This is a genomic window from Cytobacillus oceanisediminis, assembly GCF_007830235.1.
In the GTDB taxonomy this organism is placed as follows: Bacteria; Bacillota; Bacilli; order Bacillales; family Cytobacillaceae; genus Cytobacillus; species Cytobacillus oceanisediminis.
Genome location: NZ_VLKI01000002.1, coordinates 442171 through 499841, shown reverse-complemented (window position 1 = coordinate 499841; position 57671 = coordinate 442171). Strand labels below are relative to the sequence as shown.

The 57671-nt window shown below is 41.4% G+C and carries 53 protein-coding genes, 1 pseudogene and 1 riboswitch (1 of these 55 running past the window's edge); of the genes and pseudogenes, 11 read left to right on the top strand and 43 right to left on the bottom strand.

Features of this window, described 5'->3' with window-relative positions; translation table 11 throughout:
- The 5 genes from IQ19_RS06210 to IQ19_RS06195 form a co-directional block, all read right to left on the bottom strand.
- Window positions 1–306: the 5' portion of a 3D domain-containing protein gene (locus IQ19_RS06210; RefSeq protein WP_144541033.1), read on the bottom strand. The gene continues 408 nt to the left of window position 1, outside the view; only the first 306 of its 714 coding nucleotides appear in the window; it begins with the start codon at window positions 304–306; the stop codon falls past the left edge of the window.
- A 189-nt stretch (window positions 307–495) separates the two neighbouring features.
- Window positions 496–819 (bottom strand): YuiB family protein, encoded by a 324-nt coding sequence (locus IQ19_RS06205; RefSeq protein ID WP_144541031.1) that lies wholly within the window; start codon window positions 817–819, stop codon window positions 496–498.
- Window positions 820–1188: 369 nt separating this feature from the next.
- Window positions 1189–1314, bottom strand: a complete 126-nt coding sequence (locus IQ19_RS27690) for a YuiA family protein (protein WP_158638743.1) — start codon at window positions 1312–1314, stop codon at window positions 1189–1191.
- A gap of 161 nt (window positions 1315–1475) precedes the next feature.
- On the bottom strand, window positions 1476–1967 hold the full coding sequence (locus IQ19_RS06200) for an NUDIX domain-containing protein (RefSeq protein WP_144541029.1): 492 nt from the start codon (window positions 1965–1967) through the stop codon (window positions 1476–1478).
- A gap of 121 nt (window positions 1968–2088) precedes the next feature.
- Window positions 2089–3306 (bottom strand): NAD(P)/FAD-dependent oxidoreductase, encoded by a 1218-nt coding sequence (locus IQ19_RS06195; RefSeq protein ID WP_144541027.1) that lies wholly within the window; start codon window positions 3304–3306, stop codon window positions 2089–2091.
- A 392-nt stretch (window positions 3307–3698) separates the two neighbouring features.
- Here IQ19_RS06195 and IQ19_RS06190 point away from each other — a divergent pair, with 392 nt between their 5' ends.
- The gene (locus tag IQ19_RS06190; protein ID WP_144541025.1) at window positions 3699–4697 is read left to right on the top strand and encodes an NAD(P)/FAD-dependent oxidoreductase; all 999 of its coding nucleotides are present in this window, start codon (window positions 3699–3701) and stop codon (window positions 4695–4697) included.
- A gap of 444 nt (window positions 4698–5141) precedes the next feature.
- Here the strand turns inward: IQ19_RS06190 and IQ19_RS06185 are convergent, their stop codons facing one another.
- From IQ19_RS06185 to IQ19_RS06125, 13 genes are all read right to left on the bottom strand, one after another.
- Entirely contained in the window at window positions 5142–5504 is a 363-nt protein-coding gene (locus IQ19_RS06185; protein ID WP_144541023.1) for a HesB/IscA family protein, read from the bottom strand.
- A gap of 275 nt (window positions 5505–5779) precedes the next feature.
- Window positions 5780–7204 (bottom strand): Na+/H+ antiporter NhaC, encoded by a 1425-nt coding sequence (gene nhaC, locus IQ19_RS06180; RefSeq protein WP_277875285.1) that lies wholly within the window; start codon window positions 7202–7204, stop codon window positions 5780–5782.
- A 271-nt stretch (window positions 7205–7475) separates the two neighbouring features.
- Window positions 7476–7754: a YokU family protein gene (locus IQ19_RS06175; RefSeq protein WP_144541019.1), complete on the bottom strand. Its 279-nt coding sequence runs from the start codon at window positions 7752–7754 to the stop codon at window positions 7476–7478.
- A gap of 3 nt (window positions 7755–7757) precedes the next feature.
- A complete protein-coding gene (gene kamA, locus IQ19_RS06170; RefSeq protein ID WP_144541017.1) occupies window positions 7758–9170 on the bottom strand; it encodes a lysine 2,3-aminomutase in 1413 nt (470 codons plus the stop codon).
- A 43-nt stretch (window positions 9171–9213) separates the two neighbouring features.
- Window positions 9214–9705 carry a GNAT family N-acetyltransferase gene (locus tag IQ19_RS06165; RefSeq protein ID WP_144541015.1) on the bottom strand — a complete coding sequence of 164 codons (492 nt, stop codon included), beginning with the start codon at window positions 9703–9705 and terminating at the stop codon, window positions 9214–9216.
- 12 nt (window positions 9706–9717) lie between these two features.
- On the bottom strand, window positions 9718–11214 hold the full coding sequence (locus IQ19_RS06160) for a M81 family metallopeptidase (RefSeq protein ID WP_242020913.1): 1497 nt from the start codon (window positions 11212–11214) through the stop codon (window positions 9718–9720).
- Between the two features lie 19 nt (window positions 11215–11233).
- The gene (locus IQ19_RS06155) at window positions 11234–12694 is read right to left on the bottom strand and encodes an aldehyde dehydrogenase family protein (protein ID WP_144541013.1); all 1461 of its coding nucleotides are present in this window, start codon (window positions 12692–12694) and stop codon (window positions 11234–11236) included.
- Between the two features lie 4 nt (window positions 12695–12698).
- Entirely contained in the window at window positions 12699–13994 is a 1296-nt protein-coding gene (locus IQ19_RS06150) for an aminotransferase class III-fold pyridoxal phosphate-dependent enzyme (RefSeq protein WP_144541011.1), read from the bottom strand.
- Window positions 13991–15367 (bottom strand): aminotransferase family protein, encoded by a 1377-nt coding sequence (locus IQ19_RS06145; RefSeq protein WP_144541009.1) that lies wholly within the window; start codon window positions 15365–15367, stop codon window positions 13991–13993. Before IQ19_RS06145 ends, IQ19_RS06150 begins: the two co-directional genes overlap by 4 nt.
- Window positions 15352–16545, bottom strand: coding sequence for a thiolase family protein (locus IQ19_RS06140; RefSeq protein WP_144541007.1), 1194 nt, complete (start codon window positions 16543–16545; stop codon window positions 15352–15354). The genes IQ19_RS06145 and IQ19_RS06140 overlap by 16 nt, the downstream gene beginning before the upstream one ends.
- Window positions 16545–17219, bottom strand: coding sequence for a 3-oxoacid CoA-transferase subunit B (locus IQ19_RS06135; RefSeq protein ID WP_144541005.1), 675 nt, complete (start codon window positions 17217–17219; stop codon window positions 16545–16547). The genes IQ19_RS06140 and IQ19_RS06135 overlap by 1 nt, the downstream gene beginning before the upstream one ends.
- Window positions 17219–17878 carry a CoA transferase subunit A gene (locus IQ19_RS06130; protein WP_144541004.1) on the bottom strand — a complete coding sequence of 220 codons (660 nt, stop codon included), beginning with the start codon at window positions 17876–17878 and terminating at the stop codon, window positions 17219–17221. The genes IQ19_RS06135 and IQ19_RS06130 overlap by 1 nt, the downstream gene beginning before the upstream one ends.
- A gap of 383 nt (window positions 17879–18261) precedes the next feature.
- Window positions 18262–18627, bottom strand: coding sequence for a DUF3870 domain-containing protein (locus IQ19_RS06125; RefSeq protein WP_242020912.1), 366 nt, complete (start codon window positions 18625–18627; stop codon window positions 18262–18264).
- A 516-nt stretch (window positions 18628–19143) separates the two neighbouring features.
- Between IQ19_RS06125 and IQ19_RS06120 the strand changes: the two genes are divergently transcribed.
- Window positions 19144–19842, top strand: coding sequence for a DUF2225 domain-containing protein (locus tag IQ19_RS06120; RefSeq protein WP_242020911.1), 699 nt, complete (start codon window positions 19144–19146; stop codon window positions 19840–19842).
- Between the two features lie 51 nt (window positions 19843–19893).
- Here the strand turns inward: IQ19_RS06120 and IQ19_RS06115 are convergent, their stop codons facing one another.
- Window positions 19894–20133 carry a YuzB family protein gene (locus IQ19_RS06115; protein WP_110064730.1) on the bottom strand — a complete coding sequence of 80 codons (240 nt, stop codon included), beginning with the start codon at window positions 20131–20133 and terminating at the stop codon, window positions 19894–19896.
- Window positions 20134–20435: 302 nt separating this feature from the next.
- On the opposite strand from IQ19_RS06115, the gene IQ19_RS06110 reads away from it, so the two are divergent.
- Window positions 20436–21503: an NAD(P)/FAD-dependent oxidoreductase gene (locus tag IQ19_RS06110; protein ID WP_144541002.1), complete on the top strand. Its 1068-nt coding sequence runs from the start codon at window positions 20436–20438 to the stop codon at window positions 21501–21503.
- A 340-nt stretch (window positions 21504–21843) separates the two neighbouring features.
- Here the strand turns inward: IQ19_RS06110 and IQ19_RS06105 are convergent, their stop codons facing one another.
- Window positions 21844–22167 carry a YuzD family protein gene (locus IQ19_RS06105; RefSeq protein ID WP_144541000.1) on the bottom strand — a complete coding sequence of 108 codons (324 nt, stop codon included), beginning with the start codon at window positions 22165–22167 and terminating at the stop codon, window positions 21844–21846.
- Window positions 22168–22352: 185 nt separating this feature from the next.
- On the opposite strand from IQ19_RS06105, the pseudogene IQ19_RS06100 reads away from it, so the two are divergent.
- Window positions 22353–22574: pseudogene (locus IQ19_RS06100) on the top strand (NifU family protein); the annotation flags it as partial.
- Window positions 22575–22629: 55 nt separating this feature from the next.
- On the opposite strand, the gene thrB reads toward IQ19_RS06100, so the two are convergent.
- From thrB to yutH, 5 genes are all read right to left on the bottom strand, one after another.
- On the bottom strand, window positions 22630–23571 hold the full coding sequence (gene thrB, locus IQ19_RS06095) for a homoserine kinase (protein ID WP_144540998.1): 942 nt from the start codon (window positions 23569–23571) through the stop codon (window positions 22630–22632).
- Complete coding sequence (gene thrC, locus IQ19_RS06090; RefSeq protein ID WP_144540996.1) at window positions 23568–24629, bottom strand: threonine synthase; 1062 nt, start codon at window positions 24627–24629, stop codon at window positions 23568–23570. Before thrC ends, thrB begins: the two co-directional genes overlap by 4 nt.
- On the bottom strand, window positions 24626–25924 hold the full coding sequence (locus IQ19_RS06085) for a homoserine dehydrogenase (RefSeq protein WP_144540994.1): 1299 nt from the start codon (window positions 25922–25924) through the stop codon (window positions 24626–24628). The genes thrC and IQ19_RS06085 overlap by 4 nt, the downstream gene beginning before the upstream one ends.
- A gap of 454 nt (window positions 25925–26378) precedes the next feature.
- Window positions 26379–27347, bottom strand: a complete 969-nt coding sequence (locus tag IQ19_RS06080) for a 2-hydroxyacid dehydrogenase (RefSeq protein WP_144540992.1) — start codon at window positions 27345–27347, stop codon at window positions 26379–26381.
- Window positions 27348–27423: 76 nt separating this feature from the next.
- Window positions 27424–28431 carry a spore coat putative kinase YutH gene (yutH, locus tag IQ19_RS06075; protein ID WP_144540990.1) on the bottom strand — a complete coding sequence of 336 codons (1008 nt, stop codon included), beginning with the start codon at window positions 28429–28431 and terminating at the stop codon, window positions 27424–27426.
- A 200-nt stretch (window positions 28432–28631) separates the two neighbouring features.
- On the opposite strand from yutH, the gene IQ19_RS06070 reads away from it, so the two are divergent.
- Complete coding sequence (locus IQ19_RS06070; RefSeq protein WP_144540988.1) at window positions 28632–29135, top strand: phosphatidylglycerophosphatase A family protein; 504 nt, start codon at window positions 28632–28634, stop codon at window positions 29133–29135.
- A gap of 227 nt (window positions 29136–29362) precedes the next feature.
- Here IQ19_RS06070 and IQ19_RS06065 read toward each other — a convergent pair whose 3' ends face one another.
- The 4 genes from IQ19_RS06065 to IQ19_RS06050 all read right to left on the bottom strand — a co-directional run bounded on the left by IQ19_RS06065 (window position 29363) and on the right by IQ19_RS06050 (window position 32237).
- Window positions 29363–30130, bottom strand: a complete 768-nt coding sequence (locus tag IQ19_RS06065) for a TIGR01457 family HAD-type hydrolase (RefSeq protein ID WP_144540986.1) — start codon at window positions 30128–30130, stop codon at window positions 29363–29365.
- 514 nt (window positions 30131–30644) lie between these two features.
- On the bottom strand, window positions 30645–31271 hold the full coding sequence (locus tag IQ19_RS06060) for a helix-turn-helix transcriptional regulator (protein ID WP_144541170.1): 627 nt from the start codon (window positions 31269–31271) through the stop codon (window positions 30645–30647).
- Between the two features lie 109 nt (window positions 31272–31380).
- Complete coding sequence (hepT, locus tag IQ19_RS06055) at window positions 31381–31821, bottom strand: type VII toxin-antitoxin system HepT family RNase toxin (protein WP_144540984.1); 441 nt, start codon at window positions 31819–31821, stop codon at window positions 31381–31383.
- Window positions 31809–32237, bottom strand: coding sequence for an EAL domain-containing protein (locus IQ19_RS06050; protein ID WP_277875291.1), 429 nt, complete (start codon window positions 32235–32237; stop codon window positions 31809–31811). Before IQ19_RS06050 ends, hepT begins: the two co-directional genes overlap by 13 nt.
- Window positions 32238–32614: 377 nt before the next feature.
- Here IQ19_RS06050 and glpX point away from each other — a divergent pair, with 377 nt between their 5' ends.
- From glpX to IQ19_RS06035, 3 genes are all read left to right on the top strand, one after another.
- Window positions 32615–33583: a class II fructose-bisphosphatase gene (gene glpX, locus IQ19_RS06045; protein WP_144540981.1), complete on the top strand. Its 969-nt coding sequence runs from the start codon at window positions 32615–32617 to the stop codon at window positions 33581–33583.
- Between the two features lie 53 nt (window positions 33584–33636).
- Complete coding sequence (locus IQ19_RS06040; protein ID WP_144540979.1) at window positions 33637–33903, top strand: DUF3055 domain-containing protein; 267 nt, start codon at window positions 33637–33639, stop codon at window positions 33901–33903.
- 109 nt (window positions 33904–34012) lie between these two features.
- Window positions 34013–34300 carry a cytosolic protein gene (locus tag IQ19_RS06035; protein WP_144540977.1) on the top strand — a complete coding sequence of 96 codons (288 nt, stop codon included), beginning with the start codon at window positions 34013–34015 and terminating at the stop codon, window positions 34298–34300.
- 42 nt (window positions 34301–34342) lie between these two features.
- Here the strand turns inward: IQ19_RS06035 and IQ19_RS06030 are convergent, their stop codons facing one another.
- A complete protein-coding gene (locus tag IQ19_RS06030) occupies window positions 34343–34618 on the bottom strand; it encodes a YutD family protein (protein ID WP_110064715.1) in 276 nt (91 codons plus the stop codon).
- A gap of 166 nt (window positions 34619–34784) precedes the next feature.
- Here IQ19_RS06030 and IQ19_RS06025 point away from each other — a divergent pair, with 166 nt between their 5' ends.
- The gene (locus tag IQ19_RS06025) at window positions 34785–35471 is read left to right on the top strand and encodes a YhcN/YlaJ family sporulation lipoprotein (RefSeq protein WP_144540975.1); all 687 of its coding nucleotides are present in this window, start codon (window positions 34785–34787) and stop codon (window positions 35469–35471) included.
- Window positions 35472–35763: 292 nt separating this feature from the next.
- Here the strand turns inward: IQ19_RS06025 and lipA are convergent, their stop codons facing one another.
- Window positions 35764–36681 (bottom strand): lipoyl synthase, encoded by a 918-nt coding sequence (lipA, locus tag IQ19_RS06020; RefSeq protein WP_110064713.1) that lies wholly within the window; start codon window positions 36679–36681, stop codon window positions 35764–35766.
- 238 nt (window positions 36682–36919) lie between these two features.
- Here lipA and IQ19_RS06015 point away from each other — a divergent pair, with 238 nt between their 5' ends.
- On the top strand, window positions 36920–37912 hold the full coding sequence (locus IQ19_RS06015; RefSeq protein ID WP_144540973.1) for a M23 family metallopeptidase: 993 nt from the start codon (window positions 36920–36922) through the stop codon (window positions 37910–37912).
- A gap of 52 nt (window positions 37913–37964) precedes the next feature.
- Here the strand turns inward: IQ19_RS06015 and IQ19_RS06010 are convergent, their stop codons facing one another.
- Together IQ19_RS06010 and IQ19_RS06005 are read right to left on the bottom strand one after the other, a co-directional pair.
- Window positions 37965–38072, bottom strand: coding sequence for a methionine/alanine import family NSS transporter small subunit (locus tag IQ19_RS06010; protein WP_110064711.1), 108 nt, complete (start codon window positions 38070–38072; stop codon window positions 37965–37967).
- Window positions 38072–39583 (bottom strand): sodium-dependent transporter, encoded by a 1512-nt coding sequence (locus tag IQ19_RS06005; RefSeq protein WP_144540971.1) that lies wholly within the window; start codon window positions 39581–39583, stop codon window positions 38072–38074. Before IQ19_RS06005 ends, IQ19_RS06010 begins: the two co-directional genes overlap by 1 nt.
- Window positions 39584–40113: 530 nt before the next feature.
- On the opposite strand from IQ19_RS06005, the gene IQ19_RS06000 reads away from it, so the two are divergent.
- Complete coding sequence (locus IQ19_RS06000) at window positions 40114–40992, top strand: YsnF/AvaK domain-containing protein (RefSeq protein WP_144540969.1); 879 nt, start codon at window positions 40114–40116, stop codon at window positions 40990–40992.
- A gap of 142 nt (window positions 40993–41134) precedes the next feature.
- Here the strand turns inward: IQ19_RS06000 and IQ19_RS05995 are convergent, their stop codons facing one another.
- The 10 genes from IQ19_RS05995 to sufB all read right to left on the bottom strand — a co-directional run bounded on the left by IQ19_RS05995 (window position 41135) and on the right by sufB (window position 57625).
- Window positions 41135–42715, bottom strand: a complete 1581-nt coding sequence (locus tag IQ19_RS05995; protein WP_144540967.1) for a Na+/H+ antiporter NhaC family protein — start codon at window positions 42713–42715, stop codon at window positions 41135–41137.
- Between the two features lie 311 nt (window positions 42716–43026).
- A riboswitch (Lysine riboswitch) is annotated at window positions 43027–43233 on the bottom strand.
- A gap of 68 nt (window positions 43234–43301) precedes the next feature.
- Window positions 43302–44048 carry a sporulation protein YunB gene (yunB, locus tag IQ19_RS05990; protein WP_110064706.1) on the bottom strand — a complete coding sequence of 249 codons (747 nt, stop codon included), beginning with the start codon at window positions 44046–44048 and terminating at the stop codon, window positions 43302–43304.
- A 71-nt stretch (window positions 44049–44119) separates the two neighbouring features.
- Complete coding sequence (locus tag IQ19_RS05985; RefSeq protein ID WP_144540965.1) at window positions 44120–45214, bottom strand: HD-GYP domain-containing protein; 1095 nt, start codon at window positions 45212–45214, stop codon at window positions 44120–44122.
- A gap of 355 nt (window positions 45215–45569) precedes the next feature.
- Window positions 45570–45872 (bottom strand): YunC family protein, encoded by a 303-nt coding sequence (locus IQ19_RS05980; protein WP_144540963.1) that lies wholly within the window; start codon window positions 45870–45872, stop codon window positions 45570–45572.
- 130 nt (window positions 45873–46002) lie between these two features.
- Window positions 46003–46848 carry a DUF72 domain-containing protein gene (locus IQ19_RS05975; protein ID WP_144540961.1) on the bottom strand — a complete coding sequence of 282 codons (846 nt, stop codon included), beginning with the start codon at window positions 46846–46848 and terminating at the stop codon, window positions 46003–46005.
- Window positions 46849–47236: 388 nt separating this feature from the next.
- Entirely contained in the window at window positions 47237–48409 is a 1173-nt protein-coding gene (locus tag IQ19_RS05970; RefSeq protein ID WP_144540959.1) for a Ger(x)C family spore germination protein, read from the bottom strand.
- Complete coding sequence (locus tag IQ19_RS05965; protein ID WP_144540958.1) at window positions 48396–49493, bottom strand: GerAB/ArcD/ProY family transporter; 1098 nt, start codon at window positions 49491–49493, stop codon at window positions 48396–48398. Before IQ19_RS05965 ends, IQ19_RS05970 begins: the two co-directional genes overlap by 14 nt.
- 12 nt (window positions 49494–49505) lie before the next feature.
- Window positions 49506–51071, bottom strand: a complete 1566-nt coding sequence (locus IQ19_RS05960) for a spore germination protein (RefSeq protein ID WP_144540956.1) — start codon at window positions 51069–51071, stop codon at window positions 49506–49508.
- 562 nt (window positions 51072–51633) lie between these two features.
- Window positions 51634–55716 (bottom strand): S8 family serine peptidase, encoded by a 4083-nt coding sequence (locus tag IQ19_RS05955; protein ID WP_144540954.1) that lies wholly within the window; start codon window positions 55714–55716, stop codon window positions 51634–51636.
- Window positions 55717–56227: 511 nt separating this feature from the next.
- Window positions 56228–57625, bottom strand: a complete 1398-nt coding sequence (gene sufB / locus IQ19_RS05950; RefSeq protein WP_144540952.1) for a Fe-S cluster assembly protein SufB — start codon at window positions 57623–57625, stop codon at window positions 56228–56230.
- Window positions 57626–57671: the final 46 nt, after the last annotated feature.

Sequence of the window (57671 nt, the reverse complement as noted above, 5' to 3'; positions counted from 1 at the left end):
CTGATATTGCGACCAGTCAATCGATTCCTCCAAAGTTGGGGGCTGGCTCGCCACCGCTTCGCTGGCAGAAATCTTTGGATTCAGACTGGCTGCACGCTGTAAAAATTTAAAGGCTACACCAACCGATTTAAATGTATGATCAAAACCTGAAAGCTCATCCTTGCCAGCTTGTTCAGCTTCACTTTGATAAAAGTTAACGATCGATCTCGCTTCTACTCCAGATATCGAGTGAAAAGTCGTTAACAATGCTCCTAAAAATAAAGCTGACATGATGGAACGCTTTGTCCATTTCTTTAATCTGTTCATCTAAAACACTCCTCCCAAAGTTATTCATTTCCCATCTTTCAGAGATATATTCATAACTTTAAGGAGCAAAAGGCTTCCAGCAAGCAGTTACAGACAGCATAAAACCAATTACGCCAAGGGTTTGCGCGATTTGAGCATACTATTCAAATAAAATAAAAAAAACTCTGCAAACAGCAGAGATTTAGCTTTTTAAAACATACGATATCCTTTTTTACGGAGCAGCCTGATTGTGATTCCAGCGACAATAGCCCCTGCCATCCCGCTGCTTAAAATGAGTATATCCGCCAGAGCAAGACTGGAGAACTCAACACCAAGACTTGAAAGGGCTTCACCCGTATTTTGAAAATATTCAATAAACCGGACCTTATCAATAATTAAAATCGCAATAATCGGATAAATAATAGCCATAATCCAGGACATTCTTAATAGCATATTCAATATAAAACCTATCCCAAAAAACAGCACAAAAAACAGAAGCATGGAGATAGGCAAAACGAAGATCGTCATTTGCATGGACTTGTTTCCTCCCTTAGCACATCAATATTTAGTGTACTTAATGTGGATTAAGGAGTCAATAAGAAAAGCGCATGTACATAAAAGTCCTCAGTCTTTGGCGGACAGCTCTAAAAGGAGCCCCCGTCCTTCCGGCAGCATACAATTTTTCCAAGTCTCTGTTTGGAACGGAAAGCACGAGACCCAAGCGGGAGAAGCCAGTCAAAGGGAGATCCCACAGGCTAAATGCTTGAGGAGCGTCGGACCGCCCGCGGTTCGCTGAGCTTCTTGAGTGGAAAATCAACAGGCCAGTACGGGGTGCCCATATCAACAATGAGCTTTACAGAGCCTTTCCAAAAGAAAAAACTTCGCTTTCCGCGAAGTTTCATCTTAATCTTTTTTCTTGCCTGTACCGCCGCAGCATGAACAGGTTTCTGAACCTCCCAATAGTAATTGGAAATATCCTTTACCTGAACAATACATACACTCTTTGTTTTCATAATTCTTAGCTGCCATTTCATTCATCTCCTTCGGTTTTTTCGTAACTGAATTTTCTGATAATATACCAAGGATATGAATAAATGAAAAGCTTCAAATTTCACGAAAAAATATCAATGGAAACGCATACAAGCATGTTTTGCTTCTAAAATCTCGCTGTATCTTTAAATTTCAGAAAATTATAAAAATATCTTGTAAGCTGTATATCCAAATGTTTCCCCCGGGTTAATTCCATCTATTAAGGGTTTTACAGAGGAGTCCGAAGAATTTAATATGTATTTTAGAAGGACTGAAGCATCCGGATCGCTTGCAAGCTCCCTCGGTTCACGGTATTGTACGTCAAAAAGCTCGCTCTCTTGAACTTTTAAGGATTGTCCAGGCTCTGCTTCCAGCATAAAAAGGATCATATTATCACTGACTTCCCCTTTTATGACTCCTGTCCGTAAGCCAATCATGCCTTTCACCGTACATTTTACCCCTGTTTCTTCCTTAATTTCCCGAACTGCAGCTTCATCCGCTGTTTCTCCCGGTTCCACAAATCCAGCAGGCAGCGACCATTTTCCTTTCAATCCGCCGTATTTCTTTTTCACGACAAGCCACTTGCCATCAGGTGAAATAACAAGGCCCGAAACAGCCAGCCAGACTTTACCCCTTTTATGTTCCACTCCCATCTGATATCCCCCTTTTTAAAATATTGTATCATGAGCTTGATGGGATAGCTCTTTTATTAGGCACTAAAAAAGGGATAGACCCAATAGTCTATCCCCTCATTATTGTATAAGAGCAGTTATATTAAAGAACGTTGAACTTACCTTTTTTCAATACAAGGGAAGGTCCGCCAATCATATATAGGGCACGGTTATCAACCATTTTCTTCATAAATGATGCTTTGGAGCCAACCATCTTTTTGCCGAATGCAACACCAATTGCATCATCTTCACCAAGTGAACAAACTGTTCCTTTGATATCAGGAGTGAATGTTTCCAGCTCAGTCTTGTTGCGGATCAAAGCAGTTAAGTTTCTTGCACATACTTCACCCTGCTGCATGGCGATCTGTGCAGTAGGAGGGTATGGACGGTTAATTTCTTCATTGATAATTAATGAGCAGTCCCCGATGATAAACAGGTTATCATGGCCAGGTGCACGTAAATCAGGCTGAACTTTTACACGGCCGCGCATTGCTTCAATTCCGGAATTTTCAATAATGGAGTTTCCGCGGACACCTGCTGCCCAGACAACTGTTTCAGCTTTAATTTCTTCTACTTCATCTTCGCCTTTTCCAACGATGATGCCTTCTGGAGTAGCTTCCTTAATAGCTGTGCCGATCATGAATTGTACGCCTTTTTTCTCCAAGTGGGAAACAGCATAATTAACAAGCTCAGGATCGAAGCCAGGAAGTACCATTGGCGCTGCTTCCACACAGATTAATTTTACCTTATGGTAGTCCACATCATACTCTTTGCAAAGCTCTGGAATACGGTTTGCCAATTCTCCAAGGAATTCAATTCCTGTGAAACCAGCTCCGCCGACCACGATTGTCAGGCGCTCGTCCTTCTTCTCAATCTCTGTATTATAAGTAGCAAATTGATACTCAATATGCTCACGGATTTGGCGTGCAGCATTTACATTGACGATTGAAAATGCGTGCTCTTTAAGCCCTTTGATTCCGAACGTTTCAGGCTCTGCACCAAGGGAAACAACTAGATAATCATAGTCAATTTCGCCGTTCTCCATGATGACTTTCTTTTCTTCTGTTTTAATTTCCAGAGCAATTCCCTGAACAAACTCTACCTTGTTGCGGTCGATAACATCTTTAATATCGTACCGTACACGATCATGATGAAGTGTTCCGGCTGATGCCTCATGCAGCCATGTTGTTTCGTAATGGTAGTCATTTTTATTCACTAATACGATTTCTGCTTCATTTGTTCCTACAGATTTTTGCAAACGGGTTGCAACCATCAATCCGCCGTAGCCCGCCCCCAGGATAACAATCTTTGGCTTTCTCAAGTGTATCACTTCCACCTTTTTTAGTATTTTCTAATGTTTTTCTTAGCTTCCGCTGCTTTATATTTTTTATTTCAAAAAATATAAAAAACTTTGTGATGTTATTCACGAACAAGTTCAAAAAAATGACTTGAAATTGTCACAAAATATTAACATTATGCCTACAATACATATTATTCTACTTCCATTTGTTTTTCAAGTCTTAAAAAATAGTTGAAAAACTTAAAAATTTTGAGACTTTTTAAGAGAATATACGTGTTTTTAATTATAAATCCTCTTGGTATCCTATTAGAGAGTTTTTATTATTCATAATATTTACCACGATTAGTGAGGTTTTTTTTGATTTATGTTAAAATATAGATTGGAATTGCAATACATACTTGGGGGGATATAGCATGAAAGAAGATCAAAAAGTGTATGACATAACCATTATTGGCGGGGGGCCAACTGGTTTATTCACTGCTTTCTACGGGGGTATGAGACAAGCTTCAGTAAAAATAATTGAAAGCTTGCCGCAGCTTGGGGGACAATTATCTGCTCTTTATCCTGAAAAATACATATATGATGTTGCTGGCTTCCCGAAAGTCCGCGCTCAGGAATTAATCGATAATCTGAAAGAACAAATGGCTAAATTCGAGCCGACTGTATCTCTTGAACAGTCTGTTGAAAAATTGGAAAAGCAGGCGGACGGCACTTTTAAGCTGACAACCAACAAAGAAGTCCACTATTCCAAAACAATCATTATCACTGCCGGAAATGGCGCATTCCAGCCACGCCGCCTTGAACTGGAAAGTGCTGCACAATATGAAGGTAAGAACCTTCACTATTTCATTGATGACTTGAATAAATTTGCTGGCCAGAAAGTGGTTGTATTCGGCGGCGGAGATTCTGCTGTTGACTGGGCATTAATGCTTGAGCCAATTGCCGAAAAGGTAACCATTATTCACCGCCGGGATAAATTCCGCGCGCATGAGCACAGCGTAGAAAACCTGCAAAACTCCAAGGTGGAAATCAAAACACCTTACGTACCTGCAGAGCTGATCGGTGACGATGAAGGAATCAAGCAAGTCATTCTTGAAGGCGTAACAGACAAAGAAAAAGAAGTGTACGATGTTGATGCCGTAATCGTTAACTACGGCTTCGTTTCCTCACTCGGACCAATCAAGGAATGGGGACTTGAAATCGAAAAGAACTCAATCGTTGTTAACTCCAGAATGGAAACAAACGTTGAAGGCATCTATGCTGCCGGCGACATTTGCACATACGATGGCAAAGTAAAGCTAATCGCCTGCGGCTTTGGCGAAGCACCAACTGCAGTCAACCATGCCAAATCCTTTATCGATCCAAAAGCAAAAGTACAGCCAATGCACAGCTCTTCCATGTTTGGCAAATAAGAATAGGAAAAGGGTGGCCTTTGATGGGGCCACCCTTTTTTGTTGGAATAAGATGATTATCCTGGTCCGTATACAGTGTGCGTTGAAAATCCGATTTGGCCTCGATTTTAATAGCTTTGTATCGTGGCCGGTTTTATGCGTCGTTTTAACTGAGTGTTGCGTCGTTCCAGCCTGCTTTTGCGTCTTTTCAGCTGGTTCTTGCGTGTCCATTCAAGCCCATTTTGCGTCGTGGCCGTTTTTTTGCGTTGTTCCGGCTAATTTTTGGGTCGTCACTGATAGTTTATACGCCGTTCCGGAGGTATTATGCTTCACTTCAGTTCTTTATGCGCCACTTCCGCCAACTTATGCGTCAGCTCTTACAGCTTATGCGTCACTTTTCAAATATATGCGTCACTCGTTGAAATGACGCGGTCTAAGGCCGGTGGAGGTCCCTCTGGCTCCCGATTAGCATTCTTCAGGTGTTCCAGTGTTTGTAGCTGTACGGAAGGATGACCCGCAGCCGCATGATGCGATGGCGTTTGGATTGTCGATGGTAAATCCGCCGCCCATCATGGATTCTTTGTAATCGATTTTTGTTCCTTTTAAGATTGGCGCATCTTCCTTGCTGACAAGAACCTGAATGCCATGGTGTTCTGCCTGGATATCATTTTCCTCTACTTCATGAGCAAAGCCCATTCCGTATGAAAGGCCGCTGCAGCCGCCCCCCTTTACCGCCACACGCAAGAAAGCATCTTCTTCTTCGTTTTGTTTCATCATTTCTTTTATATGCAAAGCCGCTGCTTCTGTAATTACCACTACTTGTTCCATTTCTTTTCCCTCCTGTCAATGTAAGGATACTTCTATACTCATAGTATATACAGTAAATGTTATGTGCTCAACTTAAGAAGCTTAACTATGTTATCTAAACTTTCCATCACTCACCAAAATCAATTCTCTTAGTTTTAAATTCAGCCTGCTTTACATACCCATACAAGTATGGACGAACAAGAAAAAAAACTGACTTAAAAAGACATGTTTAAATGACCTTTTAAGTCAGCCTCCTTTACGCTGTCCTTTCCAAGGAAAGCAAGGGTTATTTTTTCTTATACAGCATCTTCCACTTCATTTGTGATTCTTTTTGCATTTATATCTGACAGCTTGACTACAGAAAAGCCAATCATTGAAAAAATAATAGAAATAATAGGAACCGAAAAATTTAAAATTGCATATGGGGCATAAGCAAATGCAGAGACGCCTAATGTACCGAATATGAAAACTCCACAGGTATTCCATGGAACAAAAACGGACGTAATGGTTCCGCCATCTTCTAAAGCACGTGAGAGATTCTTTGGATGCAAGTTTCGATCCTGATAGGCCTTTGAGTACATACGAGATGGTACAACAATGGATAGGTATTGGTCAGCCGATGCAATATTGGAAAAAAACGCTGTCAAAACGGTGGAAGATAGTAATCCTTTGTCTGACTTTACCAACTTTAAAATCTGCTTTACAATCGCTTCTAGCATTCCGACACTCTCCAGTACACCTCCAAAGGCAGCAGCAACCAGAATTAAAGAGAGGGTATACATCATCCCATCAATGCCTCCGCGGTTCAGCAGGGTGTCCACCATCTCATTTCCCGATTCCAGGGTAAAGCCTGCCTGCAGAGCAGTGACCGCTTCCCCTACTGAACTGCCCTGTATGAAAACCGAAGCCAATGAACCAAGGATAACACCTAAAATAAGAGCTGGAAGAGCCGGGACCTTGCGTGCAACTAGAACAATAACAATGACAGGGATCAGAAGAAGAAATGGAGAAATTAAAAAGTGCTCCTGCAGGGTTTTCAATACACTGTCTATTTCCCCGGTCCCAGTTGTTGCAGATGAAAATTGTCTCCCGAGATACCAATAGACGCCAAGTGCAATAATGAGTCCAGGGATCGTGGTATAAAGCATATGCCTAATATGTTCAAACAAGTTTGAACCAGATAGGCCTGATGCTAAAACCGTAGTATCGGATAAAGGTGACATCTTGTCCCCAAAATATGACCCGGAAATGACAGCCCCCGCAATCATGGGAGCAGGAATCCCCATACTCATACCAATTCCCATTCCTGCTACCCCGATTGTGGCCATAGTAGACCAGGAGCTGCCGATAGCCAAGGATACAACACTGCAAATTATTGTAATAGCTACTAGGAAATAGGCGGGAGATAGCAGCTTTAACCCGAAGTAAGTCATTGATGCGATAACTCCGCCGCCGATCCATGATCCAATAATCATTCCAACCACAATAAGTATCAGTACAGCAGGTAAAACTAAACGAATCCCTTTGTATAATCCTTCTTCGATATCCTTCCAGCCATATCCAACTCTCCATGCGATGAAGGCAGCAATTAATGTACCAAAGATTAGCGGAACATGGGGACTGCCCTCAAAAACGATTATCGTAATAGCCATGGCAGCCATCATCGCAGCCAAAGGTAAAATAGCCAAACTAAAGGAAACTTCTTTCTTTTTAGTATCCAAGTGTTTTCCTCCTTCATTGAATATTGTGCCATTCCAGGTATTTGTGAAAGTTGCCAGCCATTTAATCATAAAATACAAGAAAATGGAATTTTTTTCTAAATATTCAGATTATTTTATCCGAATTAATCCTAATTGAAGATTACAAACTATCTTTCAATTATAGAAAAAATTTATACGTTCCAAAAGACGGCAGTTCTCCACTGGAACAGCTCGTCTTTTAGAACGAATCCTCTGGCCCTTCATTAATTCTGCCGTGAAAAAGATTTACTAGTTATTGACTGAAATCAAAATAGTTTCTTTTTAATAATCGAGGCTTTGACATTAATTCTCCATAGCTTAATTTTTTCTCCATGTTACGTGTATCAATTAAATAAAGTTGATCTTCAATGGCTTTTACTATTTCTTCTGATTGGTAATTCATTCCGCAACTTTGGCAATAGATTGATGGAGTCTCATTTATTTCAATAGACAGTTTTCCATCAGGTAATTCCCAAAACACAGTATCTCTTGACTCTGCTACGATTCCTTCCTCACACCATTCACAAATCAAAGCTTACTCCCCCTTGCTTCCTGCACCAGCAAAGTACTTTTTCAATTGTGTTTGATATTTTTTCTCCTTTAACTCATCACGTTTATCCCGTTTGTTCTTAAGAGAATCATGGTTAGGGTTTTCTTTATAGGATTCACGTTTATCCAATCTTTTTAGTCCTTCCGGCACGATATTGAAACTCTTATCATCCAGAATCGATAAAACGCCAGTGCTTTCATAATTTTGGTAGACTTCAGGGTATAACTTATTATAATAAGAATCCGCCTTACCAGGTTCGTAGGTGTTTGGTTCCGGATAAGAGGTAATGACCCCTTCAAAGTTTCGAAGAACGACTTTACCTGCACTTTGTGAAATGATGTAATTTGGCTGAAGCGGTATTTTGCCTCCGCCCCCTGGTGCATCTACAACAAACGTTGGCACAGCATAGCCTGATGTATGCCCTCTCAGGCCTTCCATAATCTCTAAGCCTTTACTAATTGGTGCTCTGAAATGTCCAATCCCTTCGGATAAATCACATTGATAAATGTAATAAGGGCGGACTCTAATTTTGACTAAATCATGCATCAGCTTTTTCATAATCGGGACGCTGTCGTTAATACCAGCTAAAATCACGGCCTGATTACCTACTGGCACTCCGGAATTTACCAGCATTTCACATGCGCGTTTTGATTCTTCAGTGATTTCAATCGATGTATTAAAGTGTGTATTCAGCCAAACTGGATGATATTTTTTTAGGATATTACATAAATTTTCTGTAATTCTTTGAGGGAATACAACTGGTGCCCTTGTCCCGATACGAATAATCTCAACATGCGGAATATCCCGTAAATTTTTAAGAATGTACTCTAAAATATTGTCATTAATTAATAAGCCGTCCCCACCGGAAATTAACACGTCCCTTACTTCAGGAGTTTCGCGAATATACCCGATTGCTGCATCTAATTGCTTTTTAGGAACACCCATTCCTATTTGGCCGGAAAACCTTCTTCTTGTACAATAGCGGCAATACATGGAGCATTGGTTAGTTACTAGAAATAATACTCGATCCGGGTATCGATGGGTTAATCCTGGTACAGGTGAATCTTCATCTTCATGAAGTGGGTCCTCTAAATCATATCTTGTTTTATTAATTTCGCTTGAAATTGGTACAGATTGCATGCGGATTGGACATCTAGGATCATCCGGATCCATTAAAGAAGCATAGTAAGGTGTAATATTCAATGGAATTGTTTTTGTAGAAATTTTAACTCCTTCTTCTTCCTCAGGCGTTAAATTAATGATTTTTCTCAAGTCCTCTACATTTTTGATTGTGTTGGTAAGCTGCCAAACCCAATCATTCCACTGCTCATCTGTTACATCCTTCCACAGTTCAAATTCCTTCCAATGCTTTTTAGGTTTATAAAGTTGCTGTAACATATTGTCTCCTCCTAAAATAGATTTTTTATTTAAATCCTAAAATCTAGGAATGATCACTATCGATTTCCTTTTCCATATAATAGCGGTCTTCACCTGCACCAAACTCAGAAAACCTGGTTCCTTTGATCTCAAACCCTGTTCGTTCGTATAGCTTTACAGCACTAGTATTACAGGTGCTGACAGTTAAGCAGACTTTCTTAAAGCGATCTTCTTTTAATATAGGGAAAATATCCCCTAAGAATTTTTTGCCAATTCCTCTGCCTTGCTGATCAGAACGAACATAGAATCCAAAAATATAAGCCTTGTTAACATCCTGGTAGTCCCTCATTAATTCACAGACTGCAATGGGCTTTGAATCTCCTTCCTCCCGATAAAGAATGATTTTTCCATATCTGGCCAAAGGAACAAGAGTCTGTTCATCGATGGCACCAATTCCAGGAAAGGCATCCTTCTCCATTGCCATCATAATTTGTAGCTGATCCGGGTTTAAGGAAGAAGGAACTTCAATGTAAAAAGATTTCTCGGCTATCGTCATGTATAATTCCTCCTAATGTAACGAGTAGGTTGGGCTCTTTAAGGGCCACATATTTTCTGGTATATTCTGATAATTGAAATTTAATAGGTTATTAGACGATACACCTGGTGCATCTACGTAAATCACTTTGCTAACCAGGGGATCAAAAGCTGCTCGAAAATGATTTTTTGCCTTTAAACCAAGAATTTTTTTGTTTTTTGGTTCAATCCCTATGTGGCGAAACAATTGAGGATCGTTAGCTGACATCGGCCTTCCAATAAGTAAGATATCGACTTCACCGACCTGGATATGTGCAGCTCCCTTAACATCCACTCTTAAATGTTTGTTCATGGGTCCGGTGTTACAAAATACTCCATCTGATAAAGCGATAACCTTAGCTATAACAGGGACAGGGAGTCCGAACTCAGGAGAGGTTTTCCCCCCGAGATTCAATTGGACCATTTGATTTACACCGGCGTTCGTACATGCTTTTATAGATTGAGGGTCGGTTAGTGCGCCAAATAATGAATCTGGAACATTTGCTTCAATCATCTCTCTTAATAAAAGTGTTGTATCTCCGCTTCCACAGCTTAAGGGATTATCAGATATATCAGCCAGGACGACCGGTTTATCCGCATTCAGAGATAATGCAAGCTGCAATCCTTCTTTTGCGCTTGGAAGCTTTACGATGAATTCCTCTCTAATATCCCAGTATTGCTTTGCAAGAAAATCAGCTGTATCTTCAGCCGCTTTTTTATTCCTCCCGATAACATGGACGCTTGCACCAGCCATCGGGATATCTGAATAAGGAAAACCGCCAAAAACGGACACATTTGCGATTTCTTCCTTGCTTTCCATTTTAAAAGCCAAATCGATCATTTCCTTCATGGGACCTTCTTCCGTCCTCATATTGATAGAAGGAGGCATCATTGGGAGCTTTCGGAAGGCTGAATAATAGCTCGCGTCTCCCCTGACATGTTCGGCTAAAATTCTGGCAGCATTTATTCCTTGTAAATACATATCGGTATGAGGATACGTTTTAAACCCGAAATGATACGGTGTGTAACCCATCATTTTCTCACTTAGATTAGCGTGCATATCAAGCGTAGTGGCGATTGGTGTTCCAGGACTCAATTGGGATTTGATTTTTCCCATTAATACCTCTTCAGGGTCAAACATATCTTCAACGATCATCGCACCATGTAAAGCAAGTAAAATTCCATCCAGGTTTGAAGCTTGTTGAATTGAAGTGAGCATATCCTCTTCTATCATCATGTAAGCTTCTTTCGAAACAATACCTGATGGAGTGGCAGCTGCGCATAATAATGGAACGATTTCAATATCCTTTTCCTTGCTAAGCTGATCCAGGAACCCGCCAACTTCCGTCTTTGTGCCTTTATAGGCTTTCACAATTTGTTTGCCTTTAAAATACCCTTCATTTTTAAAGTCGCTAATTTCAGTTTTCAAAGGACTAAAACTATGTGATTCATGATAGAAAAATGCGATTCCAATACGATAAGTCTTCATCATTTGTCACATCCAATGCCGATTAATAAGACGTATAAATTGATTTCCATTCTGTCATCACATCAAAAGCGTGATAAGAAACCTCACGATGGCCGTTTCCTGATTGTTTCATTCCGCCGAAAGCAACGCCCAGCTCAGCATTTGAAGTTCCGTTATTAATGTAAACAAGCCCGCTTTCTACATCTCTTGCTCCCATGTTTGCAAGCTTGAGATTATTTGTGAAAATAGAGGTTGATAGTCCATACACTGTATCATTATTTACTTCAATGGCTTCTTCAAATGAATCTACCTCAATAAAGGCTAATACTGGTCCAAAAATCTCTTCTTGAGCAATGCGATGATGCGGCCTGACATTCGTAACAATCGTTGGTTCATAGAAATAGCCTTTTAAGTCATGCACCCTATTTCCGCCGTAAACAATTGTTCCGCCTTCTTCTGCTGCAATTTGCACATATTCTTCAACAATTTTCAGCTGATTTTTATTAACAAGAGGCCCGATATCGCTGTCTTCATTGAGCCCATTACCAATCTTTAATGACTTTGTTAGATTTACTACCTTCTTTAAAAGTTCAGAGGCAATATTCTTTTGGACAATCACCCTGCTCGCAGCAGTGCATCTTTGGCCAGTAGTGGTAAAAGCAGACTTTACAATGGCTTCAGCCGCCTTATCCAGATCAGCATCCTCCAGGACAATGACTGCATTTTTTCCTCCAAGCTCCAAAGAAATCCTTTTAAGAGTTTTACTGCATAGCTCTGATAGTTTACATCCAACAGAAGTAGATCCTGTAAATGAAACTACATTTACATGTTTATGCATGGATAGCTTCTCCCCAACGGTTCTTCCAGAGCCCATAATGAGGTTCAGCACTCCAGGAGGCAGACCGATTTCATCAAAAACCTCTGTAAATAGTTTAGCGGATAGCGCTGTTTCGGAAGCCGGCTTCCAGACTACTGTATTTCCAGTGATTAAAGCTGCCAATATTTTATATCCGGCAAGAGCAACCGGGAAATTCCAAGGTGTGATGCAAGCTACAACACCAAGCGGCTCCCTGACCATTAAGATATTCCGGTCAGGGGAACCAGATGGAACCGATTCGCCAAAAAGGCGGCGGCCCTCACCAGCCATATATTTACATGTCTCAATTACAACATTAACCTCTCCCAAAGATTCTCCGAGAACTTTTCCCATTTCCTTTGTTATCATTTCAGCAATTTCCATCTTTTTCTTTTCGAAAGCGTTAGCAGCCTTCCATAAATAATCCGCTCTTACCGATACTGGGGTTTTGCGCCAAGTTTTAAAGGCCCGTTTTGAAGCATCGACAGCCAAATCTATTTGAGCTGCCGAAGCACTGGCACAGACTCCTGTTAATTCAAGCGTTGATGGGTCAACACTATCGAAATAGGACTGATCGGGATCACAAACCCAGTTTCCATCAATATACAAGTCTGCTTTTTCAAGTTCAGCCTTTACGTTCTCGTACATAAAACTACCTCCCCCTTAATACTGTGATAATGGACTGCTCTAATATGGTTAAGCCCTGGTCTAACTCGTCTTCATCAATATTCAAAGGCAGCATAAGCCGAATGGTTTGGCCTTGAACGCCGCAATTCATAATAAGCAGTTTATTTTTTAGTGCTTCCTCTTTAATTTTTGGAACAACCTCCATGGCTAGCCGGGTGTCAAATTCAATGCCAATCATCATCCCTATCCCGCGTATATCAATGATTCCAGGAAGGTTCTCCAGCGTTTCTCTTAATCTATTCACGATCCTATTTCCTACCTGATGACTGCGCTCAACTAATTTTTCTTCTTCAATAATGTTAATATTGGCCAACGCAGCAGCACACGAAATAGGATTTCCTCCAAATGTAGAACCATGAGCTCCTGCACTCCATTTCTCGTGGAGCTCTCTGTTTGCTACAATTGCACCTAAAGGCATTCCCCCAGATAATGCTTTTGCCAAAACCAGAATGTCCGGTGTGACATTAGCATGTTCAGCAGCGAACATCTTTCCTGTTCTTCCAAAACCAGTTTGTACTTCATCAAAAACCAGCAATATCCCATGCTTCTCTGTTATCCTTCTTAGTTCTTGCAAGAACTCGGCTGGTGCAGGGTAATATCCTCCCTCTCCCATGACAGGTTCAATAATAATAGCAGCAACTCTGGATGGGTCTACCCTCAGATCAAACAATTTTTGAAGCTGGCTGAGACAATAGGAAACAACCTTCTCTTCATCAACTTCTTTTAATTGATTTGGGTTTGGATATGGCACATGATATACCTCTCCCAAGATTGGCTCATAATGGCGTCTATATTTTGAACTTGAAGCAGTAATGGCTGTAGCACCCAGAGTACGCCCGTGAAATGAACCTTCAAAGGCGATTATGGCCGGTCTATTTGTTGCCGCCTTTGCTAGTTTAATAGCTCCATCAATGGCTTCTCCCCCTGAATTAGAAAAGAAGACAGTGTCCAAATTACCAGGTGTGATTTGGGCAATTTTCTCAGCCAGATTGGCTGCCGTTTCATAGTATCCATAATTTAAGCCAAAATGGATAAGCGACTCCGCTTGTTCTTTAATCGCTTTAACCATTTGCTCGTGGGAATGGCCAACCGCATTTACCGCAACCCCTGATACAAAATCTAAATATTCCTCGCCATCTGCAGTCCAAAACTTGGCTCCTTTGGCCCTGTCAATAACCATTTCCGTTACTCTTGTCATAACAGGTGAAAGATGTTTTTTGGATTTTTCAGCAATTTCAATTGATTTATTCTTCAATTTCATAGTGCTAACGCCTCCTTTAATTCCTGTATAAGCAGTTTTAGTGAATGATCTAATATGATTATTAATTCATCAATTTCATCCTTCGAAATATTTAGTGGCGGACTAATAATAAAATGGTCTCCGGCCACGCCATCTATGGAGCCGCTTCCTGGATATATAACCGCACCCAACTCCATGGCTAATTCATTTAATCGTTCTGAAATCTTATAATTTACAGGAAAAGCAGCGGAAGGCTGTATACTTTTCAATAGTTCGATTCCAATTAGCAGCCCTTCGCCCCGAACATCTGCAATAAAAGGATACTTTTCTTTTAGCTCAAGTAATTTGTGAAGAAGATACGATCCCATTACCTTTGCGTTTTCCACAATATTTTCCCGCTCGTATATCCTTAATGCCGACAGTCCTGCTGCAACTGAAACTGGATGACCACTATATGTGTACCCATGAATAAACTTTCCTTGGCTGTGCTGGATAAGACTGTCAATAATCTTGTCACTTGCGATCATTCCTGCTAAAGGAGCATATCCTGCTGATACCCCTTTCCCAAAAGTAATAATGTCCGGAGTAATCCCAAAATGTTCTAAAGCAAAATGTTTCCCAGTTCGTCCAAAACCCGTCATTACTTCATCTAAAATGAGCAGGATATCATAGCGGTCACAAATCTCTCTAATTTCTTTAAAATAATCTTGCGGCGGTGCCACAGCCCCTAATTGGCTCCCAGTAATCGGCTCAGCAATAAAGGCTGAAATGTTTTCTGGGCCTATTTGCAGAATGAGACGCTCAAAGTCTTGGACGCATGACCAATCCCGATGCTGTTCGCAGTCTCCTTTTTCCCTGTTATATGGACAATGACGGCAATTTGGGGAATAGATATGTTGAAATGGCAAGAGATTAGGTGTATACGGCTGCCTTCTTTTAATATCCCCTCCAGCGGAGAGAGAGCCAAATGTATTGCCGTGGTAGGATTGCCAGCGGCCAATTACTACGTGTTTTCCCTCCTTGCCGGAGTCTTTATGATATTGCCTTGCCAGCTTGATTGCACTCTCATTCGCTTCAGACCCACCAGTAGTAAAATAAACCCTATTCAGCCCTTCAGGTGCTAATTTGCCAATTTTCTCTGATAATAAATGGAGTATGTCTGTTTCAAATCTCATCGTATGAACAAATGCGGCCTTTTTCGCTTGATCAGCAATAGCCTGGGCAATTTCCTCGATACCATGGCCAAGATTAGCTGCAACTGCACCTGAACAAGCATCTATATAGCTTTTTCCATTTTTGTCGTATAAATAAATTCCCTTTCCATATGAAATGATTGGATATTCTTTGGTAAAATCGCGATGAAACACATAGTCAGTTGTCAGTATTCTTTCCATCTTTCCACCACCATGGCTATTCCTTGCCCTCCGGCAACACAAAGAGTCGCAAGGCCATAAGATAATTTTGTTTTGTCCAGTTCATGAAGCAAGGTTACTAAAATTCGAGCCCCTGAGCAGCCTAATGGATGCCCAAGTGCAATTGCTCCTCCATTTACATTGACCTTGTCCAAATTAACATCCCAGTGCTTTAAAACGGCTAAACTTTGAGCAGCAAATGCCTCATTAAGTTCAATTAAATCGATATCTGATAAAGTAAGACCTGCTTTGTCTAACGCTTTTTTAGTTGAAGATACTGGGCCTATTCCCATTTCACGCGGTGAAACGCCAGATAAAGCAAATGAACGGATGATTGCCATTGGCCTGACGCCTAACTCTCTTGCTCTTTCTTCTGCCATAAGCAGCACAACAGCCGCTCCGTCATTTCTGCCAGATGAATTCCCGGCTGTCACCGTTCCGTTTTCTATAAAGACAGGAGACAGTTTAGATAATTTATCTAATGTGGTATTTCTAGGATGCTCATCAACTGCAAACAGGCCAACATCCCCTACTCTTTTCTGAATACCGATCGGAACTATTTCATCAAAAAATTGCTGTCTTTCAATGGCTCGCCATGCTTTTTCCTGGCTTTTATAAGCAAAACGATCTTGTTCGTCTCTGCTTATCTGGTATTTTTCAGCTAGCCATTCAGCTGTTTCCCCCATGGAAAATTTTCCATAAATGTTTTCAGGCTGAGAACATGGCTGGCTTCTCACATTCGAGTCGAACAAGGTCAGGTCCCCAGGCTTTTTTCCAAATCGATTGCCTGTAAAGTAATAGGGGGCCTGTGACATATTTTCCACCCCGCCTGCCAAAACCGCTTGGGCATTACCTGTTAAGATAGACATTGCCCCATTTATAATTGCCTGCATCCCTGAACCGCATTGAAGATGGACTGTATGCCCAACCACTTTTTCAGAAAAACCTGCTTTTAATGAAGCAACTCGAGCGATATTGGGTGTTTCAGCGCTTTGCTTTGTTTGGCCTATAATGATTTCATCGATAATTTCTGAACCGTATCCCACAGAAGCAAGGTTGTTATTCATTACGGTTGTGAGCAAATCTTCGGGCGGTATTCCGGCTAAGGAACCCCCATATCTGCCGATCGGCGTCCTGAAAGCATTTACAATCGCAATCATTATTTTGCCACCACTCCATCCAAGTCACTAATTTCAATTAGATTTTGATCCACTTCAAAATGTGCTCCTGTCTTTTCAATGATTTCTTGCAATGTGACATTCGGCTGTTTATCTATTAATAATAGGCCCTCTTCCTGGACACTAAAGACTGCCAACTCTGTAATAATGAGGTCTACCTTTCGCCAGGAAGTAATCGGATAGCTTAATTCCTCAACGATTTTTGGCTCTCCTTCATTTGTTGTGTGCATCGTTGTAACAATCACTTTTTTTGAACCTTCCAATAAATCCATTGCCCCTCCGACACCTAACACGCTTTTACCGGGAACTGCCCAATTAGCAACACGCCCACTCCTATCAACTTGAAGCACTCCAAGAATAGATACATCGATATGGCCGCCGCGAATCATTCCAAATGACGCTGCACTATCAAAAAAGGATGCTCCTTCCTCTATAGAGACCGGCAGTTTTCCCGCATTCACAATATCCGGATCCACAGCGTCCGCTTTTGGTGCCGGACCAACTCCCAGAATTCCATTTTCAGAGTGTAAGAATACTTGAATATTTTCTGGAATATATTCCGCCACAAGTGTAGGAATGCCAATTCCCAAATTAACAATGTCCCTATTCTTCAGCTCCCTGCTTGCCCTTTTGGCAATTCTCTCTTTTGGTTTCATCACCTTCCTCCTCCCTTTAAAACCAAATAATCTACAAATAAGTGGGGTGTGACAATTTCTTCTGGTGATAGCTCGCCAGCCTTAACGATTTCTTCAACCTCTGCAATTACAATGTCTGCAGATGCAGCCATCAGGGGATTAAAATTCCTTGCTGATTTCGAGTAAGTTAAATTCCCAAGTTCATCTGCTTTACAAGCTTTTATTAAGGCAAAATCCGCTTTAAGTGGGGTTTGTAAAAGATAATGCTTATTATCAATTACTCTTTCTTCTTTCGCTGCTGCAAGCTCTGTTCCAGCTCCTACGGGAGTATAAAATCCTCCAATACCTGTTCCGCCGGCCCTTATCGCTTCAGAAAAGGTGCCTTGCGGAAGCAGTTCTACTTCCAGTTCCCCTGATTGGTAAGCTTTCACTACATCAGGGTTAGATGTAAAATAGGAGCCAATTGCTTTTTTGACTTTTTTCATTTGGACTAGCACCCCTAGGCCTTTTCCTGGTTCACCTAAGTTATTGCTGATGATCTCTAACTGGTTTACATTGGTTTTCGTTATTTCTTCTATAATCGTTAAAGGACTGCCAACCAATCCAAATCCTCCAACCATGATTCTTGAGCCATTTTTTATTAAATTAGCAGCTTCCTTACTGGAAATGATCTTGTTCAAAGAGCCTTTCCCTCCCTTTTCCTCAATTTATTAAGAAAAGCGCTAGCGCCTTCGGAACAAGCAAAAACCGCTTGTTCCTGCGAAGTTCATCCAAGGAAGCTTTCCTTGGTGCTCACCCCCGTCAAGCACAAGACGAGCCTCACGGAAAGGCGTTCTTTGCCTTTCAGGGAGGATTGGCTTGTGACCTCGAGGGGGTAGGCGCTGGAGCTAGACAGTTATCGAAGCTAAAATTATAAATTCTGATATTATTAAAAAAAGCCGAGCAAAACATGGCTCAGTCATAAAGACACCAAGGATGGAGTCCCAATGATTCTGCATGTCTGCCCGGCTTTAATAAGACCATGGAAGAGGGTAATCTCCCACTTTATTAGAACCAAACTCTATTATTCGATTATATCTTTCGTGTTTGATATATTATCCCAGTACCTTTGAATTGCAGCTTGAAGTGCCACAATAATTGCTTGCTGTGATGGAGCAAAATAATGGCGTTTTATCATTTCTAAAAGAGGCTCTACTCCATCTTTTAATGAGTAGCCGATCAAAATCCTTTCAAAGAATTCCTTTGTCAAATCTGTTATGAATGTAAAATCAGCTCGAATAATTTCATGACTCGTAAAGTTTATTTCCAATACTATACCAGCATGTTTATATACCTCATGCATAGCGGTCCCTTGTGGAGCTTTTGCATACCCAGTCACAACTACTGATTCTAGCGCCAGGATAATAATTCCTCCCCTACAAGAAGCCAATAATTGACATTCGAAAATTCAGAATATTAATATAAATTTATCTTAAAGACTTTATTCTGCGATGTCAATAGTGGATTCTATTTTTTTTTGAAAAATTTTTTATTCCTTCGTTCGAAAAGATTTTGGTTCAATTTTCCATTTATATATAAACCTTTATACCTCCTCTGAAGTCATAATTTGTTAAATCAACTTAATGTTTCTCTATTGCAATAACTGTGCCAAGTAAAAACATAGATTAAACCGGCATCGGCTTTATGATAAAACCGCAAAAATAAATTGCACTGCAAAAATCTTTTTGAAAATGCTGCAAATTTTTTTACCTCTCCTTATTCAACTTCATAAAAAAAATTTATAGGATCACAAACATGGTTGTGCATTTAAAAGAACCTTTCCCCTATAATTAAAAAATATTAAATATAATCATCCTATTTCACTAAAAAATTTCTTATATGGTACAATTATCACATAAATTAATAGTTCAAAACTCTTAGTCATTTTCCCCGGAGGTGAATTCAAATGATGCAGCAATTAGAACCTACCTATGATAAAAACTGTGAATGCAAAGTATGCAAAAAGGGGTTCAACACCAAAAAACTTCGCTCCAAATTTGTGAAAGTCTCCAATTATGACACTGATTTTTGCCCCAACTACTCTGCTGAAGCCATGAACCCTCTTTATTACCATATCCATACCTGCCCTCAATGCGGCTTTTCTGAATCAGAAGATTTTTCGCCTTATTTACCGCCTGGCGTCTTGGAGATTATCAAATCAAAAGTAGCCAATGCCTGGAAACCTCGTGACTATAGTAGGGAAAGAAGCATAAATGATGCCATAAGCACATACAAGCTGGCCATACTTTGCGGGACATTAAAAAAAGAGAAACATCTTACACTTGCCGGGTTATATATAAGGCTTTCCTGGCTGTATCGCTTTTTGGAAAATGAGGAACAGGAACAGCGCTTTATGAAGCTCGCTATTAAGGAATATATGGAGTCATATATGGCGGATGACTTTAAAGGATCTTCCGTATCGGAAACGAGGCTTTTCTATCTTATCGGGGAATTATCGAGGAGAACGCATCAAACCGAGCAGGCTGTTAAGTACTTGTCAAAAGTCATTGAAACGCAAAGCCGCTCCATTGAGCCCAAACTGATTGAAATGGCAAGAGAACAATGGTATGAAATAAGAAAAGAGCAAAAAACTGCAGCTAACTAAATCTGGTTTTTCCAACAAAAAGGAGCGAAATCAATTCGCTCCTTTTTTATATTAAAACATCGGATTTTCTTCCAGATATTGATATATATTTTCAACCAGTTCATCTGGCGTTTCTCCCGTAACGACCTCTCCATTGACAAGCGCAAAAAGAGTACTTGCACATTTTCCGCAGTAGCCCAGGCAGCCGTATTCAATAACATCAAGGTCATAATCCTTTTCCAGTGTTTCCAACGCTTTCTGAGAGCCGCTGGCCAAATTGCTGATGCAAAATTCGATGATTGGCTTGATCATATCTATCACCTCTCTACCCTGTTAATGCTACCTTTTTTAAAAGAAATCCGCAAGATTTGGACACCGATTTCCTTTTAAGTGCACATATTTACCACTTCATGTCGTATATTGTCAAGTTTCCTACTTATATGTGTTGTGATTTTGTCACAATTTCGTTATACTTTTTATGGGTTTAAGGTTATTAATATCATTAATTTATTTTTTTAAAATAATTCACAAACGTTTCATTAAAAGTTCGGAAAGAAAAAAGAGAAAAACTTATTTAACAATTAAACAGGACGGACATAAAGGGGAATTATACTATGAAAAATCTTGTGATACTTGGCGGAGGCTATGGCGGTATGAGGGCGCTTGCCCGTCTTTTGCCTAACCAGCTTCCTGATGATGTCTCCATTACGTTAATAGACCGTGTTCCATACCATTGTCTGAAAACGGAATATTACGCGCTTGCTGCCGGCACTATTTCCGATCAGCACGTACGTGTATCTTACCCTGAACATCCAAGATTAACGATTAAATATGGTGAAGTAACAAAGATCAATATTGAGGAAAATAAGGTACATCTGGAAGACGAAGAGCCTGTTTCTTATGACGATATAATAATTGGCCTCGGCTGCGAGGATAAGTACCATAATGTTCCTGGCGCGGATGTCCACACCTACAGCATTCAAACAATCGAAAAGTCCAGAAGAACATACCAGGCCTTAAACAATTTATCTCCAGGATCTGTTGTTGCGATAGTAGGAGCAGGTTTAAGCGGTGTGGAACTCGCTTCCGAATTAAATGAAAGCCGGCCTGATTTGAAGGTAAAATTATTCGACAGAGGGAAGCATATTTTATCAGCATTCCCTGAAAGATTAAGCACCTATGTGGAGAATTGGTTTGAATCACATAATGTTGAAATTATTAACCACTCGAATATAACTAAAGTTGAAGAGAATACTCTTTTCAACCATGATGAAGCACTCCATTGCGACGCGATCGTGTGGACTGCAGGCATCCAGCCTAATAAGGTGGTCCGTGATATGGATGTAGAAAAGGATCAGCAAGGACGCGTGGTTTTAACCAAGTATCACAATATCCCTGACAACGAACATGTATATGTAGTGGGCGATTGTGCAAGTCTTCCTCATGCACCGAGTGCACAGCTTGCTGAAGGCCAGGCTGAGCAAATTGTTCAAATCCTATTAAAACGTTGGAAAGGTGAAGAACTTCCTGAGTCATTGCCTGTTATCAAGCTTAAAGGAGTTCTAGGTTCTCTAGGCAAGAAGCATGGATTTGGATTAGTTGCAGAGCGCCCGATTACTGGCCGTGTAGCCCGCCTATTGAAATCCGGTATTCTATGGATGTACAAGTACCATAACGGTTGATCCAATAGTAAATGGAAAAGAGCATCCTCACCTGGATGCTCTTTTTTATTAGCTCTTTTCTAAAAGATTGTTGTTTTTGAATAGGTTCTGTGAAATAAACAAGGTTGGTTGATTGGAGCGTAAGGTGCTAATCCCGCGAAAATGCATTCGCATTTCCTTCGTGCGGTGATTATTCAAGGCTGCTTATTCAAAGTCCTGCGGGAGGAGCGGGACAGGTGAGACCCCACAGGTGCTGCGCACCGAGGAGACTCACCGCCCGCCCCGCGGTTCGCTGAGCATCCTGGAGCGGAAATCAACCTCTCCTCACTTAGCAACATAGTTTGCTAAAACAGCCTTTTTATTAAACTGCCTGATAGCCGTACTTTTCCATTTCCGCATATATCGTTTTCAGCTTCGGATTGCCCTCCCCGACGATTTCATTCTCAATTAGAACGACCGGGTAGAACATATCCTCTTCAATTACCCGCTGAGCAAATTCCTTTTTGTCCGTATCTTCAGGCGGGTTATAAATATCCACATAAACGATTTTAAAAGGCTGATCGGCAAACTTCCTGGATAGGGCAGCTTCCAGCCACTCGTAGGTTTCCTTTGATGAAGGAAGGTTCACACAGCTAGGGCAAAGCAGTTCTGCGCCATACACGATGATTTCTATTTCTTTCTTCATTCTTCTCTCCCCCTCATGGTTCAAATACTTCTTAACTTCATTTTACAATATAACTATACAGTTAACCTAAGAAAATATTTTTCCTAATGTGTGGAAATTAGGTTCCGGGAATAGATTTTTACGATTGATTTGATTATAATAAATATAAGGAAAGGAGTCGATTTCATATGGCAGAACAAACAACTATGACTGAACAAGTTCAGGAAGTATTAGATAAATTGCGCCCGTTCCTTCTTCGCGATGGCGGGGACTGCGAATTGGTGGATGTTGAAGACGGTATCGTAAAATTGCGCCTTCTTGGTGCATGCGGAAGCTGCCCGAGCTCAACAATCACGTTAAAAGCCGGCATTGAGCGCGCTCTTTTAGAAGAAGTACCGGGTGTAGTTGAAGTAGAACAAGTTTTTTAATTCAATTTTAAAAAGCGATGTCATGCTGACATCGCTTTTTTTTGCTTTTTTTGTATTAAATATGGCCAAATTCCGGCTCCTGCTCCTCAGCTAGGCTTTTTTTTAAAACACTGCTGCCTTCCTGGTCAATTTGAAGGCAGAGGATATCCATGGCCGGAAGCAACTTTTGGAGGCCCTCAGCCACTGATGAAGCAAATCCGGCTTCTGCAAGGCAGAGTACTGCTGGTCCTGCTCCGCTTAAGGCTACACCAAAAGCGCCAAGCCCAGGGGCCACTTCTTCAACCACTTCCAAATGGGGAACCATTTTTTTGCGGTATGGATGGTGGTATAAGTCGGCTTTCATCATCTTCCCTGCCAGTGAATAGTTGCCGCTCAGCAAAGCTGCTACCATTACATTTCCTACCGCACCGGCTTGTACTGCCTCTTTAAAAGACCATTCTTCCGGCAGAACGCCTCTCGATTCTTTCGTGAGAAGCTCCTCCTTTGGTACTACTGCAATGACATCCAATGCCAGATTTTTAATGGATTGAACATTGACCTCTGCCTCTGACTGGCAGCCAATCACCATCCCGCCCAGCAGCGAAGCTCCTGCGTTATCTGGATGGCCTTCCATACGTGAAGAAAGCTCCAACTTTTCCTGCTGGCTTAAATGAAGGCCACAGAGCGAGTCTGCCAGCTCGATTCCTGCTACAATGGCTGCGGCACTTGAACCAAGGCCTCTTGTCAGCGGAATATCACTGGAAATCCTGGCTTTGCAGCCCGGAAGCTCTTTTCCGTACTTCTTTGCTGTATCCATTGCAACTTGAAAGATGAAATTTGATTCATCTTCAGGGTAAATGCTCAAAGGTGCTGATAAGGGAATCATTTCAAATGTGTCCGCTCTCTCCGCTTCGAGAGTTAAGTATAAGTTCAATGCGAGGCCAATGGAATCAAAGCCTGGTCCCAGGTTTGCCGTGCTGCCGGGAACTTTGATGACGAGCATTTCACCTTCGCTCATACATGGACGACTCCTTTAATATGCTCAGCTACCGCTCTTTCATCATTTGGCAGCAGTACCGGCTTAACAGGACTGCAATCAATGGCTGTACTTGGGTCTTTTAAACCATTTCCTGTCAGAATGGCGACAACTCTTGTCTTATGCGGAATTTCGCCATTGCGGAGCTGCTTGTAAATTCCCGCCAGAGAAGCACATGAAGCAGGCTCAGCAAAAATCCCTTCTGATGATGCAAGCTTACGATACATGCAAAGAATTTCTTCGTCGCTGACTTCATCAATTTTTCCATTAGATTCTGCCAATGCTGCATTCGCTAAATGCCAGCTTGCCGGATTTCCGATTCTGATCGCTGTCGCAACTGTTTCCGGATTTTCAAAAACGCGGTTATGGACAATGGCAGCCGCTCCTTCAGCTTGTACTCCGTGCATTTTTGGAAGTCCTGTCTGGCGTACTTCATGGTATTCTTTAAAGCCTTTCCAATAGGCAGAAATATTGCCTGCGTTACCCACTGGCAGAGCAAGGATATCCGGGGCTCCTCCCAGCTGGTCACAGATTTCGAAGGCAGCTGTCTTCTGCCCTTCAAGGCGATATGGATTAACCGAGTTTACGAGAGTGATAGGTTCTGTTTCGCTAATTTTACGAACCATTGCCAGCGCCTGGTCGAAGTTCCCTTCGATTGAAACGACCTCCGCACCGTACATGACAGCCTGCGCGAGCTTGCCCATGGCGATTTTCCCTTCAGGAATGACGACAACGCATCTCATACCTGCTCTGGCCGCATACGCAGCAGCAGCAGCAGACGTATTGCCTGTAGAAGCACAAATAACCGCATCGCTTCCCTCTTCCTTTGCCTTGGCAACCGCCATGACCATGCCTCTATCTTTAAAAGAACCAGTCGGGTTAGCCCCTTCTGTTTTTACATAAAGGTCAATGCCCCAATCTCTTGAGAGCTTATCAAGCCTGATCAGGGGTGTGTTGCCTTCATTTAAAGTAAGCAAAGGCGTATTTTCATTAATTGGCAGAAATTCTTTATAAGTCTTTATAAGCCCTTCCCATCTCATACTCTCGCGCTCCCTTCTACACGGTAAGAACTTTTGATGTTTTGTACCGCAGGCAAATCTCTTAAATTTACTAAAATATCCTCGTAATCTTGCAGTGATGCCTGATGTGTAACCAATACGATCTCAGCAAGCCCCTTCTCCTTTAAAGGCAGCTGCAGGATTTTTTCGAAGCTGACATGATGGTCTGAAAAAATGGAAGTAATATTGGCAAAAGTCCCTACTTCATCTTTCACATGCAGCCTTAGGAAATACTTTGCATAAATTTCATCTGCATCTTTTAATTTCTTTTCATATTGAGGAGTTACGGCGCTTTTACCGTTAACGCCAAGGCGCATATTTTTCATAACACCAACCAGATCGGATACAACGGCTGTTGCAGTTGGCAGGCTGCCTGCCCCAGGTCCGTAGAACATGGTTTCTCCTACAGCTTCCCCGTAAACATATACGGCGTTATATTCATCCTGAACGGACGCAAGCGGATGGGATTCGGCTAGCAAGGTTGGCTGTACGCTTACTTCCACCTTTTCTCCTTCCCGATGGGCGATGCCGATGAGCTTCATTGTGTAGCCAAGCTGTTTGCCGTATTGAAGATCCTCTTCAGTGATTTCAGTAATTCCCTTCACCTTCACGTCATCCAAGTCAATATTCATGGAAAAGCCGAGCGTTGATAGAATAGCCATTTTTCTAGCTGCATCAAGGCCTTCTACATCAGCAGTCGGATCACTTTCAGCATAGCCCAGATCCTGCGCTTCCTTCAGAACCTCTTCGTAGGCGCTGCCCTGCTTGCTCATTTTTGTCAAAATAAAGTTTGTTGTTCCATTGACGATTCCCATCATTTTTGTAATTCTGTCCGAGGCCAAGCCGTCTACAAGCCCTCTCAGAATCGGAATACCACCTGCGACACTTGCTTCATAAAAAAGGTCGCAGCCATTTTGCGAAGCAGCCGACAGCAGCTCCGGACCGTAAACGGCCATAAGATCCTTATTGGCTGTCACCACATGCTTGCCGTTGTTTAAAGCTTTCTTTAGATGATCCCTTGTATCTTCTATTCCGCCCATAACTTCAATTACTACATCTATATCATTGTCATTTAAAATATCATCCGGATTCGCAGTCAGCATATTCCTGTCCACCTTGACCGCTCTTTCCTTATCCAAATTTTTAACAAGCACCTTTTTAACAACAACAGGACAACCGACTTGGTGCATGAGCTTATCCTGATGTTTCTCAATGATTTGCACAACACCCGATCCAACTGTTCCTAATCCTAATAAACCAATTGAGATTGATTCCACGCTAGCTCCCCCTTTGAATGTTCACTATGTAAGTACATTTGTATTTGTATAGTAGACATTATATGGCTGACCGCTGATTTTTACAATAGGGAATTTTCCGATAAATTATATTGAAAACGCTTAACACCTTATCATAATACGGTTTTAATCATAAAAATATTTTTCTTTTACCCTAGCCACTTTAAAATTCGGGTATTGATTTTCCGCTGCAGGAACTCAGCGAACAGCGAAATTCCGGGAGCCTCCTCGGCGTATCACTCCTGCGGGGTCTCCCTTGGGTAATTTTCCCGCAGGAATTTGAATAAGCATCCTTGAATAAACACCGCACGAAGAAAATGCGTATACATTTTCGAGGATCACGCCTTCCACTCCAATCAACACAGTGCTAAATCATCAACTAGCTTTAACACATCTTATAGAAAAAGCACCCAGCTAGTTGGGTGCTTAGTGTAATTCATTTCTTTTTGACTGGTGTTTTAGGCGGATTCCCTGAAAGGACAAGGTCGATATTATCCATGCAAAGCTTCATCATGGCAAAACGAGTTTCCCTGCTTGCACTTCCGATATGGGGCATAGCCACTACATTCTTTAGCTCTAGCAGCGGGTGGCCTGAGCCAATTGGTTCTTCTGCAAACACATCCAATCCTGCAGCAGCAATCTCTCCTTCCTGCAATGCGTTATATAAATCCTGTTCATTCACAACAGGCCCCCTGGAGGAATTAACGAAAACTGCTTGTTTCTTCATCTTTTTAAAAGCATTGCGATTAAACAAATTTCTTGTATCGTCCGTTAAAGGAGTCAGGCAGACAACAAAGTCCGAGCGTTCCAAAAGCTCATCAAAGCTGACATATTGGGCTCCAAGCTCCTGCTCAGCGTCCTGTTTCCTTGAGCGGTTATGATATAAAATCTCCATTTCAAACCCGGTTGCGCGTTTTGCTACGGTTTTCCCAATGTTCCCCATTCCAACAATGCCAATGGTCTTATGATGCACATCCTGGCCAGCCAGCAGCAGCGGACTCCAGCTCTTCCAATTGCCCTCCTTCACAAACTCGGCCGCCTCTACCATCCTGCGGGCAGCAGCCAGCACAAGTGCAAAAGTTAAATCGGCGGTTGAATCATTTAATACATCAGGCGTATTGGTTACTGTGACTCCCAGCCTCGATGCTGCCTCAACATCCACATTGTCATAGCCGACAGCCATATTGGCAACAATTTTCAGCCTCTCGCCTGCATTAAGAACTTCTTCATTGACTGGTTCGGACAGCATTGTCAATAGGGCATCCGCCTTTTTTGCTTCCTCCAAGAATATTTCGTAAGGGACAGGCACATCTTCCTGGTCCCACATATGGACATCGTACTTTTCCTTTAAAATGGCGACTGCATCATCAGGCAGCTTTCTGCTTATAAATATATATGGCTTCATACAGCATCCCCTCTTTATTTTCTCTGCTGTATGTTTCTTTCGCCAATACAGGCCTTTATCCCTTCCTCTTTTTTCTTTAACTCTTGATCCAATCCAGAACCGGAATCCTGAATTTTCTCACCGGAACCTCGGCAAATTCGAAAAAGCCGCCAAGAAAGCGTTCATGGTCATCAGACTGCCAAAGATACTTTTGAAGGCGCTCCTGCAGCATTAGCTTCTGCTGTTCAGAATCTGTCACATAATAGTCCTCAATCGTTTCAAAATAATGAAGCGGGAACAGGAGACGGGCGTAGTAGAGCCTCCAAGAAAAAGAAGATAGCGGTGCTACACTTTGATAATCCGATAAAAATTGGCGAACCTCAGGCTGGTAAGTTTTAATATTATAGAAGTACCTTTCCCGCGTCCACTCGGCCAAGTCTCTGGAGGAGTGGTCAAACACCCAGTCAAATGGATTCTTCATATAATAGGAGTCTCCCCAGGTAGAAGATAATAACCTGACATGGCAAACAGTCCCGCTGTCAATCATGCCTGGCTCATCATCCAGCTCTGCATCAACCAGATACTGAATTGAATTTTCGGCAAGCCCCAAATAGTAAGGAAAGGATTCCAGAAACATCCGCTCAAAATCATTATCGGGTTTCTGGAACAGCATATCATTCCAAACCTTCTCCATTTGGTCCAGCCTCTTTTCCCAAAGCTGTTTCCATTGCCCGATTCTGCTCATTTTTTTCACCGGAAAAGAAATAGTCCTTCCTCTATAATGAAATTTGGCCAGTTTTCGGCCAAACTTAGTTAGTTTTCGGTTTTGGGCATGCTGATTGACGAGAACACAATAACGGCTGTCCTGCCAATCAATGCATTGCTTTCCATCCTTCGTTTTTAAAAAGGCGCTAATGTTTCTGTCGCCGTTTTTCACAAGATGCTCAGCCACTTTTTCCAATTCTTCCAGTTCCTCTTCAGCTACATGCCCTGCAGGCACAAGCAAGTACAGCTGCCCCTGCTTTCGGCATGCATCATACCTTCCGATCCGCATCGCGCCTTCTGCCTCTATGCCAAATTGCTCCTTCAGCAACTTCTTAAACATTTTTACCACCTCGTTTGGGAATGGGTCCTTATGGAATATATATGAAAGAGGGCGTCAAAACTTGTTGTTTTCTTGAATAAGACTGAGTGCCATGGAGATATTGATAAAAGGAATGAAATTAATCTCATTTGCCGGCAGCGGGCATATTTTTGCAAAAAAGGGTATATACATAGGGAAAATAAATAGAAAAGGTGACGCCAATGAATAAAGAAGAAAAAGTAGTAAGTATTACAGAACAGACAGCGCGGAAATGGCTCCATGAAAGAGGAGTGGAAATTCAGGATATAGCTGATTTAGTCTTCTTTCTTCAGGAAAAATATCACCCTGATTTAAAGATGGAAGACTGCATTAATAATGTCCAGCGGGTTTTATCAAAAAGAGAAGTACAAAACGCTATTCTGACAGGTATTCAGCTTGATATGCTTGCAGAGGAGAAAAAGCTTTTGGAGCCGCTGCAGTCGATAATCGAATCTGACGAAGGGCTATATGGAGCGGATGAAGTATTGGCATTATCCATTGTTAATGTATATGGATCAATCGGATTTACAAACTTTGGTTATATCGATAAATTAAAGCCTGGCATTCTGAAGGACCTAAACGATAAGAGCTCAGGCAGATGCCATACGTTCCTTGATGATATTGTTGGGGCTATTGCTGCGGCTGCCTCAAGCCGCTTGGCACATAGCGCTGCCCATGTGGAATAGAAAAAGGATGGAGAGCTCTCCATCCTTTTTTATTTTATTTAGGCTACGTTAAAGCATATTGTTGATTTTGGCAGCCTTTTGATTGGATTGGAAGGTGCGAGACTCAAGCGGGAAAAGCGAGTCAAAGGGAGACCCCCGCTGGAGCGTCTTGCGCCGAGGAGCGTCGGACCGCCCGAGGATCGCTGAGTTTCTTGAGCGGAAATCAACAGGCAAGTTTAACAGAGCCTTTATTTGAAATCCCATTCTGCTAAAGAATCAAGCACAAATGTCGGCTTTTTTTCGTAGCCCTTAAGTAATTCTTTCGTTGTTACACCTGTATGGACAAGCAGTGTATCCATGCCCGCGTTCATGCCTGCCAATATATCCGTATCATAGTTATCGCCCACCATAAGCGTTTCTTCCTTCGCTGTGCCCAGCACCTTTAAAGCCTGCTCCATAATAATCGACTCAGGTTTGCCGATAAACACAGGCTGGGTCTGAGTTGATACAGTGATGACAGAAGTTAAAGAACCATTCCCTGGCAGCAGCCCTCTTTCAGTTGGAATGGCAATATCACCGTTTGTAGAAATGAATGTGGCTCCATTTCTAACGGCCAGACAGGCGACTGACAGCTTTTCATAGTTGATGGAGCGGTCAATCCCTACCACTACATAATCGGCCTGCTCCTCAGCAAAGCTTAATCCTTTTTCAGCCAAAGCTTCACGGATTCCTTCCTCTCCAATCACATAAACAGATGCATCATTTTTCTTTTCATATATGTAGTTGGCAGTTGCCATGCTTGTTGTAAAAACCTGTCCCTCTTCTGCCGGAATGCCAAACTTAACAAGCTTATCCGCTACCTGTGCAGGTGTTCTTGAAGAATTGTTTGTCACAAACAAATACGGCAAGCCATACTCACGCAGCTTGTTCACAAAGTCAGCAGCCTCGCTGATCAGCTCTGTCCCGCGGTACATCGTGCCATCCAGATCTATTAAGTAGCCTTTATATTTTTTCAAAACGATCACTCCCAAATTTATCATGGCCAAATTTATTATTTGTATGAGATTGGTTTTTTACCTACGTAAAACGCCCATAAAAGTTATCTTAAAGGATAGTAGGGATTTGTGCAATTTTTCACGATTAGATCGAATCTCAAATTAGGGTAAGACTGTGTCTACATCTATAAAAACATTTGGGTCCCCTACTTCTTCTAAAATCCCTTTCTCGGGCTCGTTCATTCCAGTTGGTTCCACTCATCACTCAAAACTGGATTTCAAGAGATCTATTCGCTTCGATTAGTTCCGATCATCCAGAAAATAGAGCTTTCATCGGCTCTATTCCCTTGATTAGTTCCGATTATCCAGTAGAAAGAGCTTCCAGCGGCTCTATTCCCCTCGATTAGTTCCGATTATCCAGTAAATAGAGTATCCAGCGGTTCTATCCCCTTCGATTAGTTCTGATTATCCAGTAAAAGAACTTTGATCTCATCAACCTGCTCAAAAAGAAAAAACTCCTTCAGCAGGAGCCACACTAGTCTTGGGTGATTATATAATGGCAGCAGCCGTCACCAGCTGCCATGCAGGATTTGATTTCAACTTCATTGGTATCAAGAAAGTCTTTGATAAATTCTTTTTCAGATTTGCATATTTGTTTAAATTCTGCCGCTGTTTCGATATAGGGGCAGTTGTATTCTTTCAGGTGGATTTGCCCTTCTTCTTTTCGAATTTCGGGCATAAAGCCTTCTATCGATTGGATTTCTGTTAGGATTTCCAGTTTTTCCGCAAAGGTTTTCTCGGATGTTTGAATTTCATACTGCTGTACCAGGCGGTTTTTTCGTCTTGTGAACAATTCTGTGATTAAGCTTTCCTGCCCCATGCTTTTTAGTTCTTTTAACAGCTCGACACTCAACTGTTTGTATTTTTTTGGAAACAAGTCTTCGCCTTTTTTTGTAAGCTGATAAAGTTTTGAAGGGCGTCCCTTTGTTTGCCTTAAAATAACTGACTCTATATAAGCGTCCTTTTCAAGAATTTGGATATGCCTTCTTACTGCCATTTCGGTTATCCCTAATTCGCTGGCCATTTCGATAATTGACAATCTTCCGGATGTCTTGATTAATCGCAGGATAAGATCTTTAGTAGATTTTGCTCCAACAAGCATGAAATTCACCGTCCTTCCTTTTATATTAGCTTAAAACTGCAATCCATCACAATTATTTATATGTTAGATCCGTCCAGCTAGAAAAAAAAGACCGGATTGCTCCGATCTTTTATTGCGGTTTAAAAGCAGAAACCGGCCCTAATTCACTGATTAAATATTCCCTTACACGGCCCGGGAATTCTTTTATCATCGGCAAATGTTTGCTGAATGCCGCTTTAACTTCCTCATGATTAACATTTGTATAGCTTTGAACGAGCATTTTACGGTATGTAATCACTTCTTTAAAACTTTCGCCCATCTCTTTGCTGATTACTTTTTCATCGTCAAGAATGTCGACAATATCTTCGTAGCTGCCTGGATCCCTCATGATAAAGCCGTCAATCATTGTATTCCCTATATCAAGGATGGCTTCGATCATAATTTGGGCGATGCGCTCCAGCGCTGCCTTTTCAATAGGGGATGTCCACTCTTTCACATCTTCAAAAAGGGAGATTTGCTGTTCCAAGTAGTTAAGCGTATCTTCTATTTTTTCCCTGTCTACGAAATACATAGTGCTTTCTTCCTCCTAGAAGATTTCAGGCTCCTTATTAAAGTATCTGGCCGAGCGTAAAAGTATCCCTGTGCTAAATCGACCTTGTTTCTGGAGAGCACAGACGCTTCCCCTTCATTTTCTATTCCCTCGGCAACAACTAGAGAGCCCGCTTCTTTTGCTACTAAAAGAAGGCCCCTCAGCATGGATTCTTTAATTCCGTTTGAATCAATGCCCTGAATGACGGAACAGTCGATTTTAATAATATCCGGCATAATCTCACTTATGGAATGCAAACTAGCGTAACCTGCGCCAGTGTCATCCACAGCCACCCGAAATCCCAAAGTTCTTAGTACCCTTATATTGTATATAAAGTTTCCCATCCCTTCAATGGAATCCTGCTCTGTAACTTCGAGTGTAATCCGGCTGGGAGAGATATTTTTATTTTAGCGGGCAGCACAAGTTTTCCCCATTTGCCAATCGTGTTTATTTTCTTTATGCACCGACGGACCATTACTTTTATTCCTCTCGGCTGTCAGCATCTGCACATCCTAAAAAAACGTTTTCTGCCTATGTATTATATTATATCACAATATTTTGAATTTAATATTTTTTCCTGCAATAGAATTATTTATGAACTGGAATATTGTCGAATTTACCGGAATGACATTCAGTATTATGAATAATTCTGATAAGATAGTATAGGAAACGGAAGCTGCATGCTATGCAAGAATTATATGTAAGCGCATCAGCCTATATGGCTGTAATTTTACAAACAAAAAAGATAGAGTATATTTAACGGGAGGGAAACCTGGTGGAACGTGAGCTGGCTTTAGAGATTGTCCGTGTCACGGAAGCTGCCGCACTTGCATCCGCTCAATGGATGGGCAGGGGGAAAAAGAATGAAGCAGACGGTGCTGCCACAGCAGCCATGCGCGGAATGTTTGATTCAGTAAATATGGAAGGCGTTGTCGTCATTGGAGAAGGAGAACTGGACGAGGCTCCTATGCTTTATATTGGCGAGAAGCTTGGCACAGGCATGGGACCCAAAGTAGACATAGCCGTTGATCCTCTAGAGGGTACAAGCATTGTGGCAAAAGGGCATAACAACGCAATGGCGGTTATCGCTGTAGCAGATAAAGGTACATTGCTGCACGCGCCTGATATGTACATGGAAAAGATCGCAGTCGGAAAAAAAGCGGCCGGGAAAGTGAGTTTGCTTGATCCAATCGAGAAGACCATTGACATTGTAGCCGAAGCAAATAATAAGCGTGTCCAGGATCTGACGGTTATTATACAGGAACGGGACCGCCACGAAGATTTAATTGAAAGAATCCGGGCTAAAGGCTCCCGCGTTAAATTATTTGGCGATGGTGATGTTGGCGCCGCAATTGCGACTGCACTGCCACATACAGGGATTGATTTATTCGTCGGCATTGGCGGCGCTCCTGAAGGGGTTATCTCGGCTGCAGCCTTAAAAGCGCTCGGCGGAGATATGCAGGCACGTCTAGTCCCTTATACAAAAGAGGAAGAAGAACGCTGCATTGGGATGGGCCTAAAGGATCCGCGCCAGCTACTATTCCTTGACGACCTTGTTTCTGGTGATGACGCGATTTTTGCTGCAACAGGCGTTTCAAGCGGAGAATTGCTTGATGGGGTTCGCTTTCTTGGCGGTGATTTAGTTGAAACACACTCTATTGTTATGCGTTCCAAAACCAAGACTGTTCGCTACATAACGGCGCACCATCATCTTGAGCATAAGCCTCATCTCGTGATGCTGTAAATGCCCTGCTGAGATAGCGCCTAAAATTATTCCACAAAGAGGAGAGTGCAAATATGGCTGAACGTTTTTTCTTATACGATGACCTGGAAAATACAAAAACCCGGTTTGTCAGCTTTATGGGTGAAAATCAGCGATTTGATCTCGCAATTATTCGTTCTGATCGTTATTATGGCAAACAATTGGTCCTTGATATTCAGGGAAGCCGCTTCGCGATCATTGGGGAAGATGACTTGAGGGAAGAAGGCTACCTGGAGCATGTATTTCAGCTCTCAGAAGAAGATGCCGAAGAACTGCGGTCATTTCTGATGGAAATCGTTTAATATTAAATAATAAACAAATACTAAAGGAGAACCCTTGTATAAAGGGTTCTCCTTTTTTCATTTTGTATTGAACAGTCTCTATACAGATAGTTCATAAGGAGTGAAAAGCATGGACGACAAAGAAAGAAGGACCTATACAGACTTTTCAAACGTGGAAACCCAAAGGAACTTCCTTATTCCTGAAGACCTGCCGGAAGGGCCCTATGGCGCCCCCAGGAATGCAGATGAGCCAGTAGAAAATAAAAGCACTCCTTGGCAGGAAGGACAGCGTTATTACAGTGCGTTCAACTATGAATTTAAGTCCCTTCATCAAAACCTGCCGCGGCAGATGGACGGGGCGCATCCTCCCCACGATGATCCGGATAAAAATGAAGAACCGCCATATACAGAAACTTAAAATCAGATAAAGAAAAGGGCCGGGTTTCCCCCGAGCCCTTTTTTAGCTTTTTACCTTCTTAACAACAAAATAGGCACAGCCAAAGTTACAGAATTCGTACAGATATTCTGTTAATGTGCTGATTTTTGTATCAAAGGATGCTTTCTGATTTTGGTCATCAAAAAAACCGCGGAGACGAAGCTGGCCATAACCCCAGTCGCCAACAATGTAATCATATCTGGATAGGATTTCACTATATCTCCCCCGGAAAGCTTCTTCATTAAAGCCGTCCCGCTGTTCCTCGATTACTTCATAACAAATATTATTAATGCAAACCATCTTTTTCACCTCAACTTAACAGCGTATGTACCAGTATTATATTGAAAAATTACGGGATATGAAAACTGAGTCTGAATGTCCTACTTAAATTATAACTGATTCCCCATCAATTACTAAGAGAAAAAAATTTGCGGGTGGCAATTCTATAGATGAGGAGGTGTTTATAGTGAAAAAATCACTAATCATTCTTGGAATTTGCGGTATGGCTGCCCTGACAGCATGCCAAAACAATGCTGCAAGAGAAGATATTTACGAAGAAAGCGGTAATACCATTAACGTGAATGACCAGCGTGCAGATTTATATAACCGGGATATGGGCAACGGCAGAAACGGACGAAACAATGTAGGCGAAGACTTCGGATATGTTCGCCACCAAAAAAGCCCGATCATGGGGGACAATGTCTCCGCCGACCATTATGCAGCGATTGACCGCGAACAAGTTGCTGATATTATCGGCAAATACTGTACTGAAGTTCCAAATGTCGATGATGTTTCTACCCTTGTTACAGATGAAGAAGTCTTGATTGTGTATGATACAGATACTGAAAACCGCAATCAAACAGCCGACCAGATCAAGAAAATGGCTATGTCGGTTGTACCTAGATGGTACCATGTATATGTAAGCGATGACACTTCTTTAAGAAAAAATGTGGAAAACTTTGCAACTGTTGATTCTGATGGGCGCAATGCAGAAAATGGCATTAACCAGCTAATCAAGCAAATGCTGAATTCGCCTCAGGGTGAAAAAATGAGTGAAAGCGAAAATGAAAACGGTGAAATGCAAGGAGAAAGAAATGATGACATGGATAAGGACGACCTCGGCGAGTCTGTCCGCAAAGCAGGCAATCGTTAATAGAAATGCGGAGAGCACCTTATATCTGCAACAAGCCTAAGACGAGCGCTGGCAGAAGGCGCTCTTCGAAGGTGGTGCTTAGGGACTATAAGCATAAGATGATTCCTGTAAGAAGTCGTTTTTTCCTTCTGGAGAGAAGCGACTTCTGAACTCGAGCCCTTGGAAGCCCCAGCAGCCAAGCTTTAGACCTCGAGCTGTGGTCCTTTTAGGTAGACAACATACAAAATTGAAAATAATTCTTACTTTTTAAAAAAGAGTCCAGCGATATGGCGCTGAACTCTTTTCTATTAGATTACGCTTCCTTAACTTCTTGTTCTCCCATTAGCTGCTTCTGTTTGGAAGCGGCATTTACCTGCTCGTCTGCATGGTAAGAAGAACGCACAAGCGGGCCTGCTTCACAGTGGCTAAAGCCTTTGCTCATAGCAATTTCTCTTAGCTCCTGGAATTCTTCTGGAGTATAATACTTCACAACTTTTATATGTTTCTTGGATGGCTGCAGATACTGGCCAATAGTCATGATATCAACGTCATGTGCACGCAGGTCATCCATTACTGCAATAATTTCTTCTTTTGTTTCCCCAAGGCCAATCATTAAGCTGGACTTCGTCGGGATATCAGGCTGCATTTCTTTGGCACGCTTTAAAAACTCAAGAGAACGCTTGTATTTTGCACGGGCTCTAACTCTTGGTGTAAGACGTTCAACGGTTTCAATATTGTGGTTAAGGATATCGGGACGGGCATCCATTAATGTTTTCAGGTTTTCGTAAACCCCGCCCATATCAGATGGCAATACTTCAATCGTTGTAAACGGACTTTTTCTTCTGATTGCACGGACTGTTTCAGCGAAAACAGCTGCACCGCCGTCTTTTAGATCGTCTCGCGCCACTGCAGTTACAACAGCATGCTTTAGGTTCATCAGCGCAACCGAATCTGCTACGCGTTCCGGCTCCTGAAGATCCAATTCTGTTGGCAGGCCCGTTTTAACCGCACAGAAGCGGCAGGCACGTGTACAAACATCCCCGAGGATCATAAATGTTGCAGTTCTTCTTACTGCCCAGCATTCGTGGATATTTGGGCATTTGGCCTCTTCGCATACAGTATGTAGGTTTTTCTCTCTCATCATCTTTTTTAGGCCATTATAATTTTCGTTCGTATTCAATTTTATTTTCAGCCATTCGGGCTTGCGCAAGTACTCTTCTTTTTTGCTCATTTTCCCACTCCTTAGAAAATCATAAGCGCAGTTATCATGCGCCGAAGCTTATACGTATAAAAAAGCCAGTCCTAAAAAATTTCCGACTAAGCTGATTAGGCTTCACCTGATGCCACTTTATCATAATGAATTAAAGAGGACAAGCCGAAGATATTGGGATTACCATTAATTGATATTTATTAAATTTTCCATTACTCACAAACTATATAGGCAGACCATATAAGAAGGGAGGATTTCCGTGCGGATATTACTAACCGCTGCTGCGGCCTTATCGTTTTTTCTGACTTCTTTTTGTACAGTAAGCGCTCAGGAAAATCAGGCTGATCCATATAAGCAAAGGATGGAGCTATATAAAAAAGTTGAAGCCATCACAAATATTCCCTGGTACTACCTTGCCGGAATTGACCAGTATGAACGGAATGTCAGGCAGGCCAGAAGGGATATACCAAAAGCAGAGGGCATTACCGGGATTTATTTTAAGCCTGAAGAATGGACTGGGATATTAAATCCAAATCCAAGTGATGAGAATCCTACATCCATCCAATTTTTCGATGGAATTGGAATCGACGGGGATGGGGACGGAAAAGCCAGCCTGAAAAGCGATGAAGATGTTCTTCATTCCTTTGCAAATTTCCTTCTCTCCTATGGTACCGACCATGACAATTTAAAAATCGGATTGTGGAATTATTATAAGCGCGATAAAACGGTTGGGATTATAATTGGAAAAGCACAAGTGTATAAGCACTTTGGACGCCTTAACCTCGACGACCACGCCTTTCCCGTTCCTTTAAGGAGCAATTACAGTTACAGAAATACATGGGGGGACGCAAGGGGCTGGGGCGGAAGAAGAATTCACGAGGGAACCGATATATTTGCCAATTATGGAGTGCCTGTCCGTGCCACATCCTATGGTATTGTGGAAATGAAGGGCTGGAACAAATATGGGGGATGGAGAATCGGCATTCGCGATATAAATAATAACTATCATTACTTTGCTCACTTAAGCGGTTTTGCCAAGGACCTAAAACTCGGGCAAATCGTTGAGCCGGGAATGCTGATCGGCGGAGTTGGAAGCTCAGGCTATGGCCCGCCGGGTACTTCAGGAAAATTCCCTCCTCACCTCCATTACGGTATATATAAAGATAACGGTTATACTGAATGGTCCTATGATCCATACCCGCACTTAAAGTTATGGGAAAGACAGGACCGGATAAAGGCAAGAAAAAAGTAGCATAAACTAAAAAGGACTGCCCTTTCATTAGGGACAGTCCTTCTCTTTAAAATTACTTAGCTTTTTTTGCTTTAGCAACTGCATTCATAATACTAGCAGCAAGGCCGCCCCAAATAATGAGCATCCCAATCACCATCATTGTAATTGCGCTTCCGGACATTATTGAGATACCTCCTTCTTCTCAGGGATTTCAAGCGTATTTTTTTGCCATTTGATGGACATGAAGACAAACCCAAGGACAATCGCTCCGATTGCTACTCCCCAGCCGGAATATAGCAGGAAGCTAGTAGGATATCCTTCATAATTGTCTTTAATGTTGGTAATGATATTTTGAACCATCATATAACCTAAAACTACTGGAGTAATGATGCCCAAGCACACTCTCCACCAGCCGCCAAGGCGAATGTCGGACATGCTGTCCGCATGGTTTTGAAGATTCTTTAGCTCTTTCAGTACCCAAGCTACAATGACAACTTCAACCAGGCCTGCAAGCGCAACGCCGAATTGGTTGATGAAATAATCGGCCGCATCAAGGAAGTATAAACCGCCCTGAGTGGCAAACAAGATCGAAATAACTGCAGATAATCCTCCACCGTATAAAACCGCTTTTGCACGGGAAACCTTGAATTTGTCCTGTACCCCAGCAACAAACGTTTCCACGATTGAGATTAATGAAGACAATCCTGCAAGCACTAGACAGATGAAGAATAGTGAGCCGAAAAGGCCGTTTAATGCAGGGAATTCATTGATGATCTGCGGGAAGACAACGAATGCCAAACCTACACCGCCAGCTACAACTTCACTGACTGGAACTCCAGCTTGATTTGCCATAAATCCAAGAGCAGCGAATACTCCGATACCGGCAAGCAACTCAAATCCTGAGTTGGCAAAGCCTGTAATAAAGGCATTGTTGGTAATATCCGTTTTCTTTGGAAGGTAGCTTGAGTAAGTTACCATAATAGCAAAGGCAATGGATAAACTGAAGAAAATTTGTCCATAAGCTGCTACCCAAACTTTTGGACTGGCGATCTGGCTCCAGTCGGGCTTGAAGAAAGCATCAAGACCCTGTGCAGCACCTTCCAATGTAAGAGCGCGAACTACGATAATTAAGAATAAGATAACAAGTGCAGGAATAAAGATTTTGTTCGCGATTTCAATTCCTTTTTTAACACCTTTAAATAGAACACCAAGTGCAATGACCCAAACGATAACCAATGGAATAAATACGCCTGGAACAATTGATCCAACCTGACCAGGAGCTTCAGCTAAGTTTAAATAGCTTCCGAATAAGAATCCCTCAGGATCATCTCCCCATTTCAGGCTGAATGAAAAACCTGCGAATGACATTGCCCAAGCAATGATAACTGCATAATAAGTCGAAATAACAAATGAAACGGCTACCTGCCACCAGCCAATCCACTCGTATTTTTTGCTTAATCTTGCGTAAGACAGCGGTGCAGAACCTCGATATTTATGGCCAATTGTGAATTCCATGACCAGTAAAGGAATCCCTGCTGTCAATAATGCAAATAAATAAGGAAAGAAGAACGCTCCTCCTCCATTTTCATAGGCTACTGCCGGGAATCGCCAAATGTTTCCCAAGCCGACAGCCGAACCTACAGCAGCTAAAATAAAGCCTGCCCTTGTACCCCACTGTGGACGATTATCCATAGTATTTTCTACCCCCTGTAAATAAATTACTTTATTCCCAATTAAAAAGAAGAATGGGAACTTTTTATATTTTCAGATAATTCTATCTAACATAAAACTAGTATAGCTATTTTTTTAAATTCTGTCAAAACATTATTTTGGGAATAATGATATTTTTCGAAATCCTTTAACCAAACACTCTACTAAAGTAAAACCTCTTTCAAAATTAGTATTTTTCTATTTTAATTTCCAGCTAAAGCCACTGCACTAGAATCTATTTTACCAAAAGTTAATCTATTCGAGTTTATTTTTTGTCCACACCTCCCTTAATAAACTTTATTCCCGTAAGCCAAAAACTTTCATTAATTATTCAGAAAATTCAAATGTTATTCCCTTGATTCCATATAATGGCATATAGTGAAAATTTCGGACGAGTTTCCAATATTGAACTTGTTTGGTTTGTCAAGACCCGGGAATAAAACCAATGTGCTTCACTTTAACAAAAACATTTAAAGCGTAAAGCGCAACTTTACCTATAGGAGGTTATACAAATGGATGCCAATATTATCGGAGTTTATAATTCACAGCGAGAAGTAGTAGATGCAATTCAGGAACTGCAGAATGACGGATACCCAGTTCAGGACTTATCCATCATTGCGCAAACAGAACATCTAGATTCATCTCTTGAAGATAAAACAGGTGTTCACACAGAGACCTTCGAAACAAAGGATAGAGACAGCAGTGAAAGCGCAGGATTCTTAAACAGCTTAACTTCATGGTTTGATGATGATCGTACAAATCAAGGGTTTACAGTGGAAAAATTCAGAGAACTGGGCATGTCTAACGATGAAGCCCGCAAATACGAAACATATGTGAATGAAGGAAAAATCATCTTATATAGCGACAGAATGGATACTGCAACAGGGTTCACAACAGACAGAACAACTGAAGCTAGAATGGAAAGCACTTATACGGATGGTTATGACCAGCGAAATGGTCTAATTGAAGATGAAGAGCAATCACTAAAGCTTCGTGAAGAACAGCTGGATGTGACGAAGAATCGTGTCCAGGCTGGAGAAGTGGAACTCCATAAAGATGTTGTTGAAGAACAAAAAACCGTCAACATGCCGGTTGAGCATGAAGAAGTATATGTAGAAAGAAGAAAAGTGGATGATCCGACTGCAGCAAGTACTTCACCAATTGAGGATGATGAAACGATCCGTATTCCGATTACAGAGGAACGAGTGGAAGTTTCAAAAAAACCTGTCGTAACGGATGAAGTTGTTGTCGGCAAGCGTGAAGTACAGGAAACACAGCAGGTAACGGAGAATCTAAAAAAAGAAGAAGTTCATCTAGAAGGCGGCCGTGAGTACGTATCTGAAGAAGATAGGGACTTTCCGGTTAATAGAAGAGATAACGATAAATTGTAATAGGGTAAAGGGTCTCCGTAAAGGAGATCCCTTTTTATGTGGCAAGGGGGCTTACAATTTAAACTATATCTGGATGAAATAAAGGTTACCCATATAAAAAGGCTCTCTCATAAAGAGAAAGCCCTTTTTAAAGAGATATATTTTAGCTTGCCGTTTTTTCTTGCATTGTGCCATCTTTTTTATTGCCTGCTGCCAGTGCAAAGGCAATTACCAGGATTGCAACAGCCAGCAATGCGAAGATTGTACTTCCTGTAAAACCGATGATCAGGTATCCGACAGATGCGATCCCTGCTGAGATCAGCGCATATGGAAGCTGCGTCATCACATGGTCAATATGGTTGCATCCCGCCCCTGTTGAGGAAAGAATGGTTGTATCAGAGATAGGTGAACAATGGTCGCCAAATACTGCCCCTGCAAGCACTGCTGCCATTGCCGGCAATAATAGATTGATGTCCGTAGCAGCAGCAATATCACCCGCGATCGGAAGCAGGATGCCGAATGATCCCCATGAAGTCCCCGTACTGAACGCCATGATTCCTGCGATAAGGAATAGGATGATAGGAAGCCATGAAGTACTCATATTTGAGCTTTCAACAATCCCGGCTAAGTATGTCCCAGTTTCAAGACGGCCAATCAGATCAACGATCGCCCAAGCAAATAATAAGATATAAACGGCCGGAAGCATGGACTTGATGCCTTCCCATACTCCTCTTCCGAAAACATTTGAATGAATTCCTTTTAATACAAACGCCTGGCGGAGGAATAAAGCCATTGTGACAAACAGCCCGATTAGTCCTCCAAGGATAAGTGATTTCGAAACATCTGTGTTTTCAAAGATTTGCAAAATCGTTGGGTTTCCTTCAACTGCTTGTGAACCCGTCCAGATCATTGCGCCTACTGTACCAATTACAAGAGCAACAATCGGCCATACAAGATCACCGACAGAGCCTTTTGTGCTTGTTGGAAGGTCATCTTTTAGTTCACCAGGTGCAGGCTTATCGGGATCCATGACTAACCCTTCTTCAACAGCACGCTTTTCATGAACCTTCATTGGCCCAATTTCAATTCTTCTTAATGCAACGATAAACACAATAGCCAAAGTAGCCCAAACATAAAGATTCATTGGAATCATCTGAATGAAAGCCGAGAATGCAGAATACTCGGTTACATTATGGGCAGCAAGGATGGTGCCAATCAAAGCAATGATGTAGGCTCCCCAGCTTGAAACCGGCGAAACAACACAAACAGGTGCTGAAGTTGAATCAATCAGGTATGCCAGCTTTGCACGGGAGACACGCTGGCGGTCCGTAATCGGACGTGAAATCTGCCCGACTGCCAGAGCATTGAAATAGTCGTCAATAAATATGATAATTCCTAAAACAGCTCCAACAATCTGTGCGCCTGCACGGGTTTTTACCCGCTTCATCGCCCATTCGCCAAATGCGCGGCTTCCACCTGAGATCGATATAAATGCAGTAATAACTCCTAATACAAGCAAGAATAAAATAATATAAACATTCCAGGTGTTCAGCTCTCCGTCTGAAACAAAAATTCCTTTTACTGCATCAAAAATAATGCTAAATGTTTCTGTAATGCTGAATTCAGCCAGCAACAGGGCTGCTGTGACGATCCCCACTCCCAATGATAGCAGAACGCGCCTAGTCAGGATGACCATTGCGATGGCTACCAGTGGCGGCAGCAGGGAGAAAATCGTGTTTTCCATTACTTGTCCTCCTCTTGAATTGGATATAGTGTCCAGCTCCAGGCGCCATCGGCTCTCGGGTCTAAGCCAATCCGTCAAGAAGGTTAAAGAACAACCTTCATGCCCGCTTGTCTTATGCTTGAGGCCCGCAGGATGGGGTCATGCAGACGTTGCCACAGGACGTGGCGTTTTTAGTCTGCGTTCACCTTAAGCGGGCGCCTTCCGCTTTTCGCTAGGGGGAACAACGTGGATGATGACAGAGTCAAATAAAAAAAGAGTAACGATAGAGAAAAATCTATCATTACTCTTTTGAAGTAATTAGTTTCTCCATCACGATCTGTAGCTCCCCATTATGAAGGCTATTACAAAGTATATTCATACTTTCCCCCCATAATGACAGTGTTACTCCTATTCGAAGTAACCCCAGCAAAATAAGTGCTGACCCATTTATTCTGCTTCGGCAAAATTCCCTTTCAGCTGTGGTCATGGTTGTCATCCTCACACAGCCTACTCTTGAATCCTGCGCCTCTACCCCATCGGATATGATAAGGTTTTTTATGCAATTGTATTTAAAAGTATAGCAAAATACTAATATCTTGGCAAGCTTTTATTGTCCTGCAGGAACCTCTATGGAAGGTGAAGTATCACCGCCGCCATTATAAAATTGCGGGACTTTTCCTGGGTAAATTCCATAAGCTGCAAGAACATCTTCTTGAACAGTAATAATTTTGGTCGCAAAAGGAATAATGATTTGAACCTGTACATCCAAACGGACCAGTACCTTCACTTCAACATTATTGATGCCGTGGTCCTTTGTTTCGGTAATGAAATTGGATGTAACGGAACCAACTGCATTAAATTTGACTGGTATCCTCGGTCCCAAGTTACCGAGCAACGCATTATTAGTTGCCTGGCCAAGCGGCACATAATATACTATGCCATTTGAACTCTGTTTTTGTTCCGTATTTATTTCAACGTCTGTGAAAGACTCTAACGCATCAAGGTCTCCCTTCTCTGCTTTCTTAATATTATCCTGAACGAGCTCGGTCACTTCCGCTTTCACTCTATTCAGCTTTTCAACATTGATGCTCACTACTCCGCTCTCGCTAGCTTCAAACATATCTTCCAAATCCATAACATTTGTTATTTTTTTATTAATCGCATTATTGATAACCAATGATGCGATTTTTCTTGTCTGAGAATCAGCATAGCTCATGAGTGTGGGCTTAAGTCCTTCATTAATAATCCATAGGCCGGCAGCTGTTGAAAAAACAAAAAAGACGAAGGTCAGCAGAAAAACATACCGAAACGGCAGAGGACCTTTCCGGGGCAGCCGGCCGCGAAATTTTGCCAAAACAAATCCCCCCTTTACAAGCTATATGTATGCTGTAAAGGAGGGAACTAGGCTCAAAAATCCAAAATAGTTTATTGTTTTACAAAAGTAGTATCACAGCCTGTGATCACGAAATTCAGCTCAGTCCTTAAATCTACTTCATACGGGTTCGTACAGCTGCCTCTTTCCTCTAAAATGCGAATAACCGGTCTGTCGCTCAACCCTGGATTTTGCCTGCAGACTACCCCTTTTCTTCCGTCGTTTAATTCTACCGTTATTCCCACTGGGTAAATCGCAACCGCTTGGCGGAAGGACTCGATTAGCTTTGTTTCAAAAAGCGTGCCTGCTCCGCCGTATAAAATCTCCAGCCCCTCATGCGGAAGCATCGCCTGCCTGTAAATACGGTTGGAGGTTACCGCATCAAATACGTCCGCCACGGCTATAATTTTTCCATAGGCATGGATCTGTCCTCCTTGCAGGCCTCTCGGATAGCCTGAGCCGTTAAGCCGCTCGTGATGTTGAAATGCACAATGGGCAACAATAAGCGGTATAGTCTGGACTCCCCTTAAAATATTAAAGCCCTCTTCAGGATGTTTCTTTATCTCACCAAACTCCTCAGCGGTTAATTTGCCTGGCTTTAGCAAAATATCGGCAGGAATCCTCATTTTTCCGACATCATGCAAAATAGCCCCCAGACCTAAAGTTTCCAGCTCCTTTGGCGCCATTTTCATCTCCATGCCGATCGCCAGAGAATAGAGGGTTACATTAAGGGAATGGGTGAAAATATAGTGATCATAGGTATAAACATCAGAAAGAATCGTCAGCAGCTCTTTGTTTCCCCTTACTTCCCCCAGCAGCAGGCGGATTAATTCAGAGAACCGCTTAGAAGCTTTCTCAATCACTAAGGAGCTTGTTAAATTTCTGTCTTCCTCCACTTGCTGGAAAACGGATTCAATCGTTTGAATGGCCTCCTTGCGCATTTGGGGCGGAAGAGGATCCTTGTATTGAATATCCTCGGTGCGGTGATCCTTTACATAAATATAGGTGATCCCCATTTCCTGCAGCCTTCTAATCAGCCTCTCAGCCAGTTCCACCCCTTCATTCAAGAGAACCTGCCCTTTATCATTATATATAGCCTTGGCCAGAACGCTGCCAGCCTCAATCGTTTCTGTTGCAGCTAATCTCATATGTATCTCCTGTATCCATTTTTTGAAGTTACGCCCTTTTTAATCATATCGGGTCTTTATAGGGTTTATTTACATTATACGACAAAATTATCAAGGTTTAGGTGAAAAGGTCAGTTCAATGAGATGGGATCGGAAGCTTGTATGTGACTTTTCTGCCGGATTTTTGGGTGGTTTTTGGATTTACGTGCGCATAGCTGGGGTTTATATGCGGATAAAGGATTTTTATGTGCGGATAAATTTATTTGTGTGCGCATAGGCATTATTTATATGCGGGTATGCTTTTTCAAACGGATTGGGCAGACTATAAAGATATTTTTTACCTAATGAAAAAAGGCAGCCCTTATACGGGATGCCTTTATAGCATTTTCAGAAGGGCTTCCCTTCCGATTGTTCCTTTATGGATGCCAAGCTCTTCAGCTTCGTAAGTGACAGACTCGAGAGGCGCATTTAGCAGCTGCTCAATTGTCTTTACGCCAACTGCCCTGCCAGCTATGATTTTGCGGTCCTTCAGCTTTTCATTAAGCAATCCGACATCCAGCGCACCGCACATAATATATCCCTTAACACTGGTTACAACAAGTAAATTTGTTTTCGGCAATTGCACTGAAATACTTAAAAAAGTATGGCCATCTATATCAATCGGCTTCAAATCAATCAATTTTTCCGCCTCCCCTTTCCCTTTTCCATTACACAATATGTGCGGACAAGGAAAAGCGTGTATTTTAAAAGCGAAAAGCACCAGGTACCTATACCAGTTGGCTGAAGTGGTATAGGTGCCTGGCACCTGCTTAAAATAAATCGAGCTGTCTGGGAGCCAGCTGTTCGTACTCTATGTTCAGTAAATCGATCATTTGTTTTGCATTGTCTGCTGCATCGCCGCCTGAGTTGTTGTTGAATACGACGAATACATTTTTACAGGCTTTCTCAAGCTCTTTTAGGTACTCTGCCCATTCAGCAAGCTCTTTATGGTTGTAGCGATAAAGATAACGGACTTCGCGCCAGTTATCTGCATTTTTTTTCTGCCAGCCATGAAAATTGCGGCCATGGAAGCGAACAAGCACTTTTTCAGGGCTGGTGGTTTCCAAAACGGCGGGAATGGAACCCTCGCCAGCCTGGGGTTCATCACAAATGCTGTGAATCCAGCCTTCCTCTCTCATAAATTTTAGTGTACTTTCTTTAAACTCTGGCCTGAACCAAGATTGATGCCTGAACTCAAGTGCACATGGCAGATCGCCCATCTGTTCTTTGCACCAGCGCAGATAGTCGACATTTACCTTTTTGCAATCGAACCAGGGTGGGAATTGGAACAGGACCATGGCGAGCTTGCCAGCTTGGATATATGGCTCTAAAGAATCTTTAAAGGCCTCAAACATCTCTTCTTTGCTTTCAAAGGGTATTTCTCCTCTCTGATGCCCAGTCATGCCCTGATAGGTTTTTACAATAAAATGAAAGCCTTCTGGGGTGTCTTTTACCCATTTGGTGGAATTACGCTTTGGCTGAACCGCATAAAAAGCTGAGTCCACCTCCACAGTCGGGAAATGGCCGGCATATTCTTTTAGCTTATCTCTAGGTGAAACATTGCCCGTATATAGGCTATCATGGTCGCCCCAGCCTGTTACGCCTATGATGATCATGGATACACCTCCGTTTTTTTACTTCACTCTTACTTTTAACGGAAATTTCAAAACTGAAACTCTATATGATTATAAGTTATAAAAAGTTTAAATTTCCAAGATTTTAATCAGTTTATCATAGGATTTAAAATATCACTTTTCTAACCTTACTTAAAAATAACAAACGATTAGCTAAGTATTAATTATAAAGAATTCCATGGTCTTGCCCTTTATAAAACAAGACGCTTTCTCCTTAATTCGAAGAAAGCGTCCTGTGGTTAAAAAATATTCTTATTTTGTTACTCCTCTGTTTTACCCTATATTGTGCAGGTGCCATCTCTTATAGATTTAAACGGAAAAGGTATAAGCTTGATGAACGTTTTGATGCTTTTGCATTATTTTTATTAATCTATTTATTCATTTTTCTACCTTGAGTCTGGAATTGTCTAATCTTAACTTTCACATTAATATCAATTGAAGCTTCAGGAAACCGTTCCTCCCAATTTTTTTTTACTTTTTTCCACACTTTCGGTTGATTGATTCGTAAACTCTCTCCAAATCCAGCGACATCTACTTTTAATTCTTTTTGGGTCTTGGCTAATCCTGCTTCCATTAATCGCATAAATTCTCTTTCAACTTGCTTTTCTGCATTCCGAATAAACTTCTCATTAAAAGCATCACTTTTGGGAATCCAATCTTCAGATAATCGGCCTTCAGTATTAATGTTTACTGTATACGAAATGTCCTCTCCATTTACCTTAGACTTAATAGAACTTTTTAAGCGATCAATTTCATATGAAATGATTTTGTCCGTTTCCTTATCAACTCCTGTTACGGCACCAGCTTTAGCTTCACCTGTAATACAATTAATGCCAAAGGTTTCATCCTCATTAAGCTCCCCAATCATTTTCTGTGTATTCCCTTTGATAACTGCTGCTCCAATGATTTGAACTCCCTCTTTAAATTTTTGTACTTTCTGAACCAAAAAACTTGAACTGGCCGACATTTTTTCCGAGAAATCGCCTAAGGATAATATTGGGGGCATTTTTGCCGTTTTCTTTTCCATATTTTCTGTTATAGACAATAGCTTTAAAGCAGGTACTGGGTCCTTTGTTCCTTTTATGCTTAATATTTCGCTCGCTTTCTCCTCTGAGATCAATACATGAACTGTCCGTCTTATTTCATGGTCGCGAAAGAAAAAATTCAATAATTGTAGCAAATTAATGGATTGTGCCGCTTCCTTACTAATTACCAATACTTTTAAATGGGCATAATTCGGACTGCGACTTGTAACCGTGGAAGCTTCACGGCCCGCTTCAAATAAAGAGGATTCATCCATTGTTAAGTTTTGAAATGGTTCTGCTTGACTGCCGCCGCCTCCATTCTCTCCAGCCAATACTTTAGGTACAACAAATTGAATTGTAAATTCAGGAGTTAGGCGTTTTGCTGAAGATTCTTGATAATCCACTCCAACACCACAAGCTAGACCCATATCTTCAATATCAATGCGATCCCAACACCCTCCCATAAAAAGAATCGAGATGCAGCAGCATGTCATGATGCTTTTTTTAATTCTTCGCATTTCGTTTCCTCCTTATGAAGGCAATTATCAATAAAAGGATGGGGATAATTCCTGCAACTACGATGGCCATGTTACCAATATAGCCACCTAATTTAAAAACTCCATTTATATCTTCCGGATACATCGCACATAGATAAACGAATGGTATAAGACCATACACAAAAGGTTTGTACGCTTTCTTAAAAACTTGACTCAAACCTAAACTAGCAAAATGAAAATTCATAATAAAGGATGTAAACGTTGTAATCACCCAAAGAATGATAAAGAAACTTTCAAACCTTTCCAAAAGGAGAACTTTCATTTCAATTGATTTGACAAGCTCTAGCGTCGGCCATGTTAAAAGCCTGACCTCATCTACTGTTAATGCGCCAATAACAGCTATCACGATCAAAATATACAAAAATAAGGCGATAAATATTCCCACGGCAGCAGCTTTCATAGCTTTTTTCGATTGGTGCATATACGCCATTAAAATAAGATAACTTTCAATTCCAGCAAGAGATAATGTTGTTGGCTTAATCCCTTTGAGAACTGGTATAAATCCACCACCTAAGACAGGGCGAAGATTATTGAAATCAACATTTGTTATGCTAAGGGCTAGCATCAACAGAATAAAAACCAAAACAACCGGAAAGTAAATTTGAAGTAATTTAACAATGGAATAAATGCCACTAATCACGATATATACGCCTACAGCGATATATACAATAATCACTACTTCTATAGGAGTTTTATCTAACAAATAAGCGCGAAGCACTTCAGCCATGGACCGTGCCTGATATCCTGCAACTAATATAAAATACATAATGATAAATAGATTAAAAACGAAACCTGCCCATTTACCAACCAATATAGGACTAAATTGATAAATCGTCATTCCTTTAAATTGGAGACATAACTTGGTTATAAAAAACGCAACAACAATCGATATTCCACCACCAAGGATCATACTGATCCAAATATCCGGCGTTTGAACTTCCTCTGCACTTACGCGGGGTAATGTTACAATTCCAACACCAATGATCGTCATTGTTAAAACGACTGTGGCTTGTATAAATGTAATTTTTTCATTTGAACTATTCACTGTGATCTTCCTTTATTTAATCCGAGTGGAGTCTTTTGGTTTTAACATTTCAGGTCTCTCTTTTATAACACTATATGGTAATCGAAGTATTGCATCCTTCCAATCATTAAATTGATACGGAACAAATGGAGAGGTATAGTCAACACCAAAACTTTTAAGCTTGACAAGATGAATCGTTATGGCCATCGCAAACATAATAATTCCAAATAACCCTAATACAGCAGCTGAAAGCATCATTCCAAAGCGTAAGATACGAATAGCTATAGCCGCCCCATACTGCGGTAAAGAAAAGGAAGAAATTGCTGTTACTGCCACAACAATGACCATCATTGGGCTAACTAATCCCGCTGTAACAGCAGCCTCCCCAATAACAAGTCCTCCTACAATTCCAACTGTTTGTCCAATTGGTTTCGGAAGCCTGACTCCTGCTTCCCGTAATATTTCAATTGTGATTTCCATCAATAATGCTTCCACAATGGTTGGAAAGGGCACCCCTTCCCGACTTCCTGCAATCGAAATGACTAAATCTGTCGGAATTAGCCCTGGGTGATACGAAACAAGTGCTACATATAAAGAAGGACCGAATAACGAGACGATAGCTGCCCCAAACCGCATGAAGCGAATGAGTGTACCAACAAACCACCGTTCATAATAATCTTCTGGCCCCTGAAGCATAGATGTAATCGTGACTGGCAGCAGCAATACAAAAGGCGTTCCATCAACTAAAATGGCTACACGCCCTTCTAATAATCCACTTGCTACTTTATCTGGTCTTTCAGTTGTTAAGAGTTGCGGAAACGGTGATAAAAAGTCATCTTCAATGAACTGCTCAATAATCCCGGATTCAGGTATTTGGTCAATATCAATTTTTTCTAATCGTTTTTTGACCTCTTGGATGATGCTGTCATTTGTAATATCTTTTATATATGCCACCATAACCGGTGTTTGACTTCTGCGTCCGATTGTATATTTGTCTAAAACTAAATGGGGATCTCTAATTCGCTTTCGAATTAAAGACATATTCACAAGAATATTTTCGACAAACCCTTCTCTTGCCCCCCTTACAGTAGCTTCTGTAATTGGTTCTTCAATTTGTCTTGATGGCCATTTTTTTGTTCCAAGTAAAAGGGATGTATCGACGTTATCAATTAGTAATGCCGTATCTCCATTCAAAACCTCCATCACACAGTCTTCTATCTTGTTGTTTTCTTCTACATCCGTTAGCGTTATAACATGGTCTTTAATGATTTCTTTGATGTCAGAGCCGGTAGCCCGGTCTTCTTTTACATAGCATTCTCGCATTTGAAGTTCTAACATGATTGACTTTAATATTTGTTCATGAATTTGCTCTTTATCGGCAAGCCCTTTTATAAATACGACCGCTGCATTTACTTTATATACGTTAATATAAAATCTGCGAATCGCGATATCAGGATTATTTCCTAAGATATTTTGTAATTGCTCGAGGTTAGAATCCAAACTCGATGAAAAGAATACATCCGTTCCATGTGTCTTTACTTGTTGATGACCATTTTTCGTTTGTTTTTTCTTTTTTTGCAACCAAGCCCATCGATTCATCTCCCTCACCTGCTTACATAAAATTTTTTTGAAACGGGTAAGTTTTAAGTTACTTTAGGTGTGGAAATTTTGTTTAAGGGGGGTGCTAAATCCTTAACTAGATTTAGTAGATCGTAACCATTTTGAAACTTTGGAAATAGAATAGGGAATGATAAAAGCTAAACAAGCACCTATGAAATGTTCCCATTTTGGAAGGAAAGAAATTATATTCTCCATAAACTCATCACCTGCTTTCTATTTTCACCCAACACTTTATTTATCATTCATTTCTAAAAAAGATGGAAATCCTATAAAGTTTCCTTGAATGCTTTCCTCAGTTCCCATCAGCTTTACCGGGATTCTTACCGTACCCTCCCTTTTCTAACTGACCGCTACTACTGCCTACACGGTTCGAGACTTGCATTCATATAGACTGCACCTATGTCGGGCCCACATTAAAAACCCGCTTACTGTGGCTGGCAAACGGGATTAAGTGATATATATATCTATTTATAGTTCATACAGACAGGAAAGTATTAAACACCAAAGGGCCGAAGATGCATCATCTCCAGCCCTCGCGTATTTATTGAATTCCCAACTCTGCCAAAATGCTTTCCAGTGTTTTGCCGTCATGTATTTCTTTTGCAGCAGGAGGATTTTCAACAGATTCATTTTGCAGCAAGTAATTCTCTCGCACAAAGACGATGTCCTTTTCATCCACGGTGCCATCAAAATTAATATCGGCTGCACGGCTGTTTGTCTCCCAGGCGTTTTGAATTTCAATTGCGTCTAACACATCAATAACGTTATCCTGGTTAACATCACCAGCCGTAATATGAATCGGATTAACGTAATGATTCATACCATAAAGTTCGCCTTTATATTCAAACCCAATATTTTGTTTGCTGTTAACTTCAAAGTGACCAGGCACTTTGATTTCTAAAATATATGGATCCTTGCTTAAAGGAAGCTTTTCCACCCTGTAGTCCGCTCTTTCCTTTATTAAGGACGTAGCGTCCAAAACAAAACCGGAAGCTTCTTTGAATTTTAGTGATGCCCCAACCTTTGTCCAATCCTTTCTATCATGAAGACCATTTGCAGGATTAATGAATCCGTCCGGCAATACATAGCCGTATGCGGCATTATATTGAGGAGAAACCTCAAAAGTGTAGCCTGCGTTTAATAGCTTGCTGGATTGATTTTGACTATTTACTACAGTAGCCGTAGGATTAATTCTAGTTCCTGTAAGGAATGTTTCATCTGTAATTTTTAATGTAACATCCACAACAGCCGTGTGATTAAATGCCATATTGGAATCGTTAAAGACAACCTTTACCTCATCTCCATTAACTGTTACAGTTCCTTTGTCTGAAACTCCATCAGTCAGTTTGGCATCGATAAATTGCATTGTCTTGCCATATTGTTCTTTCATGTTCCAAATGACTTCTTCCGCATCGCTCACATTATCCAAGAATAGCTTGGCTTTAATCGTTTCACCCGTTTTTGCTTTTTTAGTATCGCTCTTAGCATAAGTAACAGGTGTCCCTTCCTTAACAAAGAAATATTCCTTTGTTAGCGGTGAATTACCGGCAGAGTCAAGGGCAGTCATTGTAAACTTCAATGCTGGCATAGACTTTTCCATGGCGATTTCCTCTACCCATTTCCCGTCCTTATCCATCGGAATAGGACTTGAAGGGAATCCCCATTCTCCCCACGTATAAATGACCGAATTTGAGGATTGGTCGATGTCCACTCCTGCACTTTGCATTTCTTCTACGAGAGTGTCATTAATCTGAATATCAAATGGATATGTTTCTTGTCCCGGTTTGTATTCAAGGAATGGAGATTGCCCATCTAACGAACTTGTAAAGGCTGGATCATCAATATCGATGAAAAGATTTCGCATCTCATTCGTCACTTTTCCAGATTGGCTTGTCGTTATAAAGTTTAACTTATAGTGGCCAGGCTTTGCATAACTCACTTCTTCAGCAATAGGCTGTTTGGAGTCTCCTGTAAATGAATAATACATTCCTCTAAAAGCAAATAAGAATAGAGTTGTATCGAGTGGACTATTCGTTAAATTCAGTGTACCAATTAACCCTAAATCTTCACCTGTTTTGCCATCTTGAAGAACAACGTCCGTTTTTTCTCCTGGAGAACTTAGACTAAATGTAACCAAAGCACCTAAGCGGTTATCGATATGTGTTCTTCCTTGATTTAGATATGGTGGCGTAATGGATGGAGTTAAAAGATCTAAGTGGCCAAGCCCATCCTTTGTAACCCTAAAATTAAATGGAATGCGGTAACGATCAGTGGAATCTGCTGTATTCGTTAGGACAATAAACGCCTCGTATAGGCCGGCTTTTGCTGACTTTGGCGCCTTCAAAAATACATTGGTTTTTACTTCGTCGCCGGCTTTTACTTTAACGCTTTTGTTTGTGTTAACGGCCACACCATTTTCACTTAAGCTATTTGTACGTTCAACTGGATTTTCTTCAACTGAAACTGTAAATTCTTTCGTAATATCGCTGTTATTTGTAAAACTTATATTTTCCTTTACTTGAATATTGGTACCTTCTTCACCAAAGTGAATGCCAAAGCTGATATCTCCTGAAGGATTTTTGACTGACATATATTCCTCCCCATCAGGTATGAGGGTTTCATCGGTTGCTTGCATTTTCATTTCACCATGGATGGCTTGATAAGGATCTACCCGGCCTGCCCCAACTTCATACAAGCTATATTCGCCATTCATTGGATCTGCTGTATTCATAAGGATTGTTTTAATATCATCCGGATCCAGTTCAGGATTTTCCTCCAATAATAATGCTGCAATCCCAGCTGTGTGAGGTGCGGCCATAGATGTTCCCGATAGTCTTGCATACGCATATTTATAATCTTCCTGATTTTCAGGGTCAATCATATAAGAAGGGAAAGTAGAAAGCACACTCACTCCAGGTGCAACCACTTCTGGTTTAATATCATAGTTGTTTTTTACAGGCCCTCTTGAACTGAAATCTGCTAGTCTATCTCCTTCGGACTCCATTTCTTCCATATTCGAGAACGTAAAGGTCGTGTTGCCTTGCGCAATTTTTTCTTTTAATTCTTCACCAGCTGCTTTCGTCATCGAGAAAGCAGGAACAAACAGAGGTGATTCCCCTAGATTAATACCTAACTGTCCATCTACGTTGTTATATAAAATAACTGCTTTTGCACCACGCTCTTTTGCAAATCGGATTTTGTCATTAAGGGCAAAATTCCCGCGTTGAACAAATGCAATCTTCCCTTCAACGTCTTTTTCTGCATAATTTTCTTGAGCACCTAAGCCGACATCCACCAGTTCAAGAGACTTCCCATCCAATGAAGAGAAATCATTCGCAAAGCTTCTTCCCATGCTAACGAGCTCGGTAGACCAGTTTCCTGAAATACTGCCTGTAAATGTAGTTAGCTCAACAGGAACATCACTCGCTCCAACCGTAAGTGCTAGTGCCGCTGTACCAGGAGAACCTACTGTGTTTGCATTGGGGCCAGAGTTCCCTGCAGAAACAACTGCTGTCACACCATTTAATACAGCATAGTTTATTGCAGTACTTGTTGGATAATACGGATCGTTCACGGTTGCGCCTAATGATAGATTCATAACATCCATGCCGTCTTCCACAGCTTTTTCAATCCCCGCGATAACCCCTTCAGAAGTTCCAGTACCGTATGGCCCTAACACGCGATACACATATAGTTCGGCATCCGGAGCTACACCTGCTACGGATACTTCACTATCATTTTTATTTTGGCCTGCGATTGTTCCGGAAACATGAGTGCCATGGGATGTGTAATAGGCGCTTCCATATGGAGAAAACTCAGGATTATTCGTTTTCTTCCAATCTTCATAGGTCGCTTCCATTGGATCATTGTCATTATCGACAAAATCATATCCACCCTTATATGCATCCCTTAAATCAGGGTGATTATAATCGATTCCAGTATCAAGAACTGCTACTTTTACGCCTTCTCCTGTAATGCCTTCCTTATGCAGCTTGTCTATCTTCAAATAAGGAATACTTTCGACAGAAGTAGTGACCTCTCTCTCAACATCTGATGGAAGCTTTTTTTGAATAGGATCCACAGTAAATGTCTGGCTTTTGAAAACAGCTTGGACGACATTGGATTCCAGAAGATGTCTAACTTGATCCGCCGGCAGCTTCATTGCTACACCGTTATATGCTCTTTTGTACGTCTGGGTGATGGCATTAGAAATGCTTTTTGTTTTTGAGTTCTCTTGAGGCAAGTATTTTTTGATGTCTTCTTTAAACTTTTTATGTTCTTTTTCGACTTGTGCTGCTGCTTCTTCCTTTTTTAATGCTTTGCCTTTTACAGCTGCCTCTAAAACGGCCACTTTACTTGGCTTTGATTTGAATTGAACAATGACGGATATTTCACCTTTTGATTGTAGATCCTCTTCAGTAAAACCTTGAAGACCTGTAGGATTGTTCAATTGCAATTGATGCAATGCTTGTCGCTGTTCTGCAGTTAAAGATGCTAAAATATCCTCCGCCTTATACTCCGCCGCTGCTGCATCAGTTGATAATACCGAATGGACCGGCGACATTAGCAAGCTAACTGATAAAGCCATTACTGCTGTTTTTTTAAATAGTGAATGAAATTCCATAAGACCCCCGCTTTCATTAGATTAATTGTCGATATTCACTTTCGTAAAATTAAGAATTTTACATTTACTATTGTAATCTCTATTTTTATTGGCAGCTATTGGGGTTATTTCATGTGACTATTAGCGGATATAGAATATAGAACCGAGGATATATAGGTTAAAATTAGTGATTTTAGATGAATTTTCAAGATTCTATTTGGGGTTTTTAAAAACTTTATAGGATATTTAAACAAAGGCTATATTAAACTTGCCTGTTGATTTCCGCTCCAGGAAGCGAACCGCAGGCGGTCCGGGAACCTCCTCGGCGCGCGCCTGCAGGGTCTCCCTTCGACACGCTCTTCCCGCTGGACACTGAATAAACTTCCTTGAATTAACACCGCACGAAGCAAATGCGAAAGCATTTTCGAGGAGCTCGCCCCTTCCACCCCAATCAAAATGGTGCCAAAATCGCCAAACAAAAAAAGGATTGAACGGTATGACCGTTCAATCCTTTTTTAACAACTCATCCTATTTAACCAATAGAACCTTCCATTTCGAACTTGATCAGACGGTTCATTTCTACTGCGTATTCCATTGGAAGCTCTTTCGTAAATGGTTCAATGAAGCCCATTACAATCATTTCTGTTGCTTCTTCCTCGGAGATGCCGCGGCTCATTAGATAGAATAGCTGCTCTTCGGATACTTTTGAAACCTTCGCTTCATGTTCTAGTGAGATGTTGTCGTTCAGGATTTCATTGTAAGGAATTGTATCTGAAGTTGACTGGTTATCCATGATTAATGTATCACACTCGATATTGGCACGTGCTCCATCAGCTTTTCGGCCGAAGTGTACGATACCGCGGTATGTTACTTTACCGCCCTGTTTGGAAATCGATTTGGATACAATCGTTGAAGAAGTGTTTGGTGCAAGGTGGATCATTTTCGCACCTGCATCCTGGTGCTGCCCTTTACCCGCTAATGCAATGGAAAGGGTCATACCGCGTGCACCTTCTCCTTTAAGGATAACTGCCGGATATTTCATTGTTAATTTTGAACCGATGTTTCCGTCAATCCATTCCATCGTTGCGTTGGCTTCACAAACCGCACGCTTTGTAACCAGGTTGAATACGTTGTTTGCCCAGTTCTGAATGGTTGTATAACGGCAGTATGCGTCTTTTTTGATGATGATTTCAACAACCGCACTGTGCAGTGAGTTTGTTGTGTAAACAGGAGCTGTACATCCTTCTACGTAATGTACATGTGCACCCTCATCAACAATAATTAACGTACGCTCAAACTGTCCCATGTTCTCGGAGTTAATGCGGAAATATGCCTGCAATGGCGTATCAACCTTAATACCTTTCGGAACATAGATGAATGATCCGCCAGACCAAACCGCTGAGTTTAATGCAGCAAATTTATTGTCTGTTGGAGGGATAACCTTCGCCCAGTGCTCACGGAAAATGTCTTCATTTTCGCGAAGAGCAGAATCTGTATCCTTGAACACGATTCCTTTAGCTTCAAGGTCTTCCTGCATGTTATGGTATACAACCTCTGATTCGTACTGCGCAGATACACCAGCAAGGTACTTCTGCTCTGCTTCCGGAATACCCAATTTATCGAACGTTTGTTTAATTTCATCAGGTACTTCATCCCAAGAGCGTTCTGTCTTTTCAGAAGGCTTAACATAATACGTAATTTCATCAAAGTTTAATGACGCTAGATCTCCGCCCCATTGCGGCATAGGCATGTTATAGAAATGCTCCAATGATTTTAAACGGAAGTCAAGCATCCATTGTGGCTCTTCCTTCAATTTTGAAATCTCTTCAACAATTTCTTTTGTCAAACCGCGTTTTGATCGGAAAATGGAAACGTCTTTATCGGCAAAACCATACTTGTAATCGCCAATCTCAGGCATCTTTTTTGCCATCGTCGTATTCCTCCATTCATTTAAGAAAGGGTCCTCACCCAATCAT

What these genes read in the sequence shown, in the direction of transcription:
- hepT (WP_144540984.1), bottom strand. Translation starts at nt 31,821, where the DNA reads ATGTATTTCGTAGACAGGGAAAAAATAGAAGATACGCTTAACTACTTG.
- IQ19_RS05995 (WP_144540967.1), bottom strand. Translation starts at nt 42,715, where the DNA reads ATGGAAAACACGATTTTCTCCCTGCTGCCGCCACTGGTAGCCATCGCA.
- sufB (WP_144540952.1), bottom strand. Translation starts at nt 57,625, where the DNA reads ATGGCAAAAAAGATGCCTGAGATTGGCGATTACAAGTATGGTTTTGCC.
- IQ19_RS06060 (WP_144541170.1), bottom strand. Translation starts at nt 31,271, where the DNA reads ATGCTTGTTGGAGCAAAATCTACTAAAGATCTTATCCTGCGATTAATC.
- IQ19_RS06150 (WP_144541011.1), bottom strand. Translation starts at nt 13,994, where the DNA reads ATGAAATTGAAGAATAAATCAATTGAAATTGCTGAAAAATCCAAAAAA.
- IQ19_RS27690 (WP_158638743.1), bottom strand. Translation starts at nt 1,314, where the DNA reads ATGGCAGCTAAGAATTATGAAAACAAAGAGTGTATGTATTGTTCAGGT.
- IQ19_RS06155 (WP_144541013.1), bottom strand. Translation starts at nt 12,694, where the DNA reads ATGTACGAGAACGTAAAGGCTGAACTTGAAAAAGCAGACTTGTATATT.
- IQ19_RS06140 (WP_144541007.1), bottom strand. Translation starts at nt 16,545, where the DNA reads ATGATTGCGATTGTAAATGCTTTCAGGACGCCGATCGGCAGATATGGG.
- IQ19_RS06160 (WP_242020913.1), bottom strand. Translation starts at nt 11,214, where the DNA reads ATGATGAAGACTTATCGTATTGGAATCGCATTTTTCTATCATGAATCA.
- yutH (WP_144540990.1), bottom strand. Translation starts at nt 28,431, where the DNA reads ATGTTTAAGAAGTTGCTGAAGGAGCAATTTGGCATAGAGGCAGAAGGC.
- IQ19_RS06115 (WP_110064730.1), bottom strand. Translation starts at nt 20,133, where the DNA reads ATGATCAAGCCAATCATCGAATTTTGCATCAGCAATTTGGCCAGCGGC.
- IQ19_RS05985 (WP_144540965.1), bottom strand. Translation starts at nt 45,214, where the DNA reads ATGAGATTAGCTGCAACAGAAACGATTGAGGCTGGCAGCGTTCTGGCC.
- IQ19_RS05975 (WP_144540961.1), bottom strand. Translation starts at nt 46,848, where the DNA reads ATGATCATCATAGGCGTAACAGGCTGGGGCGACCATGATAGCCTATAT.
- IQ19_RS06030 (WP_110064715.1), bottom strand. Translation starts at nt 34,618, where the DNA reads ATGGTTTGCATTAATAATATTTGTTATGAAGTAATCGAGGAACAGCGG.
- kamA (WP_144541017.1), bottom strand. Translation starts at nt 9,170, where the DNA reads ATGTTACAGCAACTTTATAAACCTAAAAAGCATTGGAAGGAATTTGAA.
- IQ19_RS06000 (WP_144540969.1), top strand. Translation starts at nt 40,114, where the DNA reads ATGGATGCCAATATTATCGGAGTTTATAATTCACAGCGAGAAGTAGTA.
- IQ19_RS06035 (WP_144540977.1), top strand. Translation starts at nt 34,013, where the DNA reads ATGGACGACAAAGAAAGAAGGACCTATACAGACTTTTCAAACGTGGAA.
- IQ19_RS06190 (WP_144541025.1), top strand. Translation starts at nt 3,699, where the DNA reads ATGAAAGAAGATCAAAAAGTGTATGACATAACCATTATTGGCGGGGGG.
- thrB (WP_144540998.1), bottom strand. Translation starts at nt 23,571, where the DNA reads ATGAGCGAAGGTGAAATGCTCGTCATCAAAGTTCCCGGCAGCACGGCA.
- IQ19_RS05970 (WP_144540959.1), bottom strand. Translation starts at nt 48,409, where the DNA reads ATGCGAAGAATTAAAAAAAGCATCATGACATGCTGCTGCATCTCGATT.
- IQ19_RS06205 (WP_144541031.1), bottom strand. Translation starts at nt 819, where the DNA reads ATGCAAATGACGATCTTCGTTTTGCCTATCTCCATGCTTCTGTTTTTT.
- IQ19_RS06165 (WP_144541015.1), bottom strand. Translation starts at nt 9,705, where the DNA reads ATGACGATAGCCGAGAAATCTTTTTACATTGAAGTTCCTTCTTCCTTA.
- IQ19_RS05960 (WP_144540956.1), bottom strand. Translation starts at nt 51,071, where the DNA reads ATGAATCGATGGGCTTGGTTGCAAAAAAAGAAAAAACAAACGAAAAAT.
- IQ19_RS06110 (WP_144541002.1), top strand. Translation starts at nt 20,436, where the DNA reads ATGAAAAATCTTGTGATACTTGGCGGAGGCTATGGCGGTATGAGGGCG.
- IQ19_RS06070 (WP_144540988.1), top strand. Translation starts at nt 28,632, where the DNA reads ATGAATAAAGAAGAAAAAGTAGTAAGTATTACAGAACAGACAGCGCGG.
- IQ19_RS06080 (WP_144540992.1), bottom strand. Translation starts at nt 27,347, where the DNA reads ATGAAGCCATATATATTTATAAGCAGAAAGCTGCCTGATGATGCAGTC.
- IQ19_RS06135 (WP_144541005.1), bottom strand. Translation starts at nt 17,219, where the DNA reads ATGAAACCAAAAGAGAGAATTGCCAAAAGGGCAAGCAGGGAGCTGAAG.
- IQ19_RS06185 (WP_144541023.1), bottom strand. Translation starts at nt 5,504, where the DNA reads ATGGAACAAGTAGTGGTAATTACAGAAGCAGCGGCTTTGCATATAAAA.
- IQ19_RS06005 (WP_144540971.1), bottom strand. Translation starts at nt 39,583, where the DNA reads ATGGATAATCGTCCACAGTGGGGTACAAGGGCAGGCTTTATTTTAGCT.
- IQ19_RS05955 (WP_144540954.1), bottom strand. Translation starts at nt 55,716, where the DNA reads ATGGAATTTCATTCACTATTTAAAAAAACAGCAGTAATGGCTTTATCA.
- IQ19_RS06200 (WP_144541029.1), bottom strand. Translation starts at nt 1,967, where the DNA reads ATGGGAGTGGAACATAAAAGGGGTAAAGTCTGGCTGGCTGTTTCGGGC.
- IQ19_RS06010 (WP_110064711.1), bottom strand. Translation starts at nt 38,072, where the DNA reads ATGTCCGGAAGCGCAATTACAATGATGGTGATTGGGATGCTCATTATT.
- IQ19_RS06105 (WP_144541000.1), bottom strand. Translation starts at nt 22,167, where the DNA reads ATGAAGAAAGAAATAGAAATCATCGTGTATGGCGCAGAACTGCTTTGC.
- thrC (WP_144540996.1), bottom strand. Translation starts at nt 24,629, where the DNA reads ATGAGATGGGAAGGGCTTATAAAGACTTATAAAGAATTTCTGCCAATT.
- lipA (WP_110064713.1), bottom strand. Translation starts at nt 36,681, where the DNA reads ATGAGCAAAAAAGAAGAGTACTTGCGCAAGCCCGAATGGCTGAAAATA.
- IQ19_RS06040 (WP_144540979.1), top strand. Translation starts at nt 33,637, where the DNA reads ATGGCTGAACGTTTTTTCTTATACGATGACCTGGAAAATACAAAAACC.
- IQ19_RS06120 (WP_242020911.1), top strand. Translation starts at nt 19,144, where the DNA reads ATGATGCAGCAATTAGAACCTACCTATGATAAAAACTGTGAATGCAAA.
- IQ19_RS06145 (WP_144541009.1), bottom strand. Translation starts at nt 15,367, where the DNA reads ATGGAAAGAATACTGACAACTGACTATGTGTTTCATCGCGATTTTACC.